At 62.1% G+C, this 55445-nt stretch carries 55 protein-coding genes and 1 pseudogene (2 of these 56 cut by a window edge); 28 read left to right on the top strand and 28 right to left on the bottom strand.

What is annotated here, in order from left to right:
* On the top strand, nt 1-620 hold the 3' portion of the coding sequence (locus OIM99_RS26235; protein ID WP_311853479.1) for a carbon-nitrogen hydrolase family protein. The gene continues 328 nt to the left of window position 1, outside the view; the window shows 620 of its 948 coding nt (coding positions 329-948); its start codon lies beyond the left edge, outside the window; the stop codon is at nt 618-620.
* A gap of 4 nt (nt 621-624) precedes the next feature.
* Nucleotides 625-1278 (top strand): flavin reductase family protein, encoded by a 654-nt coding sequence (locus tag OIM99_RS26240; protein ID WP_311853480.1) that lies wholly within the window; start codon nt 625-627, stop codon nt 1276-1278.
* Nucleotides 1279-1296: 18 nt separating this feature from the next.
* Here the strand turns inward: OIM99_RS26240 and OIM99_RS26245 are convergent, their stop codons facing one another.
* Nucleotides 1297-2853, bottom strand: a complete 1557-nt coding sequence (locus tag OIM99_RS26245) for an ATP-binding protein (RefSeq protein ID WP_311853481.1) — start codon at nt 2851-2853, stop codon at nt 1297-1299.
* Between the two features lie 385 nt (nt 2854-3238).
* Here OIM99_RS26245 and OIM99_RS26250 point away from each other — a divergent pair, with 385 nt between their 5' ends.
* Nucleotides 3239-3997: an MBL fold metallo-hydrolase gene (locus OIM99_RS26250; RefSeq protein WP_311853482.1), complete on the top strand. Its 759-nt coding sequence runs from the start codon at nt 3239-3241 to the stop codon at nt 3995-3997.
* A 49-nt stretch (nt 3998-4046) separates the two neighbouring features.
* Here the strand turns inward: OIM99_RS26250 and OIM99_RS26255 are convergent, their stop codons facing one another.
* Nucleotides 4047-4589, bottom strand: a complete 543-nt coding sequence (locus tag OIM99_RS26255) for a hypothetical protein (protein WP_311853483.1) — start codon at nt 4587-4589, stop codon at nt 4047-4049.
* Between the two features lie 190 nt (nt 4590-4779).
* Here OIM99_RS26255 and OIM99_RS26260 point away from each other — a divergent pair, with 190 nt between their 5' ends.
* The 3 genes from OIM99_RS26260 to OIM99_RS26270 all read left to right on the top strand — a co-directional run bounded on the left by OIM99_RS26260 (nt 4780) and on the right by OIM99_RS26270 (nt 7568).
* Nucleotides 4780-5355 carry a SemiSWEET family transporter gene (locus OIM99_RS26260; RefSeq protein ID WP_311853484.1) on the top strand — a complete coding sequence of 192 codons (576 nt, stop codon included), beginning with the start codon at nt 4780-4782 and terminating at the stop codon, nt 5353-5355.
* Between the two features lie 58 nt (nt 5356-5413).
* A complete protein-coding gene (locus OIM99_RS26265; RefSeq protein WP_311853485.1) occupies nt 5414-6058 on the top strand; it encodes a uracil-DNA glycosylase family protein in 645 nt (214 codons plus the stop codon).
* A gap of 247 nt (nt 6059-6305) precedes the next feature.
* Nucleotides 6306-7568, top strand: coding sequence for an MFS transporter (locus OIM99_RS26270; protein ID WP_311853486.1), 1263 nt, complete (start codon nt 6306-6308; stop codon nt 7566-7568).
* Between the two features lie 74 nt (nt 7569-7642).
* On the opposite strand, the gene OIM99_RS26275 is transcribed toward OIM99_RS26270, so the two are convergent.
* Genes OIM99_RS26275 through OIM99_RS26285 form a run of 3 tightly spaced genes read right to left on the bottom strand, consistent with a single transcriptional unit; the run spans nt 7643 to nt 10195 of the window.
* Complete coding sequence (locus OIM99_RS26275) at nt 7643-8617, bottom strand: ABC transporter substrate-binding protein (RefSeq protein ID WP_311853487.1); 975 nt, start codon at nt 8615-8617, stop codon at nt 7643-7645.
* Nucleotides 8618-8669: 52 nt separating this feature from the next.
* Entirely contained in the window at nt 8670-9428 is a 759-nt protein-coding gene (locus tag OIM99_RS26280) for a class II aldolase/adducin family protein (RefSeq protein ID WP_311853488.1), read from the bottom strand.
* 11 nt (nt 9429-9439) lie between these two features.
* Nucleotides 9440-10195, bottom strand: coding sequence for a glucose 1-dehydrogenase (locus OIM99_RS26285; RefSeq protein ID WP_311853489.1), 756 nt, complete (start codon nt 10193-10195; stop codon nt 9440-9442).
* A gap of 74 nt (nt 10196-10269) precedes the next feature.
* Here OIM99_RS26285 and OIM99_RS26290 point away from each other — a divergent pair, with 74 nt between their 5' ends.
* Together OIM99_RS26290 and OIM99_RS26295 are read left to right on the top strand one after the other, a co-directional pair.
* Nucleotides 10270-10782: a MarR family transcriptional regulator gene (locus tag OIM99_RS26290; RefSeq protein WP_311853490.1), complete on the top strand. Its 513-nt coding sequence runs from the start codon at nt 10270-10272 to the stop codon at nt 10780-10782.
* Between the two features lie 56 nt (nt 10783-10838).
* The gene (locus OIM99_RS26295) at nt 10839-11825 is read left to right on the top strand and encodes a 2OG-Fe(II) oxygenase family protein (RefSeq protein WP_311853491.1); all 987 of its coding nucleotides are present in this window, start codon (nt 10839-10841) and stop codon (nt 11823-11825) included.
* On the opposite strand, the gene OIM99_RS26300 is transcribed toward OIM99_RS26295, so the two are convergent.
* A complete protein-coding gene (locus OIM99_RS26300) occupies nt 11822-12706 on the bottom strand; it encodes a LysR substrate-binding domain-containing protein (RefSeq protein ID WP_311853492.1) in 885 nt (294 codons plus the stop codon). The two genes, OIM99_RS26295 and OIM99_RS26300, sit on opposite strands and share 4 nt — an antisense overlap.
* Before the next feature lie 159 nt (nt 12707-12865).
* On the opposite strand from OIM99_RS26300, the gene OIM99_RS26305 reads away from it, so the two are divergent.
* Both OIM99_RS26305 and OIM99_RS26310 read left to right on the top strand, forming a co-directional pair.
* Nucleotides 12866-13363, top strand: a complete 498-nt coding sequence (locus tag OIM99_RS26305) for a YcxB family protein (RefSeq protein ID WP_311853493.1) — start codon at nt 12866-12868, stop codon at nt 13361-13363.
* Nucleotides 13364-13545: 182 nt separating this feature from the next.
* Nucleotides 13546-14667, top strand: a complete 1122-nt coding sequence (locus OIM99_RS26310) for a DUF1963 domain-containing protein (RefSeq protein ID WP_311853494.1) — start codon at nt 13546-13548, stop codon at nt 14665-14667.
* 66 nt (nt 14668-14733) lie between these two features.
* Here OIM99_RS26310 and OIM99_RS26315 read toward each other — a convergent pair whose 3' ends face one another.
* The gene (locus OIM99_RS26315) at nt 14734-15531 is read right to left on the bottom strand and encodes a YbaY family lipoprotein (RefSeq protein ID WP_311853495.1); all 798 of its coding nucleotides are present in this window, start codon (nt 15529-15531) and stop codon (nt 14734-14736) included.
* Nucleotides 15532-15691: 160 nt separating this feature from the next.
* On the opposite strand from OIM99_RS26315, the gene OIM99_RS26320 reads away from it, so the two are divergent.
* A complete protein-coding gene (locus OIM99_RS26320) occupies nt 15692-16009 on the top strand; it encodes a GNAT family N-acetyltransferase (protein ID WP_311853496.1) in 318 nt (105 codons plus the stop codon).
* Between the two features lie 12 nt (nt 16010-16021).
* Complete coding sequence (locus OIM99_RS26325) at nt 16022-16834, top strand: isocitrate lyase/phosphoenolpyruvate mutase family protein (protein WP_311853497.1); 813 nt, start codon at nt 16022-16024, stop codon at nt 16832-16834.
* Nucleotides 16835-16840: 6 nt separating this feature from the next.
* Here OIM99_RS26325 and OIM99_RS26330 read toward each other — a convergent pair whose 3' ends face one another.
* Nucleotides 16841-17287: a DUF1772 domain-containing protein gene (locus OIM99_RS26330; RefSeq protein ID WP_311853498.1), complete on the bottom strand. Its 447-nt coding sequence runs from the start codon at nt 17285-17287 to the stop codon at nt 16841-16843.
* Nucleotides 17288-17297: 10 nt separating this feature from the next.
* Nucleotides 17298-17666 carry an antibiotic biosynthesis monooxygenase family protein gene (locus tag OIM99_RS26335; RefSeq protein WP_311853499.1) on the bottom strand — a complete coding sequence of 123 codons (369 nt, stop codon included), beginning with the start codon at nt 17664-17666 and terminating at the stop codon, nt 17298-17300.
* Nucleotides 17667-17757: 91 nt separating this feature from the next.
* Here OIM99_RS26335 and OIM99_RS26340 point away from each other — a divergent pair, with 91 nt between their 5' ends.
* Nucleotides 17758-18225, top strand: coding sequence for a MarR family transcriptional regulator (locus OIM99_RS26340; protein ID WP_311853500.1), 468 nt, complete (start codon nt 17758-17760; stop codon nt 18223-18225).
* A gap of 47 nt (nt 18226-18272) precedes the next feature.
* On the opposite strand, the gene OIM99_RS26345 is transcribed toward OIM99_RS26340, so the two are convergent.
* Nucleotides 18273-19580, bottom strand: a complete 1308-nt coding sequence (locus OIM99_RS26345) for a Xaa-Pro peptidase family protein (RefSeq protein ID WP_311853501.1) — start codon at nt 19578-19580, stop codon at nt 18273-18275.
* Between the two features lie 50 nt (nt 19581-19630).
* Nucleotides 19631-20650 (bottom strand): tripartite tricarboxylate transporter substrate binding protein, encoded by a 1020-nt coding sequence (locus tag OIM99_RS26350; RefSeq protein ID WP_311853502.1) that lies wholly within the window; start codon nt 20648-20650, stop codon nt 19631-19633.
* 212 nt (nt 20651-20862) lie between these two features.
* Between OIM99_RS26350 and OIM99_RS26355 the strand changes: the two genes are divergently transcribed.
* A complete protein-coding gene (locus OIM99_RS26355) occupies nt 20863-21738 on the top strand; it encodes an AraC family transcriptional regulator (protein WP_311853503.1) in 876 nt (291 codons plus the stop codon).
* Nucleotides 21739-21750: 12 nt separating this feature from the next.
* Here OIM99_RS26355 and OIM99_RS26360 read toward each other — a convergent pair whose 3' ends face one another.
* The 3 genes from OIM99_RS26360 to OIM99_RS26370 form a co-directional block, all read right to left on the bottom strand.
* Nucleotides 21751-22173, bottom strand: coding sequence for a GNAT family acetyltransferase (locus tag OIM99_RS26360; RefSeq protein ID WP_311853504.1), 423 nt, complete (start codon nt 22171-22173; stop codon nt 21751-21753).
* Nucleotides 22174-22436: 263 nt separating this feature from the next.
* The gene (locus tag OIM99_RS26365) at nt 22437-23708 is read right to left on the bottom strand and encodes an alkyl sulfatase dimerization domain-containing protein (protein WP_311853505.1); all 1272 of its coding nucleotides are present in this window, start codon (nt 23706-23708) and stop codon (nt 22437-22439) included.
* A 288-nt stretch (nt 23709-23996) separates the two neighbouring features.
* On the bottom strand, nt 23997-25076 hold the full coding sequence (locus OIM99_RS26370) for a citrate synthase/methylcitrate synthase (protein WP_311853740.1): 1080 nt from the start codon (nt 25074-25076) through the stop codon (nt 23997-23999).
* Nucleotides 25077-25226: 150 nt separating this feature from the next.
* On the opposite strand from OIM99_RS26370, the gene OIM99_RS26375 reads away from it, so the two are divergent.
* Together OIM99_RS26375 and OIM99_RS26380 are read left to right on the top strand one after the other, a co-directional pair.
* Entirely contained in the window at nt 25227-26372 is a 1146-nt protein-coding gene (locus tag OIM99_RS26375) for a citrate synthase family protein (RefSeq protein WP_311853506.1), read from the top strand.
* 282 nt (nt 26373-26654) lie between these two features.
* On the top strand, nt 26655-29600 hold the full coding sequence (locus OIM99_RS26380) for a caspase family protein (RefSeq protein WP_311853507.1): 2946 nt from the start codon (nt 26655-26657) through the stop codon (nt 29598-29600).
* A gap of 51 nt (nt 29601-29651) precedes the next feature.
* Here the strand turns inward: OIM99_RS26380 and OIM99_RS26385 are convergent, their stop codons facing one another.
* A complete protein-coding gene (locus tag OIM99_RS26385) occupies nt 29652-30488 on the bottom strand; it encodes a helix-turn-helix transcriptional regulator (RefSeq protein ID WP_311853508.1) in 837 nt (278 codons plus the stop codon).
* A gap of 85 nt (nt 30489-30573) precedes the next feature.
* Between OIM99_RS26385 and OIM99_RS26390 the strand changes: the two genes are divergently transcribed.
* The gene (locus OIM99_RS26390; RefSeq protein WP_409371567.1) at nt 30574-31350 is read left to right on the top strand and encodes a class I SAM-dependent methyltransferase; all 777 of its coding nucleotides are present in this window, start codon (nt 30574-30576) and stop codon (nt 31348-31350) included.
* 18 nt (nt 31351-31368) lie between these two features.
* Here OIM99_RS26390 and OIM99_RS26395 read toward each other — a convergent pair whose 3' ends face one another.
* Nucleotides 31369-32250 (bottom strand): NAD(P)-dependent oxidoreductase, encoded by an 882-nt coding sequence (locus OIM99_RS26395; protein ID WP_311853509.1) that lies wholly within the window; start codon nt 32248-32250, stop codon nt 31369-31371.
* A gap of 340 nt (nt 32251-32590) precedes the next feature.
* Here OIM99_RS26395 and OIM99_RS26400 point away from each other — a divergent pair, with 340 nt between their 5' ends.
* Entirely contained in the window at nt 32591-33679 is a 1089-nt protein-coding gene (locus OIM99_RS26400; RefSeq protein ID WP_311853742.1) for a TRAP transporter substrate-binding protein, read from the top strand.
* A gap of 76 nt (nt 33680-33755) precedes the next feature.
* On the opposite strand, the gene OIM99_RS26405 is transcribed toward OIM99_RS26400, so the two are convergent.
* The 6 genes from OIM99_RS26405 to OIM99_RS26430 all read right to left on the bottom strand — a co-directional run bounded on the left by OIM99_RS26405 (nt 33756) and on the right by OIM99_RS26430 (nt 40131).
* Nucleotides 33756-35162 (bottom strand): TRAP transporter large permease subunit, encoded by a 1407-nt coding sequence (locus tag OIM99_RS26405; protein WP_311853510.1) that lies wholly within the window; start codon nt 35160-35162, stop codon nt 33756-33758.
* A gap of 30 nt (nt 35163-35192) precedes the next feature.
* Complete coding sequence (locus OIM99_RS26410) at nt 35193-35732, bottom strand: TRAP transporter small permease subunit (RefSeq protein ID WP_311853511.1); 540 nt, start codon at nt 35730-35732, stop codon at nt 35193-35195.
* Nucleotides 35733-35862: 130 nt separating this feature from the next.
* On the bottom strand, nt 35863-36726 hold the full coding sequence (locus tag OIM99_RS26415) for a DMT family transporter (RefSeq protein ID WP_311853512.1): 864 nt from the start codon (nt 36724-36726) through the stop codon (nt 35863-35865).
* 118 nt (nt 36727-36844) lie between these two features.
* Nucleotides 36845-37852: a GTP 3',8-cyclase MoaA gene (moaA, locus tag OIM99_RS26420; protein ID WP_311853743.1), complete on the bottom strand. Its 1008-nt coding sequence runs from the start codon at nt 37850-37852 to the stop codon at nt 36845-36847.
* A 177-nt stretch (nt 37853-38029) separates the two neighbouring features.
* Entirely contained in the window at nt 38030-38617 is a 588-nt protein-coding gene (locus OIM99_RS26425) for a L,D-transpeptidase (RefSeq protein WP_311853513.1), read from the bottom strand.
* A gap of 278 nt (nt 38618-38895) precedes the next feature.
* Entirely contained in the window at nt 38896-40131 is a 1236-nt protein-coding gene (locus OIM99_RS26430) for a YeeE/YedE family protein (protein WP_311853514.1), read from the bottom strand.
* A 144-nt stretch (nt 40132-40275) separates the two neighbouring features.
* Here OIM99_RS26430 and OIM99_RS26435 point away from each other — a divergent pair, with 144 nt between their 5' ends.
* Nucleotides 40276-42033: an NAD+ synthase gene (locus tag OIM99_RS26435; RefSeq protein WP_311853744.1), complete on the top strand. Its 1758-nt coding sequence runs from the start codon at nt 40276-40278 to the stop codon at nt 42031-42033.
* A gap of 20 nt (nt 42034-42053) precedes the next feature.
* On the opposite strand, the gene OIM99_RS26440 is transcribed toward OIM99_RS26435, so the two are convergent.
* Complete coding sequence (locus tag OIM99_RS26440) at nt 42054-43295, bottom strand: mechanosensitive ion channel domain-containing protein (protein ID WP_311853515.1); 1242 nt, start codon at nt 43293-43295, stop codon at nt 42054-42056.
* Between the two features lie 275 nt (nt 43296-43570).
* On the opposite strand from OIM99_RS26440, the gene OIM99_RS26445 reads away from it, so the two are divergent.
* From OIM99_RS26445 to OIM99_RS26455, 3 genes are all read left to right on the top strand, one after another.
* A complete protein-coding gene (locus OIM99_RS26445) occupies nt 43571-44476 on the top strand; it encodes a TauD/TfdA family dioxygenase (protein WP_311853516.1) in 906 nt (301 codons plus the stop codon).
* 482 nt (nt 44477-44958) lie between these two features.
* On the top strand, nt 44959-45696 hold the full coding sequence (locus tag OIM99_RS26450; protein ID WP_311853517.1) for an intradiol ring-cleavage dioxygenase: 738 nt from the start codon (nt 44959-44961) through the stop codon (nt 45694-45696).
* 70 nt (nt 45697-45766) lie between these two features.
* A complete protein-coding gene (locus OIM99_RS26455; RefSeq protein ID WP_311853518.1) occupies nt 45767-46642 on the top strand; it encodes a hypothetical protein in 876 nt (291 codons plus the stop codon).
* Between the two features lie 173 nt (nt 46643-46815).
* Here OIM99_RS26455 and OIM99_RS26460 read toward each other — a convergent pair whose 3' ends face one another.
* Together OIM99_RS26460 and OIM99_RS26465 are read right to left on the bottom strand one after the other, a co-directional pair.
* Nucleotides 46816-47778, bottom strand: a complete 963-nt coding sequence (locus OIM99_RS26460; protein WP_311853519.1) for a pyridoxamine 5'-phosphate oxidase family protein — start codon at nt 47776-47778, stop codon at nt 46816-46818.
* 10 nt (nt 47779-47788) lie between these two features.
* Nucleotides 47789-48403, bottom strand: coding sequence for a glutathione S-transferase (locus OIM99_RS26465; RefSeq protein ID WP_311853520.1), 615 nt, complete (start codon nt 48401-48403; stop codon nt 47789-47791).
* A 104-nt stretch (nt 48404-48507) separates the two neighbouring features.
* Here OIM99_RS26465 and OIM99_RS26470 point away from each other — a divergent pair, with 104 nt between their 5' ends.
* A complete protein-coding gene (locus tag OIM99_RS26470; protein ID WP_311853521.1) occupies nt 48508-49410 on the top strand; it encodes a LysR family transcriptional regulator in 903 nt (300 codons plus the stop codon).
* Here OIM99_RS26470 and OIM99_RS26475 read toward each other — a convergent pair.
* A complete protein-coding gene (locus OIM99_RS26475; RefSeq protein ID WP_311853522.1) occupies nt 49397-50305 on the bottom strand; it encodes a LysR family transcriptional regulator in 909 nt (302 codons plus the stop codon). The genes OIM99_RS26470 and OIM99_RS26475 overlap by 14 nt on opposite strands.
* A 113-nt stretch (nt 50306-50418) precedes the next feature.
* Between OIM99_RS26475 and OIM99_RS26480 the strand changes: the two genes are divergently transcribed.
* The 3 genes and pseudogenes from OIM99_RS26480 (at nt 50419) to OIM99_RS26485 (ending at nt 53058) form a co-directional block, all read left to right on the top strand.
* Nucleotides 50419-51657: an MFS transporter gene (locus OIM99_RS26480; RefSeq protein WP_311853523.1), complete on the top strand. Its 1239-nt coding sequence runs from the start codon at nt 50419-50421 to the stop codon at nt 51655-51657.
* A 117-nt stretch (nt 51658-51774) separates the two neighbouring features.
* Nucleotides 51775-51939 (top strand): annotated as a pseudogene (locus tag OIM99_RS27905) (TadE/TadG family type IV pilus assembly protein); the annotation flags it as partial.
* A gap of 45 nt (nt 51940-51984) precedes the next feature.
* Nucleotides 51985-53058, top strand: a complete 1074-nt coding sequence (locus OIM99_RS26485) for a pilus assembly protein TadG (RefSeq protein ID WP_311853524.1) — start codon at nt 51985-51987, stop codon at nt 53056-53058.
* 3 nt (nt 53059-53061) lie between these two features.
* Here the strand turns inward: OIM99_RS26485 and OIM99_RS26490 are convergent, their stop codons facing one another.
* A complete protein-coding gene (locus OIM99_RS26490) occupies nt 53062-54204 on the bottom strand; it encodes a DUF2865 domain-containing protein (protein ID WP_311853525.1) in 1143 nt (380 codons plus the stop codon).
* Here OIM99_RS26490 and OIM99_RS26495 point away from each other — a divergent pair.
* Both OIM99_RS26495 and OIM99_RS26500 read left to right on the top strand, forming a co-directional pair.
* The gene (locus OIM99_RS26495; protein ID WP_311853526.1) at nt 54194-54379 is read left to right on the top strand and encodes a hypothetical protein; all 186 of its coding nucleotides are present in this window, start codon (nt 54194-54196) and stop codon (nt 54377-54379) included. The genes OIM99_RS26490 and OIM99_RS26495 overlap by 11 nt on opposite strands.
* A gap of 78 nt (nt 54380-54457) precedes the next feature.
* Entirely contained in the window at nt 54458-54988 is a 531-nt protein-coding gene (locus OIM99_RS26500; protein WP_311853527.1) for a CreA family protein, read from the top strand.
* Here the strand turns inward: OIM99_RS26500 and OIM99_RS26505 are convergent.
* On the bottom strand, nt 54985-55445 hold the 3' portion of the coding sequence (locus OIM99_RS26505) for a MarR family transcriptional regulator (protein WP_311853528.1). It continues 1 nt past the right edge of the window; 461 of the gene's 462 nt are visible here — the last part of the coding sequence; only part of the start codon is in view: it crosses the right edge, with 2 bases visible at nt 55444-55445; its stop codon occupies nt 54985-54987. The genes OIM99_RS26500 and OIM99_RS26505 overlap by 4 nt on opposite strands.

Here is a 55445-nt window from a genome sequence, read left to right on the forward strand (position 1 = left end):
GTACGCTCTATTGCACGGTGCTCTTCTTCGATGGTGCCAAGGGCCTGATCGGCAAGCATCGCAAACTGATGCCGACCGCCGGCGAACGGCTCATCTGGGGCTTTGGCGATGGCTCGACCATGCCGGTGTTCGAAACCCCTCTCGGCACGGTCGGGGCGGTGATCTGCTGGGAGAACTACATGCCGATGCTGCGCATGCATATGTATGCGCAGGGCATCTCCATCTATTGCGCGCCGACGGCGGACGATCGTGAGACCTGGATCCCGACCATGCGCCACATCGCGCTCGAAGGCCGCTGCTTCGTGCTCACCGCCTGTCAGCACATCACCCGTGGCGCTTACAGCAAGGTCCACGAGTCCGCGCTCGGCGATAAACCTGAAACGGTGATGATGCGCGGCGGCAGCGCCATCATCGATCCGCTGGGCCGCGTGCTCGCCGGCCCGAATTTTGAGGGCGAAACCATCCTTTACGCCAATCTCGATCTCGACGACGTGCCGCGTGGCAAGTTCGATTTCGACGTCAGCGGCCATTATGCGCGGCCCGACATTTTCCAGTTGATCGTCGACGATCGGCCGAAACATCCGGTTTCCAATCTCGCCTCTCTCGCCGAGCAGCGGTAGCGCCATGTATTATGAGATGGACGCCACCGCCGCCGACATCCGCTATAAAGTGCTCACCGCGACGGTGACGCCGCGACCGATCGCCTGGGTGACGAGCAAGTCTGCGGCGGGGATCGTCAATGCGGCGCCCTATAGTTTCTTCAACGTGATGGGCCACGAGCCGCCGACGCTTGTACTGGGGCTCCTGCGCGATCCGGTGAAAGGCTTCAAGGACACGGCGGAGAACATTCTGGCGACGGGCGAATTCGTCGTGAATCTCGTCTCGGAAAATCTCGCCTCGGCCATGAACATCACCTGCATGGATGCGCCGCGCGAGATCAGCGAACTCGATTGCGCTGGCCTCGAAGCCGCGCCGAGCACGCTCGTCGCGCCGCCGCGCATCAAGGCCGCGCCGGTCTCGCTCGAATGCCGCAGCCTCTCGGCGGTGGTGACGGGGCCGCAGCAGACCATCGTCATCGGTCGCATCGTCGCCGCTCATGTCGCGGATGAATTCATCATCGACGGTGCGCGCGGGCACATCGATACGCCGGCATTGCGGCTCATCGGCCGCATGCACGGGGGTGGCTGGTATGCGCGCACGTCAGATCTGTTCAGCATCGACCGCCCGACTTACGCTGGCTGGTTGCAAGAACAGGAAAAAGCTAAAACAGAAGGCTGAACTAAAATCAGCAGCTTGCTAGGCGGCGGAACGGCGCACGAAGCGACGCGGCGTCCGTTTTTCCTCGGCCACCACATCCATATGCGGCAGCGCGTCCATAACCCGCTCCGGCGGGAAGATGACGATCACTTCGGTGCCGACACGCACTTCCGATTTCAGCGTGAATGTGCCGCCGTGCAGTTCGACGAGGCCTTTCACGATAGGCAGGCCAAGGCCTGAACCTTCGTCGGCATTCTTCTGCGCCATCGAGCCGCGGCCGAAGGAGGAAAGCACCACCGGGATTTCTTCCGGCGGGATGCCGGGTCCGGTGTCGCGGATGGAAATGTATTGTCCGCCCGCCGCCGTCCAGCCGACCTTGATGGTCACCGTGCCGCCTTGCGGCGTGAACTTGATCGCATTGGTCAGAAGATTCAGCGTCACCTGACGAATGGCACGCTCGTCGGCCCACAGACGCGGCAGATCGGGTTCGATCGTGTTGACGACATTGATGCCGCGCTTTTGCGCGCGCATGGTGAGCAGATGCTGGCAGTCCTCGACGATGTGAGCGATCGAAATCGATTCCTCGCGCAGCTCGACGCGTCCGGCTTCGACGCGCGACAGGTCGAGGATTTCGTTGATCAGTTTCAGCAGATGTTCGCCGCTGGAATGAATGTCGCTGGCATATTCGCGATAGGTCGGCACCGCGTGCTGGCCGAACAATTCGTTCTTCATCACTTCGGAGAAACCGAGAATGGCATTGAGCGGCGTGCGCAGCTCGTGGCTCATCGTGGCCAGGAATCTTGATTTGGCGAGATTGGCCTCTTCGGCGCGTCGCCGGGCCTCGTCTGAATTCATCTTCTGCGCTTCAAGCTCGGCGATCAGTTCGTCTTTCTCCATGCGCAGCGACAAGGAATCGAGCGTAGACGCGTAGAGCCGCTTGGCGAGAACGGCGAAATAGATCGGCGTTGCGGCCGCCATGATCGTCAGCGGCAAAGCCGCCGCCGATGCCATGTGATTGCCTTGGGTGAAGATGACGATGGCGAGTGTGACCGGCAGCAGGCTGCAATAGACGGCCAGGGGAATGGGGGCGGAGAGCACCGCGTTCATTGCCGCTACGGTGAGCAGAACGAACAGAACGAAGAGCCGCGCGCTTTCGTCAGCCACGGGCAGGAGAATGGCGACGAGACTGGCCCAAGCGAAGCCTTGGACGATTTCGGCGAAAATGAATTTGCGATGCCAGGCGCGCAGCCGCCGCTCCGGTTCGTCATCCTGCAGGAAACGAGTGGCGAAGCCATAGACGAGGGCATTGGCGCTCGTCATGAGGGTCAGCCAGATCAAGGCCCGGAAAGGCGTGGTCCAGATGATCGTGCTGCCGGCAACGATGAACGCCAGCGCCATGACCACGGGGGCGGCGGACTTCCGCGCTTCGGCGAACTGGCGGATCAGTTCGAGATCGAAAGCGCGATGGCCGGTGCCGGAGGAGGTGATGCGTTCGCGCGTGGCACGAATCTGCGTGGCCATGTCACGGCGCTGCTGAGCCGTTCTCGGATCGGGGCCGCGACCCCGCTCGATCATTTCGGCGGTGACCTCACGCATGGACACAATAGACCCGGACTCAAAACGCGAATGGACTGGAAAAATGCCCGCGATCGGCGGCGCGGCCATATTCCGCCAAAAAGCTTAACGATCGGCTGACAGGTTCCGAAGTTACTTGGGTTAATGTCGAGTTAAGACGCATCGGGCCCAGGATGCCGGCAGTACGAGAGGATTCGTGCCCCTGGATGTGCGCTAGCGCACATTGATCACCGCAAATTAAGATGAAATGCGATGGTTTCTTGAAGGATTTTCCCGTGCGCCGTTTTGGCGGAAGGCCATCTATTGTATAGGATTTTTTATGTTTTCTACGTCCCCGTCCCACCCCCTCGCACCCGTCAACTCAAGAGCGGGAGAAGCCGAAAATCAGGCACATAAGGATCAGCGAATGCATCTGACCATCGTGGGTAGCGGCGATGCTTTCGGTAGCGGCGGCCGTTCCAACACGTGTCTGAGGCTCGACTGTTCGGGGGAAGATGGGCGCGGCCAGACGCTGGTCGTCGATTTTGGCTCGTCAGCCCTGGTCGCTTGGCATAAACTTGGCTTTGACACCAACGAGATCGACGCGGTGGTTCTCAGCCACCTGCATGGTGACCATTTCGGCGGCCTGCCGTCGCTGCTCCTGGAAGGCCAGTTCGTCAGCCGCCGCAAGAAGCCTTTGACGATCGTCGGCCCCGAGGGGCTCGAAGGGCGCCTTCGCGCCGCCTGCGAAGCGCTGTTCCCCGACAGTTGGTCGAACCGCTGGGGCTATCCGCTCACCTTGATCGAAAACCGGCCTGGTCCTGTGACGGAGGTGGCTGGCTGCAAGATTTCGGTGCTGCCTGTCGATCATCCGTCAGGCGCCATGTCGCGCGCTTTGCGCATCGAGAATGGCGGAAAAACCTTTGCCTTTTCCGGCGATACCTGCTGGGTCGATAATCTGGTCGAGATCAGCGACGGCGCCGATCTGTTCATGGTCGAATGTTATTCAGGCCAGGAGACCGTGCCTTATCACATCGACTGGCCGACCTTGAAAGCCAACCTGCCGCGTCTCAAGGCGCGTCGGATCATGGCGACCCATATGAATCCCAGCGCCTATGCTTTGCGTCAGGACATCATCGCCGCCGGCGTCCTGGTCGCTGAGGACGGCGCCACGCTCGATCTTTGATGAGGAAAACTCCGGTTCCGCAGAAGGCGAAACCGGAGGCTGATCACAATCAGTGGCTGGCCGCCGCGACAAGGCGTGCGCGTCCGGCTTTCGGCCAAACATTGGCGCCGAGCGCATTGGTTTGTTCCGACCAATGGTCCGTCATGGCATCGAGCAGAATCTCGATCTTGTCGTGCGTCGCCACTTGGGTGCGCACCGCCAGCAAAGTGCCGCCGCGCCGCACGGCTTCCGCATAGGCATGGGCTTCGGCTTCGCTGACGCCGCTCTCCATGAGCGAGCCCATCATGCTGCCGGCTGCACCGCCTGCCATCAGCCAGCCGCCCGCGACCACCGGGCCAAGGCCTGGAACGGCGACAATGCTCAGCTCGGTGAGCAGGCCGGACACGACTTCATGGTTCTCGCCAGCCGCCATCGTGCCGATGGCCAGGAGATGGCTATCGCTTCGCTCATCTTGATCGTGATAGGCGCGCCATCTGTCGGCCGTAGTGGCGACCAGGGACATATCGACGCTTGGCACGCCACTGCGCTCCAGCAGGGCCACGGCCTCCTGCGCGTGCGTGAAGTCGTCGTAAAGCCGTGTGACAACGGTCATGGATTTCTCCTCAATGGAACGGTCACGGCCCCAAGTCCGGGGCCTCAAGTGCGGGCGATGCGGATTGACGCGTCAGCTTTGCTCAGTCGCGCCAAAGATCGTTTTCGATGGAAGGCTCACGGCAATGAGCCGCGAGTCGCAGGGCGGGGGCATGCTCCCGTCTGGATAAAGCGGAAGCGTTATCGCCAGCGTGGCCCGGTTGGGCGGCGCGATAGGGGAAGCTTGGTTTTCAGATGAATTCCCACGGGGGTATTTCCAGGTGCTAGAACCGATAAGGGAGCAGTTGAAGGTGCTTCTTCAGTTCGACGCGCATATTCCACTCGACGCTCCAGTAACGGCCTCCAACGCCCAAGGTTCCTGCGTCAAAATGACTCGCGGCAGAATTTTTTCGCTTGGTCGCAACCAACGGAAATATCTCGCTAAACTCTTGGAACCATTCCAAAGGAGGCGGCGTTCGAAATCTGCGATGATCATGATCATTTTAGGAACTTCGGCCGCGCTCTGTTCCATGGCCAGTTTCGTGCCGCAGGCCTGGCGGATCATTCGGACGCGGGATACGGAAGGGATTTCGCCGGGGACTTATTTCCTGACGGTTCTCGCCTTTGCCCTGTGGACCGCCTATGGCGTGCTGCTAGATGCATGGCCGCTTATGGTGAGCAACGGCTTCAATCTGTTACTCTCCGCTTTCATTCTGATCATGACGATCTTGCCGCAACGGATCAAAAATGCCGTCGCTGACAGGATAGATCCCAACGACGACGCCTGATCGGATATCTGTCGCGGAAAGAGGACGATCGATCTTGAGCGGGCAGGCGATGGGGGAGATGACGCGCAGGGGCCGAGAGAAAAGGCTTGCTGCTTTGGTTCATGATATCGAAGCCTGTCGCATCTGCATCGATACGCCCGACAAGACGCCGCTGCCGCATGAACCAAGACCGGTTGTGCGAGCGTCATCGACGGCCCGTCTGCTGATCGCGGGGCAGGCGCCGGGTGTGCGCGTCCATGCCTCCGGCATGCCGTTCACCGATCCCTCGGGCGACCGCCTGCGGCAGTGGATGGGGATCGATAAGGAAACATTTTACGACACGGCCCGCATCGCCATCGTGCCGATGGGCTTTTGTTTCCCCGGACACGATGCCAAGAAGGGCGATCTGCCGCCGCGCCGCGAATGCGCCCGCCACTGGCACGAAGACCTGATGCAGGCCATGCCGCAGATCGAAACCATTCTCGCCATCGGCATCTATGCGCAGGCTTGGCATCGCCAGCGCCTGGGTCTGCCCGTACCCGCTTCCGGCGGCATGACCGATCTCGTGCGCGATTGGCGCACGGCTTTCGCCGCTACGCCGAAGGTCATCGCCTTGCCGCATCCCTCTTGGCGCAACAATGCCTGGCTGAAGAAAAATCTCTGGTTCGAACGGGATGTTCTGCCGCGTTTGCGCGACGAGGTGGCGCGGCTTGTGGGGCCATGAAGGTTCGGTCCATCTGACGGTACGAAACATGGGCTAGCGCAATGGGCGCGGCACCCTTATATTGGCCGCGTCGAAAAAGGCAGGTCTGGTATGGTAGGTCCAGACCCTTCCCGTGAGGGAAGCACTGTCCGGTCCCGTTCGCGGGACCAGAGGCACCACGGCGATCCAAGCGCTTCGGCGCGCAGGTTCGGCTGGGTGCTTGTTCTTTTGCCCCGCATCGGCTGGACCCACTACGAGAGACCAGTCTATGCATCGTCAAGGCCTTACCTCCCCTGTAGCAACCCTGCTGACTGACCGTACCGCCATTCTGGCGGTGACCGTTTTTCTGAATGTCAGCGGTTTCACCATCATCAATCCGGTCGTTCCGCTGCTGGTCGGCAGCTATGTGCCGGAATCTCAGCTCGCGCTCACGGTTGGCGTGATTGTTTCGGTCTATGCCGCTTGCGCCTTTCTGGCGGCACCGCTGCTGGGCGCTTTCAGCGACCGCTACGGCCGCAGGCCCGTGCTGTTGCTGTCCCTTTTCGGTTCGGCCATTGGCTATGTTGTTTTCGGCATCGGCGGCGCGCTCTGGGTGCTCTTTGCCGGGCGCATCATTGATGGCCTGACTGCCGGCAATCTGAGTGCGATCTATGCCAGCGTCGCCGATGTGTCGGCGCCCGCCGAGCGCGGTCGCGTTTATGGTTTGCTGGGAGCTGCCGGCGGCGTTGGGTTCATGTTCGGCCCGGTGGTCGGCGGTCTTCTCGGCGAAATCTCGCCGACTGCACCGTTGTTTGCCGCCGCTGTCCTGTCTTTGCTCAACATGGTCTGGGTGCAATTGGCGCTCGGTGAGACCTTGCCGGTCGAACGGCGCGCGAAAGATTTGCACTGGCGCAAGCTCAATGTCATCTCGCAGTTTTCCGGCATCTTCAGCGATCCCACCTTGCGTATCGCCTTTGCGACGTCGTTTCTGTTTTATTTCGCGGCCACGATGATGCAGAGCAATATCTCCGTTCTATTGATCGAAGTGCTGCGCTTCGGCTCGCTCGGCATCGGCATGACGCTGTTCGTCGTGGGCATCATGGACATTCTGGCGCAAGGGGTTCTGACACGCCGCTTGCTGCCGCGCTTCGGTGAATATCGGTTGGCGCGTGCCGGGTTGATGATCAACGCCGTGGGCTTCCTGCTCATCGGCGCCATCGTTTGGCTGCCGTCGGTCTGGCTGCTGATTGTAGCCATCGTCGTTTTCACCCTCGGCGATGGCCTGTTCATGCCGGCGATGAACGGCATCGTGGCCAATGCGGCGCCCGACGAGATGCAGGGCCGCGTCCAGGGCGCTTATCAGGGACAGCAGGCCATCGCCCGCATTTTTGGTCCGCTGCTCGCCGCGGCCCTGGCGCTCAATCTCGGCTCTGGCGCGCCCTATTGGACGGGCGCGCTGATCGTGGCCTTCGGGGTCTTCATCCTTATAGCGTTTCACAGTTCGGCGGAATCGTCGAACGCCATGAAGACGCGTCAAAACAAGAGAAGCTAAGCAAATCACGTTTCTATCGAAACGTGATTTGCTCTAGCGCCCTGCGCAAAACAAGCGAGAGCCGATAGAAGGCCTCACTTCGGCTGGACGAAAGCGTTGGTGTAGAAACTCTCGACCGGTGCCGGCTTTTCGATCACGCCGAGATCCATATAGAGCTTCTGGATCTGCGCCAAAATGTCAGGGTCCGTTTCGCCGAGAATCTTCTGACCTTTGTAGGTGCGTTCGATGTAGTTCTTGAACATGCGTAGAACCACATCTTCCTTGCCTTCAAAGGTCGGCACGGCGCGGATGTAGATTTTCGTCGCCGCCTGCGGATCGTCCATGACGAATTTCATGCCCTTCAAGGTGGCCTGGACGATCGCCCGCACCATCTCGGGCCGTTTGGCGATCATCGTATCGGAGGCGACGATCGCCTGGGCCGTCGTCGGGATATAATCCTTGAGCGGCATCGAGAGGGTTTCACCGACGCCATCTTGCACGCTCACTTCCCAGTCGGGCGTGCAGATGCAGGCATCGACCGCTCCGGCGATGACGAGACCGATCACGCCGGTCGGGCCCACGGCTTGAATGTTGGCGTCGTCCCGGCGGATCCCGTGTCGCGCGAGGGCGCCCAGGGTGGCGTAGAAATTTGCCTCCTGGAAAGACATGACCGAAATATTCTTGCCGCGCAGGTCCTCGATCTTGGCGATGCCGCGATCCTTGCGGGCGACCAGAACGCCAAGAGCACCGCCGCCGAGCAGACCGACGATCTTGATCGGGATGCCGTTGCCGCGCACGACGATGGGCGCATCGCCCAGCGACAGGCCGAACTCGGCATTGCCGACGCCCACCTGTTTGGCAATGTCGAGGCCGCCACGCGCAGTATGGAATTCGACATCATAGCCGGCGTCTTTGTAATAGCCGTTTTCCTGCGCCATGATCAGAGGGGAGAAGGCCGGCAAGGTGGCCGGCGCCGCCAGCAGGAAATTGATTTTCTCCAACGCCTGGCTGGAGGATGAAGCGCCGATTGCCAGAGCGGCCATCAACAGGCTGATGCGGAAACCCTTCATGCCAACTCTCCTTCATACTGAACTTGCACACTGAACGCGATGAGGATGTCGCTTAGATACGTTCGCCAAAAACGGCCTTGGGCGCTCCATCGCGTCCCGTATGCAGAGCGGCGAGCTTGCGCTGGAAATAGGCCCAGGTCTGATCGATATGACCGGGGCTGATCATCTGCCGGTGACGAAGCGCCCGCTCGTCCGCATCGGGGAAGCGGCGCCATTTCAGGTTGCTATTGGCCGCCATCACTTCGACGCGCGCCGCCCGTTCCAGAAAGATGCCGCGACATACGGTTTCGGCGATGGTGGCGCCGCAGAAAACGACACCATGATTGGCGAGAAATAAAAAATCTGCTTCTCCAAGCGCTTTGGCCACTTCGGCTCCCGCCTCGATGTCGTTGATCAAAGCGGATGTGCCATTGAAGAAGCCGATGCGCGTCAGCTTGTCGGCTTCGATCGTATAAGGATGGAAGATCGGCTCGGCTGCCGTGAGCAGGCAGGCGAATTGCGGATGGCTATGGGCGACAATGCGCACATCGTCGCGCGCCTTGAAGATTTCAGAATGGATGGGCCATTCGGAGTGGGGGCGGCCGCTGCCCGACAGCTTCTGCCCCTCAAACGAGAGGCTGACGAAATCCTCAGGACCCATGACTTCGCCGAGCCCGATATCGTTGCGCTTCATCCAAAAGAAGGAACCGCTCTCGTCGCGCAGGGACAGATGCCCCTGCGCCAGATCACCGTGTCCCTCCATTTCCAGGATGCGGCAGGCGAGCGCGAGCTGCTCAAGCTGCTCGCGCATGCGGTCGGAAGGCTGATCCATGAAGACTCCTGTCAGATGAACAGACGGCCGCCATCGCAGTTGAGATTCTGGCCGGAGACGAAATGGCTGTCGTCGGAAGCCAGGAAGAGCAGGGGGCCGATCAGGTCGTGCGGCGTCTGCACACGCTGGATCGAACGCTGTTTGGCCTCGCTCTCGAGATATTCCGGCGTCGTATTGGCGCGGTTCGAACTGCTGTCGGTCAGGCCCGGGATCAGCGTGTTGACGCAGATGTTGTGTTGGCCGAGTTCGCGCGCCAGGGCCCGGCTCAGGCCCATGACGCCCATTTTCGAGGCGACATAGTGGACGAGCCCATTGCCGCCGACGAAAACGCTGCCTGATCCGATGTTGATGATATGGCCGCCGCCGCGCCGCGTCATGGCGGGCACGACCGCCATGGTGCAGAGCCAGACACCTTTGACGTTGACGGCCATCACGCGATCGAACTCGTCGGGCGTGATCTCGTCGTAGCGCTTGCGTGTGAGATTGGCGTACATGGCGGCATTGTTGACGAGAATGTCGATGCCGCCGAACTGCTCTTGAGCGGCTTCGGCCATGGCCTGCGTGTCTTGCGGCGAGGAGACGTCGAGCCGGAAAGCATGGGCCCGGCCACCGGCTTCGGCGATGTCTGCGGCGACCTGCTTCGCGCCCTCGATGTCGAGATCGGCGACGAGAACCGCCGCGCCGACCGTGGCCAACGCCTTGCAATATTCCGCGCCGATGCCGCGGCCGCCCCCCGTCACGATTGCCGTTTTGCCTTGCAGTCTCACGCTCGTCTCCCACATCGCTTCAACAGTGAATATAGATTGACAAACAGACAATTTATTGTCAATATGAAAATATGATGCTGAAATCGGATATTGAAATCATCGATCAATTGGCCATTGAGGCTTATGCGCTTTCAGCCACGTTCCGCCGTCACGGCACCGTGCTGGCGGCCAGAGCCGGACAGACGCAGCCGCGCTGGCAGGTCTTGCGGGCGGCATCCATGGAATTGCTGTCCGTGCCGCAGATCGCGCGCCGTCTCGGCGTCACCCGCCAAAACGTGCAGCGCATCACTGATGAACTCGTCGCCGATCGGCTGGTGCAATTGGTGCTCAATCAGGATCACAAGGCCTCGCCGCATCTTGTGCTGACGCCGCGCGGACAGGAAACGCTCGACGCGCTGACGGAAGCAGGGGTCGATTATCGCAAATCGGTTTGGCCACGCCTGCGCCACGTCGATCTGGCGGACCTCGTCGCGATGCTCAAAAGCGTCAATCACGCTTTGGCCGAGGTCGATCTTGAAGCGGAGGCTGTCGAGGGCGCCAAGTCGCGGCGGTCGGGCGAGGGCCGGCGGATCAGAAAATCATCATGAGTGAGGGTGTGATGGGTCAAGCAGGCGGAAGCGAAACGAGAAGCAGTTTATCGGCCGTGCCGGTCATTGATCTGTCGCCCTTCACGGCCGGCGGATCCTTGTCGCAGCGACAGGAGACGGCGCGGCAGATTCGTCGTGCCTGTATCGATATCGGCTTCTTCTACATCACCGGCCACGGCATTTCGGTTGCCGAAATGGAATCGACTGTGAGTCTCGGGCGGCAATTTTTTGCCCTGCCGATCGCGCAAAAGGAATTGATTCTCGCGCGCCATAACGATGCCAACCTCGGCTTCATTCAGACCGGCGGCCTCGATCCCGATGCGGAAAAGCTGGCGAAGGCCGATCGCAAGGAACGGCTTTATTCGTCGCGCGCGCTCTATCCTGGCGAGCTGATCGATGAAACATCTCCCGCGGGCCGCTCGCAATGGTTGCCGGAAACTGTCCTTCCCGGCTTCAAGGATGCGATCGAGACGGCTATCGCCAATAAGGTGAGGCTTGCGCGCCAGTTGGCGCGGGCCTTTTCTCTAAGCGTCGACTTGCCGGAGACTTATCTGGAAGATTTCCATGACCGGCTCGGATGTATCAACTCGTTCAATTATTATCCGGCGGTTGATCCGGACGTCGCCGATCGTCTGTGGGGCTTCTCGCCACACACCGACTACGGCACCTTCACCATCCTCCAGCAGGACGATGTCGGTGGTCTGCAGGCTCAGAATGCCGATGGCGATTGGATCGATGTGCCGCCGAAGACGGGCACCTTCGTGATCAACGTCGGCGATCTCCTTTCGCGCTGGACCAACAATCTCTATGTCTCGACCTTGCACCGCGTGCGCAATCTGAGCCCGCGCCCGCGTTTGTCGATTTCCTTCTTTGCCTATCCCAATCCGCGCGCCACGATCGCGACCTTGCCGAGTTGCGAGACCGCACAGGCGGCCTATGATCCGGTCATTGCTGGCGATTATATTCGCAGCCTGTTGACCCAGGCCTATACGACCGGGCAGACCGGCATATCCCAGACGACGGCTCAGCGGCTTTCTCGCTAAACCCGCATCGCTTCGATCAATGCCTTCAGCGCCGGCGTCTGCCGGCGGCTGGGGTAATAGAGATAGTAGCCGGGATAGGGCGGGCACCATTCCGCCAGCACTTGCCGCAGGCGGCCTGCGGCAAGGTGAGACTTCACCTGATCCTCGAAGACATTGGCGAGGCCATGGCCATCGAGGGCGGCGTCGATGATCATTTCGGCGTCGTTGAAAATCAGCGAACCCTCGACGCGCACCTTCATTGGTCGTCCGCTCTTCTCGAATTCCCAGGCATAGAGACTGCCCGAGGTGGCGAAGCGATAGTTGAGGCAATCGTGTTCGGCCAAATCCTGCGGCCGGCGCGGCGGGGCATGCTTCTTGAAGTAGGCCGGTGCGCCGACGATGATGGAACGCAGCGGCGGGCTGATGCGCGCGGCGATCATGTCTTTTCCGATCTGCTCGCCGATCCGGATGCCGGCATCGAAACGATCGGCGACGATATCGGTGAGCCCCGCATCGACCGAAATCTCCACTTGCACGTCAGGATGTTTCGGCAGGAAGCGCCGCAGCGCCGGCCAAAGATAAGTGGTGGCCGCATGACGGCCGGCGGTAATGCGGATCAAGCCGCTCGGCCGGTCGCGCAATTCGCCAAGCGCCGCCAATTCCTGAGTGATCTCGTCGAAGGCCGGCCGAAGGGTCAGCAACAGGCGTTGTCCGGCCTCGGTCGTGCCGACACTGCGGGTTGTGCGCGCTAGGAGCCGCAGGCCAAGCCGCTCTTCCAAGGCCTTCATGGCGTGGCTCAGCGCCGATTGCGACATGCCGAGGCGGGCGGCGGCGCGCGTAAAGCTTCTATGCTCGGCAACGGCGGCAAAGAGGGCGAGATCGCTGAGATCGTCCCGTTTCATTCATGCATCCATTTCATAAGGCCACTTTAATTATGGCATTAAATGTCAGAGGTTCAATGCGCGGGTTGGCGGAACGTCGGGAGCCATCGCTTCAAGCGAGCGAAGTGGTGATAGGGCTGTCGTGACAAACCGTCATTGCCGACCTTAAAATGCTCTGCAATGATGGATTCTTCTCAAATTTCATCTGTTTCCTATCGCGCGCGCTACACACCTGAGATAGTGCGCGACGCGGTGAAAACCTATGTGCGCCGCCGGCTTTTCGCCGAGCAGAAGGGCTTGTGGATCGCCGCCGGGGCCATGGCCGTGTTGTTCATTGGGTTGCTGTGGAGTGGGCAGCGCGATTGGCTCACCGGCATCGTGGGCGCGGCCGCCGTCTTGCCTGCTCTGCTGCTGATCGCCGGCTGGCGCGCCCATAGCGCCAATACGGTGGGCCGCTTCTCGCGCATGAAAGAGCCGGTCGCGGAGATCGCCTATGACGCAACGACATTGTCGTTCACGTCCGATCTGGGCAGCGCCCAAGTGCCCTGGTCGCAGCTGACCGAAGTCTGGCAGCGGCCGGGCTATTGGATGATCTTCTTCGACAAAAATCAGTTCAACGTTTTGCCGGATGACGACATGCCGGACGGGTTGCGACAGAAGCTGCGTGATAATGTGTGAGCTTACATTTTGGGGCACCTGTCGGCTCTGATGCATTGGCTTAATTGATGTTTCTTAGGCAAGAATCGCCCCATTCTTGCGAAAATTCGAATACACGATGCATACGTGTGCAAGGCTGTTGCTCCGCGTGAAGCACCCGCCTATCATCGCATCATCTCTCGGAAAATATGGACGCTTCCGCGATGAGGGGGTTCACGCGTCATAATCTTGCGCGGTTTCCGCGCCGGCAGGTTCTGAAGGCGATGGGGGCGTCGGCATTCTGTGCCCCGGCCTTGCCGCGTCAGCTCCTGGCCCAGACCGCTGCCAGCTTTCGGCCGGGCCCTTATCGCACGCTTGATGAATTGTCGGCTTCACTCCTCGCATCGGGTGTTTCCGCCGAGGAGGCGAAGATTCTTTTGCCATTGGCGAAACCCGCCATCGCTCTGCAATCCACGGCCGCCGACGATACGACGATCGCGCTTGGTGCCAGCAAGATCGGTGGTTCACCCGATGTGCCGCGCGACTTTGTCTGGCCGGAGCGCCAGCCCACGGCTTTTGGCTTGTCGGTCGTCGAAACCTTGCGAGGCTATTTAGCCGACAGTGCGGAAGATGACCTTAAGAGCCAGATCGCCCTGAAAGAACATTTGGCCAAGCGTGTGGCGCCTTTAGCGTTCATGGCGCAGATCGATTTGGCCGCTTGCGCCGCGGCTGGGCCATGCGATGCGGATATGCCGCGCACGGGTCACTTTCTGCTTTTCTACGATCTCGTCTTCAACCCGGAAACAGGCCGAGAAACGAACGGCAATCGTCTGTTCCAATTGATTCATGTGGAAGGCGATCTGACGCGGCATGTCTCGCCCGATCTTGGTTTTCCTTTATTCGGCGGCGTGGAAGCCTATCGCAATTGCCTGCCGTCGGCGCAGTTCAAACCGATTTTCACTTATACTTTGCCCGATCAGCGCGCCGCGCCGATCACACCGAGCTATCTCAACCGGCCTTATCCGCACGAAAACTGGAGCGACGGCCAGCCGACCCATCTCGATGCTTCCAATCGCTTGGGCGGCTGGCCTGAAAACATCCGACGCGAGATGACGATCGCGCTTTCGGCCGAGGATGCCCGCATCAACATCGCGTCGTTGAAATATCGCGAGATCTTCAAACTCTTGGGAGAAGCCGCTCAGGAATGGGTGATGTTGTTGCAGATCGGCGCCTATGACAACGACATCAACGATTTTAACGGCCTTTATTACGTCTGGATCCGGCGCCGCCATTTGCGCGCGCGCGATTTCAGCCAAGCACGGCTGATCTATCAGAAGGATGGGTGAGCGTTTTCGAGCGAAGTGGAGGCTGGTTCGCGTGAAGAAAGCGCGCCAAAACAAGGCTTGGCGCGCTCACATGCTCGCCAGCGTCACGATCGCTCGGCCTTGCGCATCGAGCAGCATCAGCTTGCCGCGCTGCGGATCGACGCGCCAGGCGCGGACATCGGCGAGGGCCGCGAAGAACTTGGCTTCCTGGTTCATCGCCGCGGGCACGCAGGCCATTTTGGTGCTGGCAACGCGACCAAAGTTGATCCGCTCGCCGTTGATGGTCGCGCGGCCAGCCATACGGTTGCAGCCGCCGCTGCCGCTCACCGCGCCATCAGGCGCGATGTCCAGCACCGTTTGCAGGCGATCGATCACGCCGCCACCGCCAATGTCTTCGGCAAGCCAGCGCCCATCGGGCCGGCTGGGGGCGACCGGCGTATCCGTGCGCGGCCCGTCGCCGACCCGTTCGACCAGAATGTCGGTATTGCCAAAGCCACCCCGTCCGCCGGCCAGCCCTTCCGCCGACAGGCTATGGCGCGTCGTATTGATGAACAGAAGCCGGCCATTGAGCGTGATGCGCGCTTGCAGGGCGTAGCTGAAATTGGGCCTGATCTGCGCATCGTCATAACGCAGCCGATAACGCAGCGGCACCTGCCGGCGTGGCCACAGCGTCGTGCGCGCCAAAACCCGGGCTGGCGCGTCGGCCAGCGAAACATCGATCAATTGCACTTCGACGATGGCCGACGGGGGCAGCGCCATGCGCTCGCGATAGGTCACGGTGCCACTCAAGGTGCGCGGTTTGGCGATCGCGAGCGTGGCATGGGTCAAGGTGGCGAGAAGAAGAGCAAGAATCGCAGCCGCGCGCCGTCCGTTGGCAATGTTCATCGCAACCTCGCTTGCATCGGATGGCGCCGAAAGGCACCGATGCCGCGATCGTAGCGGGATGTTTTTCCGGGAGCCAGCCCTATCGTCTTATCCCATTGGTCTGACTTTCATGTTATCAAACCACAGAGAAACCAACGTAGAGATCGAGGTGAACGAATCCATGAGTGCGATCACCGTTAACAAGGAAATGCAGGATGCCGGCAATGGCCGCTACTTCGCGCGCATCGCCGGCATCGATGCCGAAGCGGAAATTACCTTTACCGTTCCAGGCCCTGGCATCATCAGCGCCAATCATACCGGTGCGCCGCCGGCGATGCGCGGCACGGGCGCGGCGGGTGCCCTCGTGGACTATATGATCAACGACGCACGCCAATCGGGTTTCAAAATCATTCCGCGCTGCCCCTATGTGCGCGCGCAATATGCGAAACATCCCGAATGGGCTGATGCGTTCACCACCAAACCCGGCGAAGAGCCTTAAGCGGGGAAACTCATGTCGCAGCCGCAAGCTTACGAGCGCTTCCTGGCACTGCACGGGCGCACGTTCATCATGCCGAATGCCTGGGATGGTACGTCGGCCGTTCTGCTGAAACGCGCGGGCTTCGAGGCTTTGGGCTCCACGTCACTGGCCATCGCTTTTGCGATGGGGCGCAACGATGGCGCTCATGCGGTGAGCCGCGAATTGGCATTGGACAATGCCACGATGTTGGCCCGGCTGACCGATTTGCCGGTCAATGGCGATCTCGAAGACGGCTTCGGGCCGTCGCCCGAGGATTGCGCGCTCACCGTGCGTGCGGCGATCGATGCTGGTCTCGCCGGGCTCGGCATCGAGGACACGACCGCCGATCCGCAAAAGCCGATCCATGATTTCGATGCGGCGGTGGCGCGCATCAAAGGCGCGGTCCAGGCGGCGCGCGGCCGCATCGTGCTCACTGCGCGCACCGACAATTTTCTGCAAGGCCGCCCTGATCTCGACGATACCATCCGTCGTCTCGTCGCCTTCGCCGAATGCGGCGCCGACGTGCTCTATGCGCCGGGCCTGCCGGATATCGAGGCGATCAAGAAGGTCGTGCGTACCGTAGCGCCCAAGCCCGTCAATGTGGTGGTCGGCCCGCGCAGCGGCCCGGTGCCGCTCAGCGTGCTGGAAGAGGCCGGTGTCAAGCGCGTCAGCCTCGGCGGCGCGCTTTATCGCCGGGTGATGGCCGATCTCGTCGATGCGGCGCAAGCGCTGAAAGCCGGCGATATCGCTTCGGCGGCCAAGGGCATCGCCGCCGGCGAAATCGCGGCGCTGCTGCCGAAATCGTGATGGGGCTTAGCGCGCGATCGCGACGATGCCGAGGATCGACGCGATGAAGGCCAGGCCAATGCGAAGGCCGTGCAGCCAAAGCCAAGTGTCGAGTTTACCGGGGACTTGATTCAAGGGCACGGTCTTGGCCGCGAATTGCGCATTGCTCGGCAGATGATAGGCGAAAGTCACGATCAGAACCGCGATGATACAGGCCGATGCCGCCAGCCAGAGCGTGCGCCCTCCATCGTTCCAGCCGATGTAAAGCGAGCCGGCAAGCCCGATGAGAGCGGGAACGACGACGAACGGAATGGCTTGCGCCACGAAATGATTGTTCTGAGCGAACCAGTCGAGAAACGCCTGGGGCGCGAGGCTTTTCCAATAGGCACCGAGGATGATGCCGATGGCGAGCATGACGCCGGCGAACGCGGCCGAGCCCGCTATCGCCACGATGTTGAAGAGCAAACGGGCCATGGTCTCCTCCCTACGCGACGCAGATGCCAGGCACCGCAATCTTCTGGAACAGGTGCGGCGAGGCGACGGCGCTGGCCGGATAGGCCGTCAGTCGGGCGTGAAACTCGGGATGGGTAAAGGCGGCTCGGAAAGCTGCCGTCGATTCCCAGACGGCGTAATTGAGATAGATCGGGCTGTCGCCGACGGCGCGATGAAGCTGGGTCGAGATGCAACCGGGCTGTCGCGTCATGAAGTCGGCGTCGTGGCGCCATGCGGCGAGGAAAGTGGCCTCATCAGCGGGATCGAGGGTGAAGACGTTCACCAGAACGACGGGCGAAGCATCAACGGCAATCTGTTTCTCGATCGGAAAGGTGGGGTCCATCGAACGCCGAACGGGCATGACACGCTCCTCGAATGAACTATATTGACATCATGGTGTCGAAATGAATTGCATATTGACATCATGATGTCAAATAAGATGTATGGTGCATATGGTGAAGCCCAAGAAAGCGACCGCGGGGTCGGCCGTGACCGACCTCATTCTCGAGCTGTTTCAGGTCAATAACCGTCTGCTGACGGCTGGCGACAGGCTCGTCGCCGAACTCCGGCTGACGAGTGCCCGCTGGCAGGTCTTGGGTGCCATCGTGGCCACCGAGCGGCCGCAGCCCGTCGCGTGGCTGGCGCGCGACATGGGCGCCAACCGGCAGAATGTCCAACGCATCGTCAACGATCTGGAACAGGAAGGGCTCGTCGCTTTCCTGCCGAACCCCCATCACCGCCGCGCCCAACTGGTCGATCTCAGCGAGCGCGGCAGGATCGTTTACGACCGGGCGCTGAAGCTGCAGGGCCCCTGGGCTGAAAGCGTCGCCAATGGCCTGACGTCGAAAGACATCGAAACGGCGCGCAACGTTCTCAAAGTGCTGCGCAGCAATCTGGAGACGCAGGCCGAGGACGAGTGACGGGAGCGTGGCAAGTCACGCGCCCGCCGATACTCTTCGGACTTTGCTCAGGCGCTTGCGATCGCCAGCTCCAGGGGGAAGCTGTCGACGACTTCGCGGCCCTGTTCGTTAAGAATGAAAGTGTGGCCGAGGAAAATGCCGAAGAGACCGTCCATGGTGATCGGATTCGGTTCGGCCATGATCACCATCCCCGGTTTCAGTACGGTATCGGAATGAGGATGCTTATCATATTCCGTGGTGACATGAGGCTCGTCGGTGACGAGATCGATGCCATGGCAATGGATCGGCCGCGATTGCACACCCTTCTCGCGAAAGAACTTTGAGGCTTCCCACATATTGGCGATCGGATTGCCGGGCAGCATCTCGGCGACGATTTTTTTGTAGCCGGGCACGGTAATGTCTTCCCAGAACCGGCGCACCATATCGGTTGGCTCGCCGATGCAGACGGGTGAGCCGATCTGCGCGGTATAGCCGCGATAGGCGGCGGCCAGCTCCATATTGATGATGTCGCCCTTCTGCAGCACGCGATTGGACGGGCGGGGATTGCCGAAAACCATCGCCGGGTTCGCCATCGGGGTCGAGCCGATGATGAGAAAGTCGATATCGCCGCCGCCTTCGAGGATCGCATTGGCCGCCGCCGCCCGCAGTTCATATTCCTTCACGCCTGGTTTGGCGCGCGCGACAAGGGCTTCCATGGCGCGCTGGGTCAGGACGCCCGCCTTGCGCACGCAGGCGAGTTCCTCCTCGCTATGGATGACGAGCAGTTCGTGCAAAAAATCCTTGGTGAAGACGAGTTCCGCATCGGGCAGGCCACGGCGTAAAACTTCGTATTGGTTGACCGGCATATAATCGCCATGGCGCGGGTCGATCTCCATCAGGCCGATGCGACCGCGTTCGAGCTTGAGTTCGCGCAACCGTTCCACCATCACGTCGGCATAGCGCCCGCCGCGACTGTGGCGAACGTCCGTCACAGCGACTTCGACCAACCGGCGGACGGCTTCCGCATGCGTGCCGCCCATCGAATAGATCATGGTCGGCTCGCCATGCAGCGGCACCAGGATGTAGCAACACAAAGCATGCCATTCCCAATGGCCGGTGAGCCAGGCCATGCCGGCGCCAAAGCTCCAATGGCTCGGCCCGCCCGGCACGATCATGCAATCAAGCCGATGCTCCCGCATCTTCGCTCGCAAAGCTTCGTAGCGGCGCGCATATTCCTGCGCGGAAAACTGCTCGTAAACCGCATCGCGATAATAGGGCGTATCGCGCATGTTGGTGAAGGGGATCGATTGGTCCAAACGATCGCGTATATCCTGCCAAGAGTTCGTGCGCGTCGCTTGCATCGTCTGGCCGGCCATAAGTTTACTCCATCGAGAATGTGAGTGTTTCGTGGTTCTGATTTTGCCGGTCAGGGCGAGCCGACCTTGGTGTCCTTCAGAAGCTCTCGGTAGAGCTTTTCGTCAGACTTCATGAGGTCGTTGAATTCATCGGGCGTGCTGCTGGTGAGCTCGAAGCCCTGTGCGTGCAATCGCTCGATGACATCGGGCATCCGTAAGACGCGGGCAATGTCGGCGTTGATTTTGTTCAACACGGGCACCGGCGTATTGGCCGGCGCCATGGCGCCGAACCAGGCGTCATATTGATAGTCAGGCAGGCCGGCCTCGGCGAAAGTCGGCACATCGGGGAGCGCGGGGCTGCGCTGGGACGTCGCGATCGCGATCGCTTTGAGCATGCCGCTCTTGACCTGTTCGATGGTCAGATTGAGCGCCAGGAAATAAATATGGGAATCGCCGCGCTGAACGCTCATCAGCGCATCGGTGCCGCCCGTGTAGGGGATTTGAACGAAATTCGTTTTGGTTATTTTCTTGAACAACTCGGCGGAGAGGAAGGAGGTACTGGCGAGACCGGCGGAGCCATAATTCAATTGGCCGGGTTTCGCCCGTGCGAGAGTGATCAGGTCCTGTAGTGTGTTCGGCGGAAGCGTCGGCGTCGTCACCAACACAAGCGGCACCGAGGCGAGTTTGATGACGCCCTGGAAATCGGTGATCGGATCGAAAGACAGATTTTTATTGATGAGCCCGCCGACGACGTGACCATTCGACATCATCATCAGCGTATAGCCGTCCGGGGTGCTTTTCGCGACGCTCGCGGTTCCCGGCATGCCCGGCCTGTTCTCGACGATGACGGACTGCTTCCAGATTTCCTGCAATTTATAGGCGATCACGCGCGCCAGCCCGTCAACGGCGCTGCCGGCGCCGATCGGCGTGACGATTTTGACCGTTTGCGTGGGAAAGTTTTGCGCTATCTCGGTCTTGTCGGAGGCCGCTTTGGAGGGAACGGAGAACACGCTCATCGCCAATATCGCGATGCAACACGAGACGATCTTGCGCCAAGTCATCTTGTGCCAAGGCATCATGTGCAGAGCCATATCCGCCTCCCACGCGGTCTGATTTATCTCTCCGGGCTGTAGGTCGCCATCGAATGCGCGTCTATCACGAAGCGGCGAATTATCGGATTCCCGTCATTTTTGAGTTTTGGAAGAGGGCGGTTCCCGGAAGGCGGAGGGCGCGGGACATTGCTGGGGCCAAGCGTTGCTGGTAAAAAAACAATGCCCATCCCTTAAAGCGCAGGTGTAGCCGGATGCCGTTGGGAACACTGCCGCTTGCCGATGCTGCCCAGTCCCTGTGGCTGGAGGTCAAGCATGAGCGGGCCTTCAGGCCGGCGCATCTGCGCCACCGGCACGAATTTCATCAGATTGGCGTATGTCTGAAAGGCGGCGCCAATCTGGCATGGTGGAACGAGGACGCCGGCTTTCGCAAGGTTCTGGCCGGACATCGCAACATCGTCGTCAATCCCGCTGAAGCGAGCCATTCCATTGATTGGACAGGTTCGTTGGAGCGGATCATGCTCGAGTTGAATTGTGCGGTCGTCCGGCGGATCGCCGGTGAACTTGGTCTGCGTGACGATATCAGTTTGCATGGCACCCCGAGCGGTCGCGACGACACGATCTGGCATCTGGCTTTTATGTTGTATCGCGACACCGAGGCCAATCCGCTGGCGTCGGCGCTCTATGCGGAATCGGTCGCCAATCTTTTGGCCGTTCGTTTGTTGAAGCAATTCACCGACATCAAAACCGTCCCGACCTTGTCGGTGTCGCCACTGACCAGCAAGCAGATGGCCATCGTCGATGAATACATCCACACCTATCTCGGCGAGGACATCGATGTCTCGCGTCTGGCGGGGGTGCTGAACCTCGGCCCGCTGCAATTTTCGCGTCGCCTCAAGGCGCGAACGGACATGTCGCCGCATCAATATGTGACGAACAAACGGATCAACCGGGCCTGCGAACTGTTGGTCGCAACACGGCAGTCGATCGTCGACATCGGGCTGGAAGTGGGCTTCAGCGGGCAAAGTCACTTCGCCGCCCGCTTCAAGCAGATCGTCGGCGCGACGCCACGCGAATACCGCAACATCAAGAACGGCACGCGCTCCGGGGACGAGGGCCGGGCTAACTGATCGTCGCTGGCGTCACCGATCCAGCCATTTCGCCATGATGACGCGCGGCGTTTCCTCATAACCCAGGTGATCGTAGAAGCCGATCACCTTGGTGTTGCTCTCGCGCACAATCAATTGCACTTTGCCGATGCCGCGCTGGCGCAGCCAGTCTTCCCCTGCCGTCACCATCTGTCGGCCGATGCCGCTGCTGCGCGCTGTGGGGGCGGCGGCGACATAATAGAGCCAGCCGCGATGGCCGTCGTGGCCGACCATCACCGTGCCGACAATGCGGCCGTCGGCATCGATGCCGACCAGAACATCAGAGGATGCGCCGCCGCGTGCGAAACGAAAATCGGCACTCGGATCGTTGTAGCTCACGACGAGGTCGCAGGCGCGCCACAGCGCCACGACAGCGGTTTCGTCATCGGGCAGGGCGTTTCGGATGGTCAGATTCATGAGAAGGCTCGGCAGGAAAGAAGCGCCTGATGTAGCGGCTTCCGCGATCCGTGCAAACCCCTCATACATTGTTGAAAGTTCGCGGTGTCATTCCCGACGCACCGCAGGTGCGAGCGGGAATCCAGAGCGAGTGGTAAAATGTTACGCGATGTCCAAGCGTCATAGTCGGGCCGGCATTGTACCACTCGCTCTGGATCCCCGCTCAGCCGCTGTGCGGCTGTCGGGGATGACACCAAAGATTTGCGTCGTTCTGCGCCAACGCTTCAATCGCCGGACCGCGCCTTCGCATCACGCTGATAGACGGCAAAGATGGCTTTGCCAATCAACGATGTTTCGGCTGCCATGCAGTGCTCGTAGACCTGCGCGCGAGCCGTCTGAATCTCCGGCGACTGCGGTATCGCATCGCTGGCGAATTCGATCAGATGCGCCGCCAGCCGCGTGCGGCGGCTCTCCGCCAGTTCTGTCGCGCGTCGCGCCAGCCGTTCAGCGCCGCCGGCGAGCGCGCTGATCTCGGTGGCCAGCTCCTCATCCGGCGCGGGCTTCAGATGCGCCGGATTGCCGTCGAACCAGCCCGCGTAAAGATGCCAGATGTTGCGCACGACGAACTCCGGGTCGTCGTATTTGGGCTGAAGCCACGGCCGCGCCAGCAGCTCTGGCGACAGGCGCACCTGATGCAGAATATCGTCGAGGGATGCGCCGGTGTTCATCAGCGCCACGGTTTGCGTGACAAGGCTTTCCAGGGCGTCGGCGCCGCTGCCGAGCAATTCGCTGACACGGGCCGCGTTCTGCACCACCGGACCATGCCCCGGCACGAGAACGGCGGGCGATAAAGCTTGCATTTGACGCAGCGCCCGCGCCCAGTCCGGCGCATAGCGCTGCACCTTGCGCGGATTGCCGGCATTGGGAAACACCCAGACGACGAAATCGCCGCTCGCCAGAATGCGTTGCTGTGGCAGCCAGACGAAGGTCGCGTCGTCCGTTTCGCCGCGCCCATGCAGAAGTTCGAACGTCACGCCGCCGATGTCGAGGCGCAGGGTATCGTCATAGACCTCATCCGGGCGACGATGATGGTCGGGGAACGTATAGCCCGGCTGGTTGAACTGCCGGCCCATGACCAGCGAGTTGAGGCCGTGCGTCGTGTCATAACGTCTGAAACGGTTGAGCACGTTGCGATGAGCTATGACGCGTGGCCGGCTGAAACCCTTGGTATCAGCCTCTTGATCGTAAAGCCGGGCGCCCCACGTGTGGTCGATATGGCCGTGGGTATAGATGATCGTATGGACGGGCGCCTCGTTCCAGCGACGCAGGGCGGCGAATGTTTGCGCGGCGGTTTCGCGGCTGCCGCTGTCGATGAGAACGAGCCCCTCGGCGGTGCGCACGGCCGTTGCATTGCCGAAGAAATAGCTGGTGTGGATGGCAACCACATCGTCGGCGATGCTCTGCGTGACGCCACCAGCGACACTGGCGGTCCAGTCTTCCAAAGTGGCCGCGCCGGACCAAAGACGTTCGAAAAGTTCACTCTGCTGATCATTCATAATCACATCCCTGGCCGGCCCGGCGATGAACGCGCCGACTTTACTATAGGATGCGACTTGAAGCAGAACCTACTGCCAGATCATGACAAGAGGAGGCGAGTTTGGCAGGAGTGTTGAAAACCTCAGTGTCATCCCCGACGGCCGCGGAGCGGCTGAGCGGGGATCCAGAGCGCGTGGTAGAATGTTCTTTACGGCGATGATGCAACGCTTTAGCGCACGCCCCTGGATTCCCGCTCGCGCCTACGGCGCGTCGGGAATGACACGGAGAGTTTCCCGCCTACTATAAGCTCACGCCGCCTGTTTCGGCATGGGGCCGATGTAAATCGATTGCGGCCGCACGAGCTTGCCGCCGGCGATCTGTTCGCGCGCATGGGCGAGCCAGCCGATCGTGCGCCCCATGGCGAAAACGCAGGTGAACGTATCGGGCGGGAAGGCCAGGGCTTCCAGCAGCAGCGCCGTGTAGAACTCCACGTTGGTTTGCAGCGAGCGGTTCGGTTTGCGCTCGCGCAGGATGGCCAAAGCCGCCGCCTCAACTGCTTCCGCATAGGCGAGGCGGCCGGCAGTCGCGTCGAGCTTGCGGATGGCGCGCTTCAGTGCGTCAGCGCGCGGATCGCGGACGCGATAGATGCGATGGCCAAAGCCCATCAGCCGATCGCCGCGCTCAAGCGCCGCTTCGAGCCAGGCTTTCGCATGGGCGGCGTCGCCGATCTCGTCGAGCATGTCGATGACGGGTCCGGGAGCGCCACCATGCAACGGGCCTTTCAAGGCGCTCAAGCCGGCGAGGACCGCGGATGTGAGGCCGGCGCGCGTCGAAGCGACGACACGCGCGGCGAAGGTGGAGGCATTGAGGCCGTGATCGCACACGGTGACGAGATAGGCATCGAGGGCCGCCGCCTGCTTTGTACCAGTCGTTTTGCCGCTCATCATGCGCAGAATGTCCTGGGCATGGGGCAGGGCGGCATCGGGTGCCAGAGGCGCAAGGCCACGCTGCGCGCGCACGATCGCCGGCGTGAACACGGCGGGGGCCGCCAGCAGCCGCAGCGCTGTCGCGAGATCGTCTCCATCCGCCAGCCGCGCCATGAGCGCCCGCAAAGCTTCGGTGGGAGAACGGCTGACAAGCGTTTTGTCGAGCGCGGCGACTTCGCCGAACACTTCGACGCGCGCTAAACCGAGCGCGGCGGCGAGATCTGCATCCGAAGGCAGATCGGGGAAGAAGCCATCGAACATCAGGCGCACCGCCTGCGCGAAGTCCGTATGGCCGGCGATGTCTTCGAGCGCATGGCCGCGCAGGATCAGGCGGCCGGCGGCCCCATCGACCTCGGACAGAACCGTTTGGGCGGCGACGACATTTTCCAGACCATCGGAAATGGGAATGAGGTCGGACATGGCTGAACTCCATCAAGCAAATCAAATGATGGCTTGAGGATTGGCCTTGATGGGCATAGAATCAATATTGATAAATATAATCAATATATCCACGTGCGAACCCCCGGCGTGCAAACCCATGCGTGCAAATCCATGACTGACTGGCTGACCGCGCAAGAAGTGATGACACGGCTGAAACTGCGGCCGCAGACGCTCTATGCCTATGTCAGCCGGGGCCGCATCGAAGCGAAGGCCGATGACGAGGATCCACGTCGCAGGCTCTATCGTGCCGCCGATGTCGATCGTCTGAGCTATCGCAAGACGCGCGGCCGTCGGAATGCTGTTATCGCCGAGGATGCCATCGCCTGGGGCGAGCCGGTGCTGGCGTCCGCCATCACCACGGTGGCGCAAGGACGCCTGTGGTATCGCGGACAGGATGTGGAAGAGCTCGCACAAGCCGCGCGGCTTGAAGATGTCGCGCGGCTGCTGTGGGCCTGCGGCAACGCGCGCTTTCCGCCGCAGACCAACCGCATTGGGCCCGGCACGCCCTCGCAACGCATGTTCGCCACCATCGCGGCGCGCGCCGCGAACGATCCCGCCATCGCCGGGCGCACGCCGAAGGCGCTTTATTTCGAAGCCGCCGCCGTGCTCGATGCTTTGGTCGATGCAGTGGCGGGCGGGCCGGGCGAAGGGCCGATCCATGATCGTCTGGCGCGTGCTTGGGGATGCGATGCGCAGGGCGCCGATCTCATTCGTCGCGCGCTCGTCTTGCTCGCCGATCATGAATTGAACGCCTCGACTTTTGCCGTGCGTGTCACCGCGTCGACGCGTGCCTCTCTTGCCGCTTGCGTCATGGCCGGGCTTGCCGCGCTTTCGGGGCCGCTGCATGGCGGCATGGCGCGGCGCGTGCTGGTCTTCCTCGAGGAAACGAGACGGGTCGGCATCGAGAGCGCTGTGCAAGCGCGGCTTCATCAGGGAACGGTGGTGCCGGGCTTCGGTCACCCGCTTTATCCGGAAGGCGATCCGCGCGCGCGTGCCTTGCTGTCGGCTTTTGAGATGCCGGAAGAATTCGCCAACGTTCAGCGGATGACGGAGACGATTACTGGCGAAGCCCCGAACATCGATTTTGCGCTGGCCGCACTCGCATCCGCGCTGAAGCTGATCGATGACGCACCGTTCCTGCTGTTTGCGACGGCGCGTTGCACCGGCTGGATCGCGCATGCTCTTGAGCAATTCCAAAGCGGTCGTCTCATTCGCCCGCGTGCGCGCTATGTCGGTGCGGCGCCAGCTACGGTGTGACGTAGAGACATTGGCTTTCGTCTGTTCGCGCGTCAGTTTCAAGTCAGCTTCGAATCTCGCTGCGCTGCAAGACGAAGTCGAGGCCGTGTCGTCGTGCGCAAGGCTTGCTTGTGGATCGTAAAGCGAAGGAAGCCGTGTTAGTATCTACAACATAGCAAATGGAACGATAGGCTTTGCGCGCGGTTGTCTTTGTTCAGCCACGGTTCAGGTGAACAACGGCTAACTGTACCCTGACAATTTCCGTAGGGTGCGGTGCGGGCGAAACGAACGACGAGGGAAATCATGCGTTTGATCTGGACACTCATCGTTTCCACCTTGCTCGCAATCCCAATTCACACCCCTTCCATCGCGCAGCCCGCCCCAGCGCAACCCACCGAAGCGCGATTCGGTTTCGTCATCGGTAATGATGACTATGGCAATGCCTCCTTGCCGACGGCCGCCAATGATGCGGCGCTCGTCGCCGATGCTCTGAAGTCCGCCGGCTTCGATGTGACGGGCGCGCGCAATCTCGATGTCGATACGTTCCGCTCCGCCTATCGGGAATTCGTCGAGAAGGTGCAGGCCGCCGGCCCCGGCGCGGTCGCGGCCATCTATCTGTCCGGCTATGGCGTGCAGAGCGACGGCGAGAACTATTTCGTTCCGGCCGGCGCGCGCATCACGCGCGAGGCCGATCTGGCGCTGGCTGCCATTCGCCTCTCCGATCTGACGCGCCCGCTCGCTGGCCTGCAAAATCGCGCCAAGATCGTGCTGTTCGATCTGGCTTATCCAAGCCCCTTCGCCAAGGAAGCCGCCACGCCGCCGGGCTTGACGCTGACCGATCCGGATCGCGGCAGCCTCGTCGGCTTTAACGCCGGTCCGGGCGAAGTCGCGCCGATGCCGAAGGCGCCTTATGGACCTTATGCCCAAGCGCTCGCCGAAATGCTGCGGCAGCCGGGTCTCGACATGAACGAGATCATGGTGCGCGTGCGTGCCCGTACCGCCGAATTGACCGCCGGTGCGCAAGTGCCCTGGCATGTCTCGAAGATCGATCCGCCGCTGGCTCTGCTCGATCGCGGTGCCGGCGCCCCGGCGATGCAGGTCTCGCCGGAAGCGATGATCGAACGTCGCCGCCGGCCACTGCGCGAACTCTCGGCCGATGAAGCTTATGCAACCGCGCTCGAACTCGATACCATTCGTGGCTACGAGGATTTCATCGCGGCTTTCCCGTCGAGCCCTTATTCGCGCAACGTGCGCGGCATGTTGGCGGCGCGGCGCGAGGCTTTCATTTGGCGCCGTACGCTGATCGTCAATTCGCCGGACGGCTATTGGAGCTATCTGCGTCGCTATCCGCGCGGTCCGCATTCGCTGGAAGCGCGCGGACGCCTGGGCCGCTTGTCGGCCGCGTTGGAACCGCCGCCGAGCTTCACTGAAATCACTTATGACGTGCCGCCGCCGCCGCCGACCGAAGCCGTTTTCTTCGAGGGCGGAGGCGCGCCGGTCTATTATGTGGCAGCACCGCCGCCACCGCCGGCTGTCTTCATGGCGCCGCCGCCGCCCTGGTGGACGCCGCCGCCGCCGCCAGTGTGGAGCGCCGGTTCGGAATATTTCCTCGCCGAACCTGCCGTCGTGCCGCCGCCTGCCTGGGTCTATCCGCCGGCTTATGTCGCCGCGCCGCCGCCGCCGATCGTCTATGAAGAGGATCGTCCGGCCGGTGCTTCGATCGCGCCTTATGTGGCCATCCCGGCGGCGCTCGCTGTCGGCATCGTCGCCGGCCGCATCATCGCCAATCGTTCCGGCCGTCCGCCGATCGTCGGCGCGCCGCCGCCGGGTGGACCGGGCGGTCCGACCACCATGCCGATGGGCGGCGGTCAGCGCCCGTTCCTGCCGCCGGTCGCGGCGCCGCCGAGCGCGGTGCGGCCGGGCACGACGCAGCTCATCAACCTGCGGCCGGGCACCGGCGCGCCGGTGCAGCCGGCCCCTGTGGTGGTGAAGGGCAATCCGCAGCAATTGCTCAACACGCCGGGCCTGGGCACGCGCCCTGGCCAGCCGGGCACGCCGGTCACGATAGCGCCGACAACCGCGCCTCAGCCGGGCGCGCCGCAGCCGGGCCGTCCGCCGGGACTTCCCGGCGTGCCGGGCCAGCAACCGGGGCAGGCCGCGCAGCCGCCAGTCACCGCGCCGGTGCCAGGCGCGCAACCCGGCCGTCAGCCCTTGCCGGGCTTGCAGCCAGGCGCGCCGACGGCAACTGCGCCCGTTCCGGGGGCTCAACCCGGTCGTCCGGGAGCTCCGGTGCCGGGTGGTCAGGCTCTGCCTAATGTGCAGCAGCCGGGCCGTCCGCCGGGAGCGCAGCCCGGACAAGCGCCCAATCAAGCTGCGCATCCGCCGGGCGCGCCGACAACGACGGCGCCCGTTCCGGGAGCGCAGCCGGGTCGTCCGGGCGGTCCGGTGCCGGGCGGTCAAGCTCTGCCCAATGCCCAGCAGCCGGGTCGCCCGCCAGGAGCGCAGCCGGGTCAGGTGCCCAATCAAGCCGCGCACCCGCCGGGGGCTCCGACAACGACGGCGCCTGTGCCGGGGGCTCAGCCGGGTCGTCCGGGTGGTGCCGTGCCGGGTGGTCAGGCTCTGCCGAATGTCCAGCAGCCCGGCCGTCCGCCGGGAGCGCAGCCGGGACCGGTGCCGAACCAAGCCGCGCATCCGCCGGGTGCCCCAGCCACGACGGCGCCTGCGCCGCAGCCGAACCGTCCGGCTCTGCCCAATGCACAGCCGCCGCGTCCGCCGGTTGCGCCGCCCAATGCGGGTGGCCCGAACCCGGCGCAGCAGCAGCTTCTGCAACAGCAGCAACGCCAGCAGCAGTTGCAGCAACAGCGTCAGCAGGCTGACCAAGCCCGCCAGCAACAGTTGCAGCAGCAGCGCCAGCAGGCCGATCAGGCGCGCCAACAGCAGTTGCAGCAGCAACGCCAGCAAGCTGATCAGGCTCGCCAGCGTCAGCAACAACAGCAGCAGCAAATGATGCAACAGCGTCAGCAGCAACAAATGCAACAGCAGCGTCAGCAGCAACAACAACAGCAGATGATGCAGCAACGTCAGCAGCAGATGCAACAACAGCAGCAGCAGCAACGCCAGCAACAGCAGCAGATGATGCAACAGCGCCAACAGCAGCAGATGCAGCAGCAAAGGCAGATGCAGCAACAGCAACACCAACAGCCGCCGCGGGCTCCGCAACAGCCACAGCGGCCCCGCAGGGAACCGTGAACACGATGCGCGGTTAACGCGGTCTGGCTGAGCTTTTGGAGCGCGGCGGTCTTATCGGCCGTCGCGCTCTTTCTTGATGCGCGGCGTCTTAGCGCGTGTCTTGGCGCTCCGGCCTTCTTCCCGTGCGAGGGGAACCAGCATCACCAGCTTGTAATCTGGCCGTTCGGAGGGGGTGAACGTGTGCTGCGTATAGGCGAGCGGGCCGTCGAGCGGATGGTCGAACGTGCGCAAGCCACCGGCGCGATGCTGCACATCCTGTTCCGCCCAGGCCTGTGCGAACAGCGGAGACTCCTGTCGCAGGCTGTCGACGAGGCTTTTGACGCGCGCATCGCGAAAAGTGTGGCCGTAGTCGGCGCGGAATTCCGCCAGCAAGCGGCGCGCACGGTCTTCCCATTCGTGGATCAACCGCCGCGCCGTCTCTTCGAGAAAAATGTAGCGCAGCAGATTGCGCTGATGATCGCCGTCGAGCCAGCCATGGAACAACCGCGCGGCCGCCGGATTCCAACAACACGCATTCCACAACCGGTCGAGGCCGTAAGCTGGATGCGCCAAATCCTGCACGATGGCGACGAGGGAGGCCGGCGCGTCGGCTTCCAGCTCCGTCGGCGCCTGCGGATCGAGCCGGCCGGCGAGTTCGAACAAATAGGCACGCTCGGCCTGCGTAAGCGAGAGTGCCTTGGCCAGCCGGCCAAGCGCGTCGGGCGAGGCTTGCACGGGCCGGCCCTGTTCGAGCCAGGCGCACCAGGTGGCGCTGAGCCCGGCTTCCGCCGCCAGCTCCTCGCGGCGCAGGCCAGGGGTGCGCCGGCGCCCCGGCAGATTGGGGCGCAGCCGCTCGCGATGGGTTCGAATGAAGGCGCCGAGAAGCCGGCGTTGGTCCGCGTCGAGCATGGAAGCAATTATACTAGGATAACTATCTAGCTTGTAACAGTTTAAATCTGAGCCATTCTGCCTTCAAGCTTGAAGGAGCGCGGAAATGAACACCGTAATGACGAAAGCGCACGAGAAAGTCGTCGAAGCCCAGTTCGGCCCCAGGGCCAAGGCCTATGTGGAAAGCGCCGTCCACGCCAAGGGCGAGGATCTGGCGGCGATCGAGGCGAGCGCCCGGGCGCATCGGCCAGAACGCGCGCTTGATCTGGGCTGCGGAGGCGGCCATGTCTCTTATGCGATGGCGCGACACGCCGGTTCGGTCATCGCCTCCGATCTGTCGCGCGACATGCTGGCGGCGGTGGCCGCCACCGCACGCGATCGCAAACTCACCAACATCGAAACCGTCGAAGCGCCGGCCGAGCATCTGCCGTTCAAGGACGCGACGTTCGACTTTCTCGGCTGTCGCTATTCGGCTCATCACTGGCGCGATTTCGAAGGCGGCCTGCGCGAGGCGCGCCGTGTCTTGAAGCGCCAGGCGCCGGCCATCTTCGTCGATGCCTATGCGCCCGGGCAAGCCTTGTTCGATACCCATCTGCAAGCCATCGAACTGCTGCGCGATACCTCGCATGTGCGCGACTATACGGCCGCGCAATGGTTCTCGGGTCTTGGCCGCGCCGGTTTCGCCGTGCAGTCGAGCCGTACCTGGCGCCTGCGGATGGATTTCCCGACCTGGACGGCGCGCATGCGCACGCCGCCCGATAACATCCGCGCCATCCATATCCTGCAGGAAGCCGCTTCCGCTGAAACGCGCGCGCATTTCAGCATCGAAGCCAACGGCTCTTTCATGCTCGACGTGCTGATGGTCGAAGCGACGGCCGAATAAGCCGAAGGCTCGCGCGCCTCACTTCTTGTTGAGGCGCGCGATCAAGCTCGATGTGTCCCAACGGCTGCCGCCCATGGCCTGCACGTCGGAATAGAACTGGTCGACGAGGGCGGTGACCGGCAGATGCGCGCCATTGTTGCGCGCTTCGTTCAAGCAGATCGACAGATCCTTGCGCATCCAATCGACCGCGAAGCCGAAGTCGAACTTGTCCTCGATCATCGTCTTGTAGCGGTTCTCCATCTGCCAGGATTGCGCCGCGCCCTTCGAGATCACGTCGATCACGGCGGTGGCATCGAGTCCGGCTTTTTGCGCGAAGGCGATGCCTTCGGCCAAGCCCTGAACGAGGCCGGCGATGCAGATCTGGTTGACCATTTTGGTGAGCTGGCCGGCACCAGGGCCGCCCATGCGCTTGCAGGCACGGGCGAAGGCCATGATATGCGGCTCGGCCCGTTCGTAATCCGCTTCGTCGCCACCGCACATCACGGTGAGCACGCCATTCTCCGCGCCAGCTTGTCCGCCCGAGACGGGCGCGTCGATGAAGCCGATGCCGAGCTCCTGCGCCTTGGCGTGCAGTTCGCGCGCGACGTCGGCAGAGGCGGTGGTGTGGTCGACAAAAATGGCGCCCTTCTTCATGCCGGCGAAGGCGCCCTGCGGGCCGAGGGTGACGGAGCGCAGGTCGTCGTCATTGCCGACGCAGGCGAAGACGATGTCCTGACCGCGCGCCGCTTCGGCCGGGGTCGGCTCGGCCTTGCCGTCGAATTCGCTCGCCCATTTCAGCGCCTTGGGGGCGGTGCGATTGTAGACGGTGACGGTGTGGTTGCCCTTGCGTTTGAGATGACCGGCCATCGGGTAGCCCATGACGCCCAGACCGAGGAAAGCCACATTCAAACGCGCTTGCATACGCCGTCTCCTTATTGCTCGCCCGATGGCCGGGCAGGGCGCCGCCATCCACCGGCATTTGCACTTATGAAAATCTTATTCGAAAGTCTAATGCAGACGAAGCGGGTTTGGCACGGTAAAACCGGATAATCGAAGCAACCAGATTCAACAAGCGCGCGGGAACGGCCAAGGGTAGCAAACCAGCGGAAATCCAGCATTCACAAGCCTGAATCAGCCAATGCCGGCACGCATTGATGACGGGCCCGCGTCCTTGAAATATAGTCCCACCTTATGGCCGACCGGGGCGGAGGCAATTGCGATCCGGCGGCATGGATTGTTGTGAAGGGAGAAGTGCATGAGCATGAAACGTCGTCAGTTCATCAAGGCCGCCGGCCTTGGCGCCGCAGGCACGGCCATTGCCGCTCCGGCGATCGCGCAGAGCGCGCCGGAAATCAAATGGCGACTGACATCGAGCTTCCCCAAGTCGCTCGACACCATCTATGGCGCGGCCGAGACCTTCGCCAAGTCGGTTGCCGAAGCCACCGACAACAAGTTTCAGATCCAGTGCTTCGCCGCTGGTGAAGTGGTGCCGGCCTTGCAGGCGCTCGATGCGGTGCAGAACAACACCGTCGAAATGTGCCACACCTGCATGTACTATTATTGGGGCAAGGATCCGACCTTCGCCTTCGGTACGGCGGTGCCTTTCGGCCTCAACTCGCGCCAGCTCGACGCCTGGTTCTACTATGGCGGCGGCAATCAGCTCATCGACGAGTTCTTGAAAGACTATAGCGTCATCGGTCTGCCCGGCGGCAACACCGGCACGCAGATGGGCGGCTGGTTCCGCAAGGAGATCAAGTCGGTCAAGGATCTCGATGGCTTGAAGATGCGCACGGGCGGCATCGGCGGCGCCGTGCTCGCCAAGTTCGGCGTCGTCTCGCAAGGCATTCCCGGCCCCGATATTTATCCGGCGCTGGAAAAGGGCACCATCGACGCGGCCGAATGGGTCGGCCCCTATGACGATGAAAAGCTCGGCTTCGCCAAAGTGGCGCCCTACTATCACTTCCCCGGCTGGTGGGAAGGTGGCGCCGCGCTGCACTTCCTCATCAACGAAAAGAAGATGGCGGAACTGCCGAAGACCTATCAGTCCATCGTCAAGACGGCCGCGCAAGCCGCCAACAAAGATTGCCAGGCCAAGTACGATGCGGTGAACCCTGGCGCCATCAAGCGTCTGGTGGCGGCCGGCACCAAGCTGACGCCGTTCCCGCAGGATATGATGGAAGCCTGCTACAAGGCGGCCAACGAACTCTATGCGGAACTGTCGGCGAAGAATCCGAAGTTCAAGAAGATGCACGACGCCTATATGGCGTTCCGCAACGACGAATATCTGTGGTGGCAGGTTGCCGAATATAACTTCGACAACTTCATGATCCGCGCCCGCACCCGCGGCTGATCGGAGCGGCACCGCAAAAGGAAATCCCCGGCTTCGGCCGGGGATTTTTTTATGCGCGGTTGTTGAGGCCGTTCGCTCAGAACTTGAGCGGTGGCGGTGCGTCCCCGCCGCCCAGCGGGATTTCGATCTTGATCGAATTCGGATCGACCTTGGGGCCGTGGTCGAGCCAATAGGTGACCGATCCCGGCCACGCGATCACGATGATGACGAGGATAAGCTGCATCACCACCCAGGGGACGGCGCCCCAATAGATGTCGGAGCTCTTCACCTGTGGCGGCGCGATGCCGCGCAGGTAGAACAGCGCGAAACCGAACGGCGGATGCATGAACGACGTCTGCATGTTCACGCACAGCAGCACGCCGAACCAGATCAGATCGATGCCGAGCTTGGCGGCGACCGGCGCCAGCAGCGGAATGACGATGAAGGCGATCTCGAAGAAGTCGAGGAAGAACGCCAGGAAGAAGATGAAGATGTTGACGAAGATCAGAAAGCCGACCTGACCGCCGGGCAGGCCCGACAACATATGTTCGATCCAGCGGCCGCCATCCATGCCCTGGAACACCAGGCTGAAGACCGTCGAGCCGATCAGAATGAACACGACCATCGAGGTCAGCGTCATGGTCGAACTCATGGCCTGGCGCACCAGGTTCCAGGTCAGACGGCGATGCAGCGCCGCGAGGCCGATGGCGCCGACGGCGCCAAGCGCGCCGGCTTCCGTCGGCGTCGCCAGGCCGAAGAAGATCGTGCCGAGCACCAGGAAGATCAGCACGATCGAAGGGATCATGCCCCACAGCACGCGGCGCAGCAGCGGCCAGCCGAAGGGCTGACGCGCTTCGGGCGGAATCGGCGGCATGGAATTGGGGCGCAGGATCGCCAGCACCGCCACATAAGCCAGGAAGATGGTGACTTGCAGGATCGAGGGGCCGATCGCGCCCAGATACATATCGCCGACCGATTTGCCGAGCTGGTCGGCGAGCACCACCAAGACAAGCGATGGTGGTATGAGCTGCGTGATCGTGCCGGACGCGGCGATGACGCCCGTGGTCAGCTTCATGTCGTAGCCGTAGCGCATCATCACCGGCAGCGAGATCACGCCCATGGCGATGACGGAAGCCGCCACCGTCCCGGTGATGGCACCCAGCACCGCGCCGACGAGAATGACGGCGACGGCGAGACCGCCGGGGATCGGCCCGAACAATTGTCCCGTGCCTTCGAGCAGGTCTTCGGCAAGGCCGCAGCGCTCCAGCAGCGCGCCCATGAAGGTGAAGAAGGGGATGGCCAGCAGCAGATCGTTGCTGATGATGCCGTAGATGCGCAGCGGCAGGGCTTGCAGGAAGAGGGCGTCGAAATGGCCGGTGAGAATGCCGACCAGGCCGAAGAACAGACCGACAGCGCCAAGCGAAAAAGCAACCGGGAAGCCGATGACCATGAAACAGATCATTCCGGCGAACATCAGTGGCGGCATGATGCCGTGCGAGAACATGATTTCAGCCCCTCAGACTGTCGAGCCGCTTTATTGCAGCGGCTTTTCGTATTTTGTTTCGAGTTCGATGAGGCCCATGAGGGCGGCGCACCGCTTGATGAATTCGGAGAAGCCTTGCAGGCTCAAAAGAAAGAAGCCGAGGGGCAAAAGCAGCTTGGCCGGCCACAGGATCAGACCTCCCGTGTTGACCGATTTCTCGCCGCTGGCATAGGACTGCAGAAAGACCGGCAGACTGAGATAGATCAGGAAGATCATCACCGGCAGCATGAAGCAGAGCAGGCCGACCGCATCGACGATCAGGCGGCCGCGCTCCGACAGATTGGCGTAGAGAACGTCGACACGCACATGCTCATTGCGTTTCAGCGTATAGGAGGCCCCCAGCAGAACCACGGCGCCGAACAGATACCATTGAATTTCGAGGAAGGCGTTCGAGCTGTAGCTGAACGTATAGCGCATGAGCGCATTGCCGGCGCTGATGAAACAGACGATCAGGATAAGGTAGTCGCAGAGGTAACCGACCCGCTGGTTGAGTGCGTCAATGCCGCGACTCAGTCGTAACAAGAACTGCATAAAGCCCCCTGCCGCCTCCACGGCCTCAATGCTTTGAAACCTTGATAGCACCGCGTTTTGCAATCCGCCACCAAAGGCGCCGTTCCGGGCGTTTGACCATTGGTCTTTTGTCGTATGTGGATGGCGCCCCTCACCGCCGCATGGTGTAGAGGCCGGCCAGAACGACGATGACGATCCCCGCCAGGGCGACCGCGTCGGGAATGGTTCCCCAGACCGCGAAGCCGAAGACGATGGCGAAAGCCACACCCATGTAGCGGAACGGCGAGACGACCGAGACGGGGGCATTCCGATAGGCGACGATGATCACGTAATTGCCGATCGCCAGGGCCAGCGCCGCCCCGCCCAGCAGCAGGGCTTCCCGCAGTCCGACAGGATGCCAGGGCTCGACGGTTGAGAGCAGCCCGCCGGCCAGGGTGCTGGCCAGGGTGGCCGAAAACGTAATCAGAAGAGAGGGCAGGGTGCGCGGAATGCGCGATGTGGTGAGATCGCGACCGGCGACGCACAGGCTGGCGATGATGGCGAGCGCCATAGCCGGCTCAAAAGTGCTTGGTGTCGGCTTGGTGATCAGCGCGACGCCGACAAAGCCGACGAGAATGGCGATCCAGCGGCCGAGGCGAACTTGTTCACCCCAAACGAAGGCCGCAAAGGCGGTCATCACGATGGGCGCCGCTTGCAGCACGCTGAACACATTGGCGAGCGGCAGGCGGCTCAGCGCCGTCACGTAAGTGACGATCATCGACATTTCGAAGACGGTGCGCAGCAGGACCAGCGGATGGAACAGGTCGGCGATGTGGCGCCATAGTTTGGCACCAATGGCGACGACGCACATGAGAGTGAGCGCGATCAGGCCGCGCGTCGTAATGACCTGTGAAACGGGTAGGGTTTCCGTTGCCAGTTTCATCAAGCCGTCGGTGGTCGCGAAACAGGCGACGGCCGCGCACATCGCGGCAATGCCCTTACGATAGCCCTCGCCCATGTCCCCCCGGGCTTTCACAGCGTTTTCGAGCGAAGCGGATACCTCGCGCGAAAAAAATACGTCAAAATAACCATAGCGTTTTCAAGCGAAGTGCATAGCAGTTCGCTTGAAGAAAACACCCAAAATAAAGAAAACGTCAGCCGCCCGTGACGCTCATATGCCGGCCGACGGCCGGCTGCCGGGTGGTGCGGTCGATGATGAAGTCATGGCCCTTGGGCTTGCGCAGAATGGCACGCTCAATGGCCGCGTTCAGAAGGTCGTTGGATTCGGAGGCACGCAACGGTGCGCGCAGATCGGCCGCGTCTTCCTGGCCGAGGCACATATAGAGGGTGCCGGTGCAGGTGAGGCGCACGCGGTTGCAGCTTTCGCAGAAATTATGGGTGAGCGGCGTGATGAAGCCGATGCGCCCGCCGGTCTCTTCCGCCGTGACGTAGCGCGCCGGACCGCCGGTCTGATAGCTGCTGTCGCGCAGGGTGAAATGGTCCATCAGATCGGCGCGCACTTTGCTGAGCGGCAGATATTGATCGGCGCGCTGGCCCTCGATTTCGCCTAATGGCATGACTTCGATGAAGGTGATGTCGATGCCGCGGCCATGCGCCCAACGGATCATCGGCACGAATTCGTCTTCGTTGACGCCGGCAAGCGCCACCGCATTGAGCTTCACGTGCAGGCCGGCGGCCTGCGCCGCGTCGATGCCCTCAAGCACTTTCTTGAGATCGCCCCAGCGGGTGATGCGGCGGAATTTGTCGGCGTCGAGCGTGTCGAGCGAAACGTTGATGCGCCGCACGCCGCAGGCCGCGAGGTCCTTCGCATAGCGGGCAAGCTGCGAGCCATTGGTGGTGACTGTGATTTCATCGAGCGCGCCGCTGTCGAGATGGCGCGACAGCGATTGGAACAGGGTCATTATGCCCCGCCGCACCAGGGGCTCGCCGCCGGTGATGCGGATCTTGCGCGTGCCCTTGTCGACGAAAGCCGTGCACAGCCGGTCGAGTTCCTCGAGCGTCAGCAGATCGCGCTTGGGCAGGAAGGTCATGTCTTCCGACATGCAATAGACGCAGCGGAAATCGCAGCGGTCCGTCACGGACACGCGTATATAGGTCACCGCTCTTCCGAACGGATCGATCAGGGCAGGGGCCGTTCCCATCGGGCGGGCCGCCGGCTTTACCTTGGCGATTTCTGCATCCAGCGCCATCCCCCTCATATATAGAGCGTTTGCCGGTTTCGAAAGGGCGACGATGGTCGTGTTTGGATAAAGACTTTTGGGCAGCAAAAAAGCCGGGTTACCCCGGCTTTTCAGCGGATTTCGCAGTGAAACCGCAGTTTAACGCAGGACGACGACCCGCGTGCCGACGCGGACGCGCTCGTAGAGGTCCGTCACGTCCTCGTTGGTCATGCGGATGCAGCCGGAGGATACCGCCTGGCCGATCGTGTTGGGCTCATTGGAACCGTGGATGCGGTAGAGCGACGAGCCCAGATACATGGCGCGGGCGCCGAGCGGATTGTCGATGCCGCCCTTCATGTGGCGCGGCAGATCGGGGCGGCGTTTCAGCATTTGCGCCGGCGGTGTCCAATCCGGCCACTCGCGCTTCTGCGAAACGACCTTGGTGCCGCCCCATTCGAAGCCCGGACGGCCGACGCCAACGCCATAGCGGATCGCCTGGCCGTTCGGCATGACGTAATAGAGCCGGCGCTCCTTGGTCGAAATCAGAATGGTGCCGGGGGCATAACCGCCGGTGAAGGACACGACTTCGCGCGGGATGGCGCTGACTTGCGGCCGACCACCAGCCGGGTCGGCGCTGAAAACCTGTGAGAAGAAGGACGCGTGAGTCTCCTGGGCTTGGACGGCGCCAGGGGCAAAGATCGCTACACCCAGAATTGCGGCAGCGACAGCGGAAAAAATTCTCGTCATTTAGACATTCCTCGGTGCAAGTCGCATCTATCAAGTCGCATCAATATTGGTCGTATCAGCACCAGCCGGCATTCCGCCGATTGGCGGCCCTCGGGAACTTTTCCCCAAGGGGCTCTCCCAGAGGCTACGGCGCAATTGTGAATCAATCGCCGTAATCACGCCCCATTCTCGCCAACCTTGGCAGCAGTGCAACAAATTTTCTGTTCACATGTGCTTGACAGGCATCGGGTTAACTTCCCCGTTGCTTCTCGGCAACACGTGTCGGAGCGAGACTGATTTCAGCAGGAGGCGGTGGGCGCGGTTCGTTCGACCGCCATGCCAAAGCTGGGGCGCAGCCACGTGCCGAGCCAGTTGCCGGCTAGCGCAAAGACGATCCAGGCCCAGCCATGCAGGCTGCCGGAGGCGACACCGCCGAAATAGGCGCCGATATTGCAGCCATAGGCGATGCGCGCGCCATATCCCATCAAGAGGCCGCCGATGATGCTGGCGGCGATCTGCCGGAGAGGGATGCGCAAAGTCGGGCGGAATTCACCGGAAAGGCCCGCCGCCGCCGCCGCGCCAAGCATCAGGCCGATGTCCATGACCGAGGTGACGTCGCCTAAAACGCCGGCGGCCAGCCAGTCGCGATAGAACGGGTCGGACCAGGACGGCCATTGTGCCACGTCGACCCCAAGCGTTTGCAGGGCGGCCGCGCCCCACAGCGGAAAGGCGGCGGTGATGCCCCACGGCCGGCCGGCGAGCAGCAGGGTGGCGAAGTTGAGCAGCGCCAGGGCGAGCGCACCGGCCACCATCGGCCAGTGCCGGGCCAGAAAGGGCCGCTGCGTTTCCGAGCCGCGCCAGCCGGTGATCGGCGCCACCTTGCCGTGCCGGTGCTGTTCCAGCGCACGCGCGGCGAAATAGATCGCAGCGAAAACCGCCAGATTGAGCATCAGCGCCGGCAGCCAGCCGAACAGATTGACCAGCGACAGGGCCGGCAGGCCGGGTTGGCTTTCCCACCACGGCAGATGGGCGAAACCCGCCATCGAACCGACGATGAAGAAGATCAAGGTCAGCAGCATGCGGGCATTGCCGCCGCCGGTGGTGAACAAGGTTCCTGAGCCGCAGCCGCCGCCCAACTGCATGCCGACGCCGAACATGAAGGACCCCAGCACCACGCCCGGGCCGATGCCGAAGACGAAGCCGCTGACCGGCTGGCCGAAGGCCGAACCTGCCGCGAGCGCCGGGAAGAACAACAGGCAGGCGAGGGCGAACATGATCATCTGCGCCCGGATGCCGGCGCTACGCCGGTCGGAGATCATCACCCGGAAGGCGGCGGTGAAACCGAAGGAGGCATAGTAGAGCGCCAGACCCAGCAGAATGCCGGTGAGATAGAGCAGGGCCATGCGGATGCCCTGGCCCAGCGCTAGATGCAGCCCCAGCGCCGCCGCCAGCACCACCGCGCCGCCGACCACGACCGCCTGCGTCGGTGGCGCGGCAATGAGGGGTGGGCTGGGCTGTCGGGTGGCGAAAGACACGAAAATACTCCTTGGTCGGCTACAGCGATGCCAGGATAAGGCCCTATATCGTGATTGGCGGCGAAAAACGAACCCGCCTTGGCCGGTGAGGTGAAATGCGCTCATCGCATTGCCGCTGCCGGCGCGCCGGGCTACATGCCGGATATGAACGCGAAAGTTTCCTCCCGCCCCGCCGATCGCCTGTCGATCGCCCTGGCGCAGCTCGATTGTATCGTCGGCGACGTCGCCGGCAATGCCGACCGCGTGCGCGAATCCCGCGCCAAGGCCAAGGCCCAGGGCGCGGACCTGGTGCTGTTCTCGGAACTCTACCTCGCCGGCTATACGCCCGAGGACCTCGTGCTGAAGCCGGCCTTTCAGGAGGCCTGCCGCGCCACCCTCGAGGATCTGGCGCGCGAGACCGCCGATGGCGGGCCGGCCGTGCTGATCGGTCTGCCGTGGGCCGAGAATGGCGGGCTCTACAACGCTTACGCGCTGCTCGACGGCGGCCGCATCGAAGCCGTGCGCTTCAAGGTCGATCTGCCCAACTACGGCGTCTTCGACGAGAAGCGCGTCTTCACCCAGGGGCCGATGCCGGGGCCGATCGTGTTTCGCGGCGTGCGCCTGGGCGTGCCGATCTGCGAAGACATCTGGGGCACCGATATCGTCGAATGCCTGGTGGAGACCGGCGCGGAAATCCTGCTCTCGCCCAATGGCTCGCCCTATTGGCACGGCAAGTATGAAGAACGCATGGGCGTCGTGGTGGCGCGCGTCACCGAGTCGGGCCTGCCGCTGCTCTATCTCAATCAGGTGGGCGGCCAGGACGAACTGGTGTTCGACGGCGGCTCCTTCGCGCTCAATGCCGATCGTTCGCTCGCCTTCCAGATGCCGGCCTTCCGCGAGGATCTGACGGTATCGGTGTGGGAGCGCGGCCCCAAGGGCTGGCATTGCCTGCCGGGTGAAAAGGTGATCGTGCCGGAAGGCGATGAAGCCGACTACACCGCCTGCATGGTCGGTTTGCGCGACTATGTGAACAAGAACCGTTTCCCCGGCGTCGTCATGGGCCTGTCGGGCGGCATCGACTCGGCGCTCTGCGCCGCGCTCGCCGTCGATGCGCTGGGTGCTGAGCGCGTTCACTGCATCATGCTGCCCTATCGCTTCACCTCCAACGAATCGCTGTCGGATGCGCAGGGCTGTGCCAGTGCGCTCGGCGTGCGCTACGACATCCTGCCGATCGCGCCGGCCGTCGAAGGCTTGGAAAGCGTGCTGAAGCCGCTTTTCCAAGGCAAGCCGCGCGATACCACCGAGGAAAATCTGCAGTCGCGGGCCCGTGGCACCTTGCTGATGTCGGTCTCGAACAAGTTCGGTCCGATGCTGGTGACGACCGGCAACAAGTCGGAAATGTCGGTCGGCTATGCCACCATCTATGGCGACATGAACGGCGGCTTCAATCCGATCAAGGACCTCTACAAGATGCAGGTCTTCCGCCTGTGTCATCTGCGCAACCGCTGGAAGCCGGAAGGTGCTTTGGGGCCGAATGGCGAGGTCATCCCCAATAACATCATCGTCAAGCCGCCAACCGCCGAACTGCGCGAGAACCAGAAGGATCAGGACTCGCTGCCAGAATACGAAGTGCTCGACGACGTGCTGGAGTGTCTGATCGAGAAGGAAATGCGCGTGTCCGACATCGTTGCGCGCGGCCACGATCTCGAAACGGTGAAGAAGGTTGAGCGCCTGCTCTATATCGCCGAATACAAGCGCCGCCAGTCGGCGCCCGGCGTGAAGGTGACGAAGAAGAATTTCGGCCGCGACCGCCGCTATCCGATCGTCAACCGCTTCCGCGATTCCGGCGCGCCGCAACGCGCGCACGACCCCTCGATTGCACCGCGCAAGCCGGTGGGCGTGTCGGAGCGGTTTGAGGAATAGGCGCGGGATTTATCCCGCGCTCACGCTGCCTGGATCTTGATCTCGGCGGCTTTCAGCGCGTCCCAGATCAGGAATTGAATCGGCGAGCTGTGGGTGTCGACGCCGGCCACCCAATAGGTGACGGCGAAATTGACGTTGCCGCCGAAATTGACCAGGCGGCAGCTGGGCGGCGCGGGCGTGTCCAATACGAGCGGATATTGTTTGACGGCCGCCTCGACGATCGCCGGCACCTGATGGATGTCGACGTCGTAGCCGACGGCGAACTTGATCTCGCAGCGATGGTGCAGGTCGCTCTTCGTCCAGTTGATGAACTCCGAGGTGATGAACTTTTCGTTCGGCACCAGGATGTCGCGGCCATCGTCGGTGCGCAGCGTGCTGGAGCGCATGTTCATTTCCTGCAAGACGCCGGCCCGGTCGCCGCCGAGATCGACATAGTCGCCGACCTTCATCGACCGTTCGATCAGCAGGATGATGCCGGACACGAAGTTCGACGAAATCTGCTGCATGCCGAAGCCGAGGCCGACGCCGAGCGCGCCACCGAACACGGTGAGCGCCGTCAGATCGAGGCCGAGAACCTGCAGCAGCAGCACGAAGATCAAAAGGAACAGCGCGATCTGGAAGGCTTTTGCCAGCAGCTCGCGGGTCGGGATGTCGAAAGCCTCCTGCTTGCGGATGACCTTCTGGCCGGCATCGTTCGAGGCCCGCCCGAGCCAGAACAGGATGGTGGCCGCCAGCAATGCTTTGGCCAGGGTGTAAACCGACAAGCGGATGTTGCCGACTTCGAGCGAAATGGAATCGAGATAGCCGACGACGGCGCCGAGAACGCCGAACACATAGAGAGTGGCGATCGGAATGCCGACCCATCGTGCCACTGAATTGATAATTGGATGGGTGATGAAGCGATTGATCGCCGTATAGAGCACGCCGATGACGGCGAGGCTCTGGAAGATGCGCACCAGCCAAGCCGCGCCCACCGCCGATTGCACCAGTTCGGCGGCGATGGCGAGGGCAAGAACGGTGAAGACGGGGAAGAGCAAATCGCGGCAGGTGTAAAGCCACTGCCGCAACCGCAGCATCGGCCCATCATCGGGCTGCGCCGAGAACAGGCCGGAACGGGAGCGGACTTTCTGCGCGACGAAATAGGCGATTGCGACCGCCACGATGATGGCGCCGATCTGCGCATAGAATTGCGGACTGACCAGCCATTGCACGGTGGTCTGCAAGGCTTCCAATGCGCGCTGATGCAAGATCTCGAAATTCATCGTGCTCGTCCTTCTCCAAATCAGGAGCAAAATCTGGGCGGCGAAGCTGGTTTGAGTCGCTCTGCCGCAACAGCCAGCCGTCCCCGCAGGTTCCGGCCCGGCCGGGTTAAAATCATCGTGCGTTGCAAATCTGTCGCCGTTCTAAAATGATTCGAGGCGCGAACACCACGCCGCAGCCTTTCAGGCCTATGGACCGGTGAAGGCCGCTGCCCACGCCATTCGTCGCTGCAATCATCCCGGAATTCGTGTTAAAAGTAGCGCGGGAGGAACAATCGATGTCGCAAGTACAAGCACAGGCGCGCCCGTTTTCCACGGGCTTCGGCGCCGAGATTGTCGGTCTCGATCTGTCGCAGCCCTTGAATGAAAAGACATTCGGCCTTTGGAACGAGGCCTTCGAGGAACATGGCGTCGTCGTTCTGCGCGGACAGACATGCACGGACGAACAGCAGGTTGCGTTCAGCCGCTGGTTCGGCCCGCTGGAGGATTTTCCCGATCCGAAGGATCAGGCCCATGGCTTTAAAACCGTGTTGCGCGTCTCCAATGTCGAGAAGCACACCGATCGGATCAAGCCGATCGATGATGCCGGCCACAAATCCTTTTGGCTGGGCACCAGCGACTGGCACACCGATTCATCTTATCGGCCGGTGTTGAGCAAAGCCTCCTTGCTGTTCTCGCGCGAAATTCCCAAAGCCGGTGGCGACACGATGTTCGCTCACACCGGCAAGGCCTATGATGCCTTGCCGCCTGCGAAGAAAGCCGAGATCGACGACATCGTCGTCATTCATGATTTCGAGGAGACGCGCCGGCGCAACAATCTGCCGTCGCGGCCGGAAGCTGTCCGCAAGGCCACGCCGCCCGTGCGCCAGCCGCTGGTGCGCCGGCTTGAGAACGGCCGCAAGGCGCTGCTGCTCGGTTCCCACATCGCCTATGTGGAAGGTATGGATCCTGAGAAGAGCAAGGTGCTCATTGCCGAGCTGACGGCATTCGCGATCCAGCCGCAATTCACCTATCGCCATCAGTGGCGCCTGGGCGATCTCGTCATGTGGGACAACCGCTGCACCATGCACCGGGCGATGGAATATGACATGCAGAACGAGCGGCGCCTTCTGCATCGCACCACGGTTGCCGGCGATAAAGCGCTACTCGCACAACCGTTTGTCTCGCAGGCATCGGTTGCGTGAAATCACAGGCTTCTGAAACAAGAAGGGCCATCTTGCGATGGCCCTTCCATTGTCGCGACCGCGGTCGGTTGGACCCACGTCACATTAAACTGACATGACACTGGCGCCGCTCACGCGGGGCAGAACTCCGCTTGAGCGAGAGTCCAGGTCTCAGTAACCGACAACTGCGATAACTGACAATGAGACACTAGACCACCTCCTTTCGGCTGTTAACGACTCACTCAGTGTACTCGAAATCCTTAAAAACTGAATGCACGGCTTGCGCGAATAAGCGCCAGATTGCCGGTCTTTCCCGCAATCATGCTGAAACCCCAGGCGAAAATGAAAGATTTTTGATGGAGGCCGCTCGATCGATTGTGGCAGGCCTCGGGCCGCCGACCGTTCTGACATTACGGTTTTTTCAGATGACGTGCCGAGAGGGCGCCCTATGGTAATGGAACCCGGAAGGCACTTTCTTTCAGGGCTTTCAGGAGGCGTGCCCCATGAGTGTTCATCTGAGTGTTCATCGCCGGCAAGTCCTTCAGCATCTTGCCGTCAGCGTGGCCGGCGGCGTGCTCGTGCCGCGCGGCGCCTTCGCGCAAGCGGCACCGGGAGCGCCGCTTCTGCCCCATGCGGACGTCTGCGTCATGACACCGGCATCGACCGAGGGGCCTTATTATTTCGATCCCAAGCTCGTGCGTTCGGATATCACCGAAGGCCGGGCGGGCGTGCCGATGAGCGTGCGTCTGCAAATGGTCGACGCGGCCTGCAAGCCGCTGCCGGGTGCCCGCATGGACATTTGGCATTGCGATGCTCTGGGCCTCTATTCGAACTATGCCGGGCAGGGCGATGACCGGGCCCATCCGGTCAACACGAAGGGCACGACCTATCTACGCGGCACGCAGATGGCGGACGAGCGTGGTGTCGTCGACTTCAAGTCGATTTATCCCGGCTGGTATCCGGGGCGGACGCCGCATGTTCACTTCAAGGCCTTCATCGATTCCAGAAGCGTGCTGACGGGACAGATTTTCTTTCCCGATACGGTCAGCGATGCCGTCTACAAGAGCAAATCGCCCTATGCCGGTCGCAGGCTGCCGCGCGATACGTCGAACACGCGCGATTTCATCGCCCGCTCTGCCGGGCAAGCTTCGCTGGCGAACGTAAAGGAAGACAGCGACGGCTATCTGGTTTCGATGATCATTGGGGTTCGTCCGTCGCGGTCGGGCGGCGCGCGGCGCTGAGAGATTTGCAGCAAGCGAGGGCATTGCCGGCTTTGCGCGGCGGGTCTAGTTTGGCGCGAGGGAGCGAAACATGACGAGAAAAATGCTCGATCGGGCCGGCGAAGATCTCGGCAATATTGTCGATGTCGGCCATATCAATCTGCGCGTGCCGGACCAGCGGCTGGCGACACTTTATTACGTCACGGGCCTGGGCCTGACGCGTGATCCTTTTCTGATGACCGGCGTCGACAATATGTGGGTCAATGTCGGCCAAAGTCAGTTTCATCTGCCGACCGGCGAGGCGGCCTATGCGCCGCGCACCGTGGCGGGCCTCGTCGTGCCGGATCGCGCCGCGCTCGTGGCCCGCTTGCAGAAGGTTTCCGTCGATCTCGCCGGGACGCGCTTTTCCTGGGCCGCGACCAACGATGCCATCGAACTGACCTGCCCTTGGGGCAATCGCGCCCGCTGCCATACGCCCGATCCGCAACGCTTCGGCCAGATGTCGCTGGGCATGGCCTATGTGGAATTCGAAGTACCGCGCGGATCCCTGGCTGGGATCGGCCGCTTCTATGAGGAGATGATCGGCGCCCGTCATCACATGGATGCCGACGGGCAGGGCAGTTTCCTGCGCGTCGCCTGTGGCCCCGGGCAGGCCCTGATCTTCCGCGAAACAGAAGCTGAACCCGTGATCTGTCTGCCTCATCACATCCAGATTTACGTGGCGGATTTTTCCGGCCCTTATGAAAAACTCTGGGAACGCGATTTGATCTCGGAGGAGAGCAATCGCCAGCAATATCGCTTCGAAAACATCGTCGATCTCGAAAACGGCCGCACGCTGTTCACCATCGACCATGAAGTGCGCAGCATGACGCATCCGATGTTCGGCCGCCCGCTGATCAATCGCAACACCTCGCAGACGGCCGGCACCTATCGCTCAGGCGCCGACGCGGCGCAGATCTGGATTTAGCGGGCTGTCGCGCAACTCTCAGTGTCATTCCCGACGCGCGAAGCGCGAACGGGAATCCAGGGGCGCGTGGTAAAGTGTATCGAGCAGCATTTTACCGCTCGCTCTGGATCCCCGCTCAGCCGCTGCGCGGCCGTCGGGGATGACACCAAGGATTCCAAACTTCCGTATGCGTCTCACCACGCGCCGGTTGTGGCATTGAACGGTGATTGCCCGTCAAGCCGTGAGCTCCACCGCAAGCCAGCCGCCCGTTCCCGGTAAACCGCGCGCCGTGGCACGAAGGACCAAATATGTTCGCTGCCGTGAAAGGTTGCCTCGGCATTGACATCGAGATCGACCTTTGCATCGCCCGTCAGTTGCAACAGATCGCCGGTCGCAAAGTCGATGAACAGCAGGCCGGCTCTGCCATTGGCCAGAATATTGCCGAGCGTGTTGAAATAGTGATTGCCGAGAAAGTCGGGAATGATCAGCCGATGGCCTGACAGGCGCACGAAGCCCGGTTTGCCGCCGCGATGCGAGACATCCACCTGCCGCCGCCCATCGTCGCGATCGACATAGGTCGCGACGAAGAACGTATCCGCGCGCGCGATCATCTGGCGCGCGCGGTCGTTCAACTCTGACATCCAAAGCGGCGCCGATCCACCGTCGGTGGGCGCGATTTCGTAGTCGCGCAGTTGAATATATTTCGGACAATTGCCGAAGCTGTGTTCGACATCGACGCTAAAGCCGTGACCATCGTAGCGACGCAGCCAGCCGTTCATCCGATTGCGCCGCCGCGTGTGCAGTTCGATGCCCAGCAAACCGATGCTGGCACCATCCTCCATCCCCGCCGCGACAGGATCGTCGTCGTTGCGCTCGGCGCGTATGGCAAGCGATGTCGAGGTTGGCGAGGTGATAAAGCCCGGTTGGCCGGCCACCAGGCCGGCCCAAGCATCGCCCATGGCATCCACGGCGCCCACCAGCACGAACGGCAGTTGAGCGAAGAACGCGCGATGTTGTTCGGGCATGAAGGGACGCACGACCTTGCCGCCAAGCGCCGCCATGCGCTCGGCGATGCCCATCCGCTGCTGCAGCGCCGTTTCACCCCAATGAAACGGCGAGCCCTCCGGCGGATGTGTCAGGATTTCATGATCGCGCATGGGATCGGTCTCAACGTGCGGCGGCGAGGCCGACGGTTTCTTGAAACGGCACGAAACCCGGCAGGTTTTCGATGCGACGCAGCCAGGCGTTGACGTTGCCATAGGCGGAAAGATCGACATTCCCTTCCGGCGCGCGGGCGACATAGCTGTAAAGCGCGATGTCGGCGATGGTTGGCTGCGCGGCCGCGAGCCAGTCGCGCTCCTGAAGTTCCGCATCGAGCAAACGCAGGATCGCATGCGCGCGTTGGATCACTTCGTCGGGATTGAACTTGGCGCCGAAGACGGTGACGAGGCGAGCGGCCGCCGGACCAAACGCAATCTGCCCGGCGGCGACCGACAGCCAGCGCTGCACGCGGGCCGCGCCGAGGGGATCCTCCGGCAGCCATTCGCCGCGATCATATTTCTTGGCGAGATAGATCATGATGGCGTTGGAATCCGGCACCAGCGTTCCATCGTCATCCAGCAACGGCACCTGGCCGAAGCGATTGAGCTTGAGGTAGTCGGTCGACTTATGGGCGCCCTTCAGAACGTCGAGTTCGACGAGATCGAGCGGCAGCCCCGCCAGCGCGCAAAACAACCGCGCACGATGCGAATGGCCAGACAGGGGGTGGTGATAGAGCTTCATGAGACGGCCTTTCCTGAACCAGGCGGCAAGCTCTAAACTATTGCGTAATAGGGCTGAATAATCGTAATTTGAAACTCATTATTCCATTTTCAGGAATAGAAGCCATGGATCGCTTTCAAGCCATGTGGGTCTTCGCCAAGGTGGCGGAGACTGGAAGTTTCGCCCAGGCCGCCAAGGCTTTGCGGTCCAGCCCGCCGGCGGTGACCCGGGCCGTGGCGGCGCTGGAAGACGTGATTGGAACACGGCTCTTCGTGCGCACCACGCGCACCGTCACCCTGACCGAGGCCGGTACTCGCTATCTCGACGATTGCCGGCGCATCCTCGCCGAGGTGCAGGAGGCGGAAGCCGCCGCCGCCGGCTCGTTCGCGACGCCGACGGGTACGTTGACGGTCTCGGCGCCGGCCCTGTTCGGGCGCATCTATGTCCTGCCGATCATCATGGACTATCTCGATTGCTATCCGGGTGTCACGGCACGCGCCTTCCTTATCGACCGCGTTACGAACCTGCTGGAAGAGGGGATCGATGTCGCCGTTCGCCTCGGACCGTTACCCGTCTCCAATCTCATGGCCACGCGGGTGGGAACGGTGCGGCGCGTGGTCTGCGGTTCGCCCGATTATTTTCGCCGCCATGGCACGCCGCGCGTGCCCGCCGATTTATCGGCACACCGGATCGTTGGCGCGACCAGCACCTGGTCGCTGTCGGAATGGCATTTCGGACAGGGGCAGAAGACCAGCGTGCGCATCACACCACGGCTCCTTTGCAGCACCAATGATGCGGCGATCGAAGCGGCGGTGCAGGGCTGGGGGCTGACGCGGGTGATGTCCTATCAAGTGGCGCCGCTGATCGCCGAAGGCAAACTCATCGCCGTTCTCACCGACGATGAAGAAGAGCCTTTGCCCATTCATGTGGTGCATCCGGAAGGCCGCAAGGTTACGGCGAAAGTCCGAGCCTTCGTCGAGCTGGCGGCGCAGCGGCTCAGGAACAATCCGTTGGTCAATCGGTTATAGCGAGGCGCCGCAGGGCGGCGCTGAAAGCGCGGGCCGCGGGCCCAAGCGGCTGATCGACGCGATGGGCGAGATAGGCCTCCGAAACCACCTGCGCATTGCGGCCAAGCGCCGTGGTGTTGAGGCGTTTGAGGCGGCCTTCCTTGAGGTCGCGCTCGACCTGCCAAAACGGCAATCGGCCCCAGCCGAGGCCCGCGACGATCAACGCATGTTTGGTGTCTTGCGTGGTGACGCGAACGATCTGCGGGGAGAGGACGCCAAAGCTGCGTCCTTCCGACAGCGAGGTAGGGTCAGATTGGACGATCTGCAAATGGTCGGCCAATTCCGGCAGGCCGATTGTATCAGCCGTGGCCTGCGCAAGGGCATGATGAGAGGCGATCACTGCCACCATCTCGATCGACGACAGCGCTTCCAGCGTGATGCGCGGATCGCGAAAATCCTCGCCGACGCGGATCGCCAAGGTGCTGCGCTGTTCCAGTAGCGCCGCGACGGGCCCGCCCAAGGGCTCGACCGCCAGACGGATCGCCACCGACGGATAGGCCGCGTGCATCTCCCGCAAGGCCGCGCCGACCTTGGCGAGAGGAAAGAGTGTGTCGACGGTCAGCGACAGCTCCAGTTCGACCCCTTCGCCCAGGCCACGGGCGCGGGCGCGCAAGGTATCGACGCGCAGCAGAATGTCCCGGGCGTTGACCAGCAGGGCCTGGCCTTCGGGCGTCAGCACCGGGCGATGGCCGGAGCGATCGAACAATTGCACAGCGAGGTCGGCTTCCAGATTGGCGATGGCGTGGCTGACCGCCGATTGCACCCGCGACAGCCGCTTGGCGCCGGCCCGAAAGCTGCCGGCATCGGCGACCGTCACGAAGGTGCGGATCTGGTCGAGACTGACGGTCTCCAGCATGATCTGCTCCATAGATCGGTTTGATCTAAATTATCTCACTTCTATAGATCAGAGAAAGCCACCATTTCCACCCGGCTGACCAGGTGAAGCCGACTGGGCGAAACGGAGTGGACATGACGAGCATGGTTTTGCCGGATCGATCTCAGGCGATGCCTGCCGCCTTGCAGCGGACCATCGTGACCTTGCTGGTTGGATCGGGGGTCGTATCGTCGCTGCAGATCGGCAAGGCCGTCGTCGCCGCCCCGCTGTTGCAGGCCGATTTCAACGTCAGCCTCACGGCGCTGGGATGGCTGACCGGCATGTTCGCCGTCTTCGGATTTCTCGGCGGCATTCCCGCCGGCGCCATCGTCTCGCGGGTGGGCGATCGCCGCATCTTCATTCTTGGTCTTGCCGTCATCGTCTTGGGATCGGCGCTGGGTGCGCTCGCGCCGGCTTTCGCCGTCCTTTTGATGGCGCGCGCCATCGAGGGGCTCGGTATCCTGCTGATCGCCGTCGCTGGTCCGGCGATCCTGCAACGGGTGGTCGATCCGAGCCGGCGCGATGTCGCCTTTGGGCTGTGGAGTTGTTTCATGCCGATCGGCATGGCGCTGGCGATGTTGATCGGGCCCTTCTTTGTCGATTGGCACATGCTCTGGTGGGGGGGCGCGGCCTTGGCGGCCGTGGCGGCTTATGCGGTCTTTCTGATCGTTCCGACCCGCGCCGCCTCTACGGCGCCGGCTCTGTCATCGTCTTGGCGGTCGCTCGTCGCCAACACATGGCTGACGATGCGGAGCCGTGGTCCGGTTCTGATGGCGGTCTGTTTCGCGCTCTACAGCCTGATGTTTCTCGCGCTGTTCAACTTCCTGCCGGTGCTGTTGAACCAACGCATGCAGGTGGCCCATGGCTGGGCCGGTCCCCTGAGCGCGCTCGCCACCGGCGCTAATATCGTTGGCAATCTTGCCGCCGGCCATCTTCTGGCGCGCGGCGTCGGGCGCGCCAAACTGATCGTCTTCGCCGCGGCCACGATGGGCATCGCCGGGCTTGGCGTGTTCCTGCCGGTGTTCCCCGACACGGTGACGTTTCTGCTCTGCGTGCTTTTCGCAGCCGTCGGTGGCTTGATCCCGGCGACGTTGTTTTCGACCGTGCCGATCCTAGCTCCGTCGGCGGTTCTCGCACCGGTGGTCGTTGGCCTGATGAATTCCGGCGTCAACTTCGGTCAGGTGATTGGCCCTGTCCTGGTCAGTGGCGCGTTCGAAGCCCTTGGCTGGCCGGGCGCCGGCGCTGTCGTCGCCGTGGCGGCGCTGTTGGCGATCACCGTGGCGATCGCGCTTGGCATTGCATTGCAGGCGATTGCCAAACGCGCCAGCACCTGACGCTTATCCTTAACGATCGGTAAATCGAAAAAAGCTCCGCGGCCGATGCGTTAAAACAGTTGTGTAACAGAATGTCGCTACAAGAACGGCCGCGATCCATTGGGGCTGATCTCTACTATGGCGACTAAACATTTCCGAAATTTGTTGCGAGCCACCGATGGCAACGTCGCGGTCATGGTCGCTTTCGCGCTCCTGCCGATGCTGATCATGATCGGTGCGGCCGTCGATTACAGCCGCGATCTGCGCGTGCAGACGGCTTTGCAGGCCGCTGTTGATGCCGCCGCGCTCAACACCGCCCGCCAATCGCCCGGGCTGACGAGCGCTCAGATGCTGGCGATCGCGCAAAATTCCGTGGCGGCGGGTTTCAGCGTTTCTGGCGTGAGCGACCCGACCACGACGTTGACCTATACGCCGGTCGGAACCAAGAACGCGACCATCGAGGTGACGGCGAGAGTTTCCGTCCCGACCACGTTCATGAACTTGATCGGCGTCGCGACGAACGACGTGTCGGCAACGTCCACGTCGACCTGGGGCAGCACCCGGCTGCGCGTCGCGCTGGCGCTCGACAACACGGGCTCGATGGACGATCCCCCCAAAAAAAAGGGCGACCCCAAAAAAATTGAAGCGCTGAGAACGGCTACCAACAATCTGATTACCTCCTTGAAGAGCGCCGCTGGCAAGGATGGCGATGTCTACGTGTCGATCATCCCCTTCGCCAGGGTCGTCAATGTCGATAAAGCGAGTGTCGGTGCATCATGGATCACTTGGAATTATTGGCTTCCCAATGACGTCCTGAGGTGGTGCGGGACCACCTGCAGCCGAACCAACTGGGACGGCTCGGTCATGGACCGTGATAAAAATTCCAACCTCAGCAATATAACGCCAACCAGCAGTTCGACGCTTTTTCCAGCTACGCAGGCCTCTGATTCTCCGGTCAGCCTGATGGGTCTGACCTATGATTGGGCGAAGCTGAAAGCCAAGGTTGACTCGATGACGCCCAATGGCGCCACCAATCAAACCATCGGTATTGCTTGGGCGTGGCAGTCGCTCACCGAGGGGGCGCCGCTGAATGCGCCGGCGAAAGACGAGGCTTACAAATATACAGATGTCATCATCATCCTCAGCGACGGTCTCAATACCAGGGACCGTTGGGACGGCAATGGTCGCGATTATTCCCCAGAGGTCGATGCCAGGCAGAAACCCTTGTGCGACAACATCAAGAAGACCGGCGTTGTTATCTACAGCGTGCAGGTCAATACCAACAATGACCCCACCGCCGAGGCTTTGAAATATTGCGCCAGCGATGCCTCGAAATTCGTGATGCTCACCACGGCCGATCAGATCATCACGACTTTCCAGTCCATCGGCGCGTCATTGTCGCAACTGCGTCTGTCGAACTAAGGCCTACTGCGACGGGCCGATCACCCGCACGCGGCGGTTGCGGCCTTGCGCATCCTTGCTCTCCTGGCGCTGGCCGTCGGTGACGCCATAGACGCTGCCGCGCGTGGCGCGTCCGCCTTCGATACCGGCGCTGGCGGACCCCGCGGTCGGCACGGTTTCGCCGCTCGCCGCGTCCTGCTTTTCCGTTTCCTGAATGGCCGACAGGGTGGAAGCTGGCGGCTGTGTCTGCGGTTGCGGTGGGTTGCGCGGATTGGCTGAAGCCTGGGTGCCGCGCGGCGCGCGGGGGCGTGACAGTTCTTCGGATTTCTCCGGCGTGACGATCAGATCGTTGCGGCGCGAGCCGAGCAGTTTCTCGGCGCCGTCGAGCACTTCCGCCCAGGACTTGCCGGGCGGCTTGCACGAGCAGGTCGGATCATAGCTCTTCTTGAACTTGCCGGCATTGGGCAGGCTCGTGTAGCTCATGCCGGCGTTGTTGACGGCATCTTCGATATTGCCGCCATTGGTGAAGCGATAGACTTCCGTTTCGGCATTCGGGCACAGCGCTTTGCAGAGATCGGCGAAGCTGTCGAGATCGCGGCTGCCGGCACTATAGCTGACCGGGAAGAAACCGCCGTCGCAGGTGCGTACGCAGATCGCCGTCGAGCCGCCGCCGCGCGGGCGCTGTTCGTCGCCGCCCAGATCGTCGTCGGGCAGGGGATTGACCGGCAGCTGCTCATATTGCGGCCCGCCACCGAACAATTGTTCGAAGAAGGAGCGCGGCTGCTGCACGGCGACCTGATTATTGCGGCAATAGGTATTGTACTGCGCGATGAGCTGGGTGCGGCCACCGCTGGCCATCTGCACCTGCGCCTGCAGATTGGCGAGATTGGCCTGCATGGCGCCGATGCGCTGTTCCAGCGGCCCGCATTGCGCCGGCGGCGGCGAACCGAAGAAGAGAAACTGCCGGCGGTCGCAGCCGAGCGATTGCGCATAGGCCTGGGTGCGGGCGAGTTCGCCGCGCTGACGGTTTAGCGCGGTGAGATAGCGCCCGGCGCTGCCGCCTTGGCCCGTGCGGGCGATCTGCGCCTGCAAGGCGCTGCAATCGACCTGTGCCAGGGCGGGAGAGAGGGCAGGCGTCAGCCAGGAGAGAAGACAGATGGAGGCCACGCTGGCGATCCGCCGTGCGGCGCGCAGGCCCCGGGCGGGAGCCTTGATCGGCAAAGGGCTGGGTGTTGAGACTGGCATCAAGCGTTTGAAACTCGTCGGCCAAGATTCATCGGCTCTGGCCATTGATTCGGAAGCCGACCCATTTTGGGGGCGACGCGCGGCGAACTTTCGTTAACTTCTTGTTCCCTTGATGGCAATCGTTGTAGCGCCAAGCTCACACCCCATATGAGAAGCGCTCGCTTCGGAGGCTGAAATGTCACGATTGAAGGGATTTGCCAGATTTTGCGGGGCCTTGGCCGTCATGGTCGTGGCCGCCGGCAGCGCTGCTCAGGCGGCTGGTGAACCAGAATTGATCTTCCGCAAATCCACAGTCTTCAAATGGCTGACGCCCAACGACAAGCTGGCGACCTATGCGATCGACGACACGGTCGTCGACGGGGTGGCCTGCCATTACACTGTGCCTGAAAAGGGCGGCTTCAAAGGCATGTTCGGTGTCGCCGAGGAAGTGTCGGACATTTCGCTGGCCTGCCGCCAGTACGGCCCGATCAGTTTCAAGGCCAAATTCGAACAGGGCGACGTGGTGTTTTCGGAGCGCCGCTCGCTGATCTTCAAGAAGATGCAGATCGTGCGCGGCTGCGACCCCAAACGCAACGTCCTGGTCTATATGGTCTATTCGGACAAGCTGATCGACGGCAGCCCGAAGAACTCGACCTCCAGCGTGCCGATCATGCCGTGGGGCGCGAGCGGCGACATCCCGAAATGCGCTGATTTCCTGAAGGATTAAGCGCCTTTGTTGCGCAGTTCACGGACGAAGGCATCGATCATGACGGCGCCGCGGTGGGCGAAATCATTGATCGCCGCGCGCTCGGCGTCGCTGTAGCGCGTGGTGATCTCCGCCGTCTTCTGCGCCAGCCTGGCGAAAATCTGTTCCACCTCGGTCAGGCTTTCGGGCACCACCTCGATCATGGTTTTGCGCCGGTCGTGCGGATCGGCGACGCGGCGCACGAACCCCTTCTTTTCCAGCCGGTCGACGACGCCGGTGATGGCGCCGGTGGTCAGAGCGCTGTCCTCGGCCAGCCGGCCGGCGGTCATCGGGCCATGGGTCAGCACGAGATCCAGGCATTTATGATCGGTGATGTTCAGGCCGAGATGATCGGCAATCGCCTGATGCAGAAAAATCGTCCGCGCGCTCAGTTCGCGCCAGCCGTTCACGCCGTCCATCACACCCGGTTTCGTTGACA

Origin of the sequence: Methylocella sp. CPCC 101449 (genome assembly GCF_031921685.1) — a bacterium.
Classification (GTDB): Bacteria; Pseudomonadota; Alphaproteobacteria; order Rhizobiales; family Beijerinckiaceae; genus Terripilifer.

Bases quoted from the DNA above. Each gene is read 5' to 3' on its own strand.
- OIM99_RS26240 (WP_311853480.1), top strand. From the start codon at position 625: ATGTATTATGAGATGGACGCCACCGCCGCCGACATCCGCTATAAAGTG.
- OIM99_RS26245 (WP_311853481.1), bottom strand. From the start codon at position 2,853: ATGCGTGAGGTCACCGCCGAAATGATCGAGCGGGGTCGCGGCCCCGAT.
- OIM99_RS26250 (WP_311853482.1), top strand. From the start codon at position 3,239: ATGCATCTGACCATCGTGGGTAGCGGCGATGCTTTCGGTAGCGGCGGC.
- OIM99_RS26255 (WP_311853483.1), bottom strand. From the start codon at position 4,589: ATGACCGTTGTCACACGGCTTTACGACGACTTCACGCACGCGCAGGAG.
- OIM99_RS26265 (WP_311853485.1), top strand. From the start codon at position 5,414: ATGACGCGCAGGGGCCGAGAGAAAAGGCTTGCTGCTTTGGTTCATGAT.
- OIM99_RS26270 (WP_311853486.1), top strand. From the start codon at position 6,306: ATGCATCGTCAAGGCCTTACCTCCCCTGTAGCAACCCTGCTGACTGAC.
- OIM99_RS26275 (WP_311853487.1), bottom strand. From the start codon at position 8,617: ATGAAGGGTTTCCGCATCAGCCTGTTGATGGCCGCTCTGGCAATCGGC.
- OIM99_RS26280 (WP_311853488.1), bottom strand. From the start codon at position 9,428: ATGGATCAGCCTTCCGACCGCATGCGCGAGCAGCTTGAGCAGCTCGCG.
- OIM99_RS26290 (WP_311853490.1), top strand. From the start codon at position 10,270: ATGCTGAAATCGGATATTGAAATCATCGATCAATTGGCCATTGAGGCT.
- OIM99_RS26300 (WP_311853492.1), bottom strand. From the start codon at position 12,706: ATGAAACGGGACGATCTCAGCGATCTCGCCCTCTTTGCCGCCGTTGCC.
- OIM99_RS26305 (WP_311853493.1), top strand. From the start codon at position 12,866: ATGATGGATTCTTCTCAAATTTCATCTGTTTCCTATCGCGCGCGCTAC.
- OIM99_RS26310 (WP_311853494.1), top strand. From the start codon at position 13,546: ATGAGGGGGTTCACGCGTCATAATCTTGCGCGGTTTCCGCGCCGGCAG.
- OIM99_RS26315 (WP_311853495.1), bottom strand. From the start codon at position 15,531: ATGAACATTGCCAACGGACGGCGCGCGGCTGCGATTCTTGCTCTTCTT.
- OIM99_RS26320 (WP_311853496.1), top strand. From the start codon at position 15,692: ATGAGTGCGATCACCGTTAACAAGGAAATGCAGGATGCCGGCAATGGC.
- OIM99_RS26325 (WP_311853497.1), top strand. From the start codon at position 16,022: ATGTCGCAGCCGCAAGCTTACGAGCGCTTCCTGGCACTGCACGGGCGC.
- OIM99_RS26330 (WP_311853498.1), bottom strand. From the start codon at position 17,287: ATGGCCCGTTTGCTCTTCAACATCGTGGCGATAGCGGGCTCGGCCGCG.
- OIM99_RS26335 (WP_311853499.1), bottom strand. From the start codon at position 17,666: ATGCCCGTTCGGCGTTCGATGGACCCCACCTTTCCGATCGAGAAACAG.
- OIM99_RS26340 (WP_311853500.1), top strand. From the start codon at position 17,758: ATGGTGAAGCCCAAGAAAGCGACCGCGGGGTCGGCCGTGACCGACCTC.
- OIM99_RS26345 (WP_311853501.1), bottom strand. From the start codon at position 19,580: ATGGCCGGCCAGACGATGCAAGCGACGCGCACGAACTCTTGGCAGGAT.
- OIM99_RS26350 (WP_311853502.1), bottom strand. From the start codon at position 20,650: ATGGCTCTGCACATGATGCCTTGGCACAAGATGACTTGGCGCAAGATC.
- OIM99_RS26355 (WP_311853503.1), top strand. From the start codon at position 20,863: ATGCCGTTGGGAACACTGCCGCTTGCCGATGCTGCCCAGTCCCTGTGG.
- OIM99_RS26360 (WP_311853504.1), bottom strand. From the start codon at position 22,173: ATGAATCTGACCATCCGAAACGCCCTGCCCGATGACGAAACCGCTGTC.
- OIM99_RS26365 (WP_311853505.1), bottom strand. From the start codon at position 23,708: ATGAATGATCAGCAGAGTGAACTTTTCGAACGTCTTTGGTCCGGCGCG.
- OIM99_RS26375 (WP_311853506.1), top strand. From the start codon at position 25,227: ATGACTGACTGGCTGACCGCGCAAGAAGTGATGACACGGCTGAAACTG.
- OIM99_RS26380 (WP_311853507.1), top strand. From the start codon at position 26,655: ATGCGTTTGATCTGGACACTCATCGTTTCCACCTTGCTCGCAATCCCA.
- OIM99_RS26385 (WP_311853508.1), bottom strand. From the start codon at position 30,488: ATGCTCGACGCGGACCAACGCCGGCTTCTCGGCGCCTTCATTCGAACC.
- OIM99_RS26390 (WP_409371567.1), top strand. From the start codon at position 30,574: ATGAACACCGTAATGACGAAAGCGCACGAGAAAGTCGTCGAAGCCCAG.
- OIM99_RS26395 (WP_311853509.1), bottom strand. From the start codon at position 32,250: ATGCAAGCGCGTTTGAATGTGGCTTTCCTCGGTCTGGGCGTCATGGGC.
- OIM99_RS26400 (WP_311853742.1), top strand. From the start codon at position 32,591: ATGAAACGTCGTCAGTTCATCAAGGCCGCCGGCCTTGGCGCCGCAGGC.
- OIM99_RS26405 (WP_311853510.1), bottom strand. From the start codon at position 35,162: ATGTTCTCGCACGGCATCATGCCGCCACTGATGTTCGCCGGAATGATC.
- OIM99_RS26410 (WP_311853511.1), bottom strand. From the start codon at position 35,732: ATGCAGTTCTTGTTACGACTGAGTCGCGGCATTGACGCACTCAACCAG.
- moaA (WP_311853743.1), bottom strand. From the start codon at position 37,852: ATGGGAACGGCCCCTGCCCTGATCGATCCGTTCGGAAGAGCGGTGACC.
- OIM99_RS26425 (WP_311853513.1), bottom strand. From the start codon at position 38,617: ATGACGAGAATTTTTTCCGCTGTCGCTGCCGCAATTCTGGGTGTAGCG.
- OIM99_RS26435 (WP_311853744.1), top strand. From the start codon at position 40,276: ATGAACGCGAAAGTTTCCTCCCGCCCCGCCGATCGCCTGTCGATCGCC.
- OIM99_RS26440 (WP_311853515.1), bottom strand. From the start codon at position 43,295: ATGAATTTCGAGATCTTGCATCAGCGCGCATTGGAAGCCTTGCAGACC.
- OIM99_RS26445 (WP_311853516.1), top strand. From the start codon at position 43,571: ATGTCGCAAGTACAAGCACAGGCGCGCCCGTTTTCCACGGGCTTCGGC.
- OIM99_RS26450 (WP_311853517.1), top strand. From the start codon at position 44,959: ATGAGTGTTCATCTGAGTGTTCATCGCCGGCAAGTCCTTCAGCATCTT.
- OIM99_RS26455 (WP_311853518.1), top strand. From the start codon at position 45,767: ATGACGAGAAAAATGCTCGATCGGGCCGGCGAAGATCTCGGCAATATT.
- OIM99_RS26460 (WP_311853519.1), bottom strand. From the start codon at position 47,778: ATGCGCGATCATGAAATCCTGACACATCCGCCGGAGGGCTCGCCGTTT.
- OIM99_RS26465 (WP_311853520.1), bottom strand. From the start codon at position 48,403: ATGAAGCTCTATCACCACCCCCTGTCTGGCCATTCGCATCGTGCGCGG.
- OIM99_RS26470 (WP_311853521.1), top strand. From the start codon at position 48,508: ATGGATCGCTTTCAAGCCATGTGGGTCTTCGCCAAGGTGGCGGAGACT.
- OIM99_RS26475 (WP_311853522.1), bottom strand. From the start codon at position 50,305: ATGCTGGAGACCGTCAGTCTCGACCAGATCCGCACCTTCGTGACGGTC.
- OIM99_RS26480 (WP_311853523.1), top strand. From the start codon at position 50,419: ATGACGAGCATGGTTTTGCCGGATCGATCTCAGGCGATGCCTGCCGCC.
- OIM99_RS26485 (WP_311853524.1), top strand. From the start codon at position 51,985: ATGCTGGCGATCGCGCAAAATTCCGTGGCGGCGGGTTTCAGCGTTTCT.
- OIM99_RS26495 (WP_311853526.1), top strand. From the start codon at position 54,194: ATGGAGGCCACGCTGGCGATCCGCCGTGCGGCGCGCAGGCCCCGGGCG.
- OIM99_RS26500 (WP_311853527.1), top strand. From the start codon at position 54,458: ATGTCACGATTGAAGGGATTTGCCAGATTTTGCGGGGCCTTGGCCGTC.